This window comes from Kitasatospora sp. A2-31 (genome assembly GCF_022288725.1).
GTDB lineage: Bacteria > Actinomycetota > Actinomycetes > Streptomycetales > Streptomycetaceae > Kitasatospora.
On sequence record NZ_JAKNTA010000002.1, the window covers coordinates 306518 to 364188 of the forward strand.

Genomic DNA, 57671 nt, shown 5'->3' on the forward strand with positions numbered 1-57671 from the left:
GTGACGCCGTGGTGGTCGAGGTCGGTGAGGAGCCGGGTGGGGGTGATGAGGCCGTGGTCGGGGAGGACGAGGGTGGCGCCGCAGGTGAGGGCGGGGAAGATCTGTTCGGCTGATGCGTCGAAGGCGAGGGCGGCGAACTGGAGGACGCGGTCGGTGGGGCCGAGGGCGAAGCGGCGGCGTATGCGGGTGGTGTGGGCGGTGAGGTTGGCGCGGGGGATGCCGACGCCTTTGGGGCGTCCGGTGGAGCCGGAGGTGTAGATGATGTAGGCGAGTTGTTGGTCGTGGAGGTGGGGTGGGGGGTTGTCGTCGCGGTCGGTGGTGGGGAGGGGGCCGTCGAGGAGGAGGTGGGCTCCGGCGTCGGTGCGGATGTGGTCGACGCGTTCGGTGGGCCAGGCGGGGTCGATGGGGACGTAGGCGCCGCCGGCTTTGAGGATGGCGAGGACGGCGGTGAGCATGTCGGTTCCGCGGGGCAGGCGGACGGCGACGGGTGTTTCGGTGGTGACGCCGTGGTCGTGGAGCCACCAGGCGAGGCGGTTGGCGCGGGTGTTGAGTTCGGCGTAGGTGAGGGTGGTGTCGCCGGTGCGGACGGCGATGGCGTCCGGGGTGCGGTGGGCCTGGTCCTCGAACTGGGTGATGGTGTCCCGTGCGGGGGTGGGGAGTTCGCCGGTGCCGAGCTGTCGTAGGGTCCGGATCTCCTCGGCGGGCAGGGGGAGTTCGCTGAGGGGGGTGTCGGGGTCGGTGGCGATGGTGGTGAGCAGGGTGCGGCAGCCCTGGATCAGCCGGTCGATCGTCGCCGCGTCGAACAGATCGGTGCGGTACTGCACGAAGCCGCCGGCCGCCCCCGGATCGGTGGTGAAGGTGAACATCAGGTCGAACTTGGTGACCCCGAAGGGGATCTCGGCGGTGTGCAGCCGAGCGGAACCGAGCCGGGGCAGGGCGATGGAACGGACCTCGAGGTCGAACATGGCCTGGAACAGCGGCGACCGGCCCGCGTCGCGATCCGGCCGCAGCTCCCGGACGATCCGCTCGTAGGGCACGTCCTGGTGGTCGAGGGCGTCGAGGGTGTGGTCGCGGACGCGGGTGAGGAGGTCGGTGAAGGTCGGGTCGCCGGTGAGGTCGGCGCGCATGACCAGGGTGTTGACGAAGAGACCGATGAGGTGCTCGACTTCGGGGCGGCCGCGTCCGGCGACGGGGACGCCGATGCCGAAGTCGCGCTGTCCGCTCCAGCGGCCGAGCAGGATCTGGAACGCGGCGAGCAGGGTCATGTAGAGGGTGGCGCCGTGGGCCCGGCCCAGGCGTTCCAGCCGGGCGACGAGCTCGGGTTCGAGGGTGAACTCGCGGGTGGCGCCGGCCCAGGAGGGCTCGGCGGGCCGGGGCCGGTCGGTGGGCAGCTCCGGGGCCGGCAGCGCGGCCAGCCGCTCGCGCCAGTAGCCCAGGCCCCGCTCCAGGGTCGCGCCGGTCAGTTCCTGGCGCTGCCAGTGCGCGAAGTCCGCGTACTGGATGGGGAGATCGGGCAGTGTCCGGCCCTCGTACAGCGCGCCCAGCTCGCGGACCAGCACGCCCAGCGACCAGCCGTCCGAGACGATGTGGTGCAGCGCCAGGACGAGCAGGTGGTCCTCGGGGCCGAGCCGCCAGGCCGTCACCCGGACCAGCGGGCCCGCCGCCAGGTCGAACGGCTGGTGCAAGTCCTCGCCGGCCTGCCGGACCGCCTCGCCGTACGGGTCGTCGAGTCCGCACAGGTCGTGCCAGACGGCGGTGAGCTCCGGCGCGGCAGCCACCCGCTGCACGGGCTCCGCGTCGACCAGCGGGAAGGTGGTGCGCAGCGACTCGTGGCGGGCGGCGAGCCGCCCCAGCGCCCGGTCCAGGCGTGCCCGGTCGAGTTCGCCCTCGACGCGCCAGGCCAGGGCCGCCGTGTAGTCGGGGGCCTCGGGGGCGAGCCGGTGCAGGAACCACAGGCCCTCCTGGGCGAAGGAGAGCGGGAAGTCGCCGCTGCGGACCATGCGGCCGATCTGCGGCTCGGGGCGCGACGGCGCGGCCGGCAGGGCGGCCGCGAACTCGGCGATGGTCGGCCGCTCGAAGAACAGGCGGACGTCGACGGGCCGCTCCAGCGCCTTGGTCAGGCGGGCCACGGCCAGGGTGGCGAGGAGGGAGTGGCCGCCGAGGTCGAAGAAGTTGTCGTGGATGCCGATCCGGTCGAGCTGCAGCACCTCCTGCCAGACCTCGGCGACGGCCTGTTCGGTGGCGTCACGCGGCGGCTCGTTGGTGCCGGACGGCTCGGGCCGGTGGTCGTCGGGGTCGGGGAGGCGGGTGCGGTCGGTCTTGCCGCCGACGGTGCGGGGGAGTTCGTCGAGGGTGATGAGCAGGGTGGGGACCATGTAGTCGGGCAGTCGTTCGGCGAGCCATTCGCGGATGTGCTGGGTGGTGGTGTGGGGGTTGGTGGTGTCGGTGGTGGTGAGGTAGGCGATGAGGCGGTCGTGGTGGGTGGTGACGGCGGCGTCGTGGATGCGGGGGTGTTCGCGGAGGCGGGTTTCGATTTCGCCGGTTTCGATGCGGTAGCCGCGGATCTTGATCTGGTGGTCGGTGCGGCCGTGGTAGGTGAGGTGGCCGTCGGTGGTCCAGCGGGTGAGGTCGCCGGTGCGGTAGAGGCGGGCGCCGGGTTGGTCGGTGTGGGGGTCGGGGCGGAAGTGGTCGGCGGTGAGGGCGGGGCGGCCGAGGTAGCCGCGGGCGAGTTGGGTGCCGCCGATGTGGAGTTCGGCGATGGTGCCGAGGGGGGTGGGGGTGAGGTGGGGGTCGAGGAGGTGGAGGTGGCGGTCGCCGATGGGGCGGCCGATGGGGATGCCGTCGGGGCGGTGGGTGCTGTCGGGTGTGATCTCGAACAGGGTGGTGGTGATCGTCGCCTCGGTCGGCCCGTATGCGTTCAGCAGCTCGACGTCCGGGTACCGCGCCGTCCAACTGCGCGCCTCGGCCGGCCGGACCACGTCCCCGCCCAGGATCATCAGCCGCAGCGAGACCGGGAGACCGGCCTCCCGGTCGCTCAACTCGCCGATCAGTTCCCGGAAGTAGGCCGGTGGCAGGTTGGCGACGGTGACGCCGTGGTGGTCGAGGTCGGTGAGGAGCCGGGTGGGGGTGATGAGGCCGTGGTCGGGGAGGACGAGGGTGGCGCCGCAGGTGAGGGCGGGGAAGATCTGTTCGGCTGATGCGTCGAAGGCGAGGGCGGCGAACTGGAGGACGCGGTCGGTGGGGCCGAGGGCGAAGCGGCGGCGTATGCGGGTGGTGTGGGCGGTGAGGTTGGCGCGGGGGATGCCGACGCCTTTGGGGCGTCCGGTGGAGCCGGAGGTGTAGATGATGTAGGCGAGTTGTTGGTCGTGGAGGTGGGGTGGGGGGTTGTCGTCGCGGTCGGTGGTGGGGAGAGGGCCGTCGAGGAGGAGGTGGGCTCCGGCGTCGGTGCGGATGTGGTCGACGCGTTCGGTGGGCCAGGCGGGGTCGATGGGGACGTAGGCGCCGCCGGCTTTGAGGATGGCGAGGACGGCGGTGAGCATGTCGGTTCCGCGGGGCAGGCGGACGGCGACGGGTGTTTCGGTGGTGACGCCGTGGTCGTGGAGCCACCAGGCGAGGCGGTTGGCGCGGGGGTTGAGTTCGGCGTAGGGGAGGGGGGGGTCGCCGGTGCGGACGGCGATGGCGTCCGGGGTGCGGTGGGCCTGGTCCTCGAACTGGGTGATGGTGTCCCGTGCGGGGGTGGGGAGTTCGCCGGTGCCGAGCTGTCGTAGGGTCCGGATCTCCTCGGCGGGCAGGGGGAGTTCGCTGAGGGGGGTGTCGGGGTCGGTGGCGATGGTGGTGAGCAGGGTGCGGCAGCCCTGGACCAGCCGGTCGATCGTCGCCGCGTCGAACAGATCGGTGCGGTAGACGAAGGTCATCGCCACCCCGTCCGCACGCGGCTGGGCGAACAGGGACACCGAGAAGAGGGCCCGGGGCCGGTCGGTCCCGAAGTCGCTGAACCGCAGCGCGCCGGGGGCCGGGGCGGCGTCCGGCAGGTTCTGCATGGCGAACCAGGCGTCGATCAGGGAGTCGGTGTCCGGGCGATCCGGCCGCAGCTCCCGGACGATCCGCTCGTAGGGCACGTCCTGGTGGTCGAGGGCGTCGAGGGTGTGGTCGCGGACGCGGGTGAGGAGGTCGGTGAAGGTCGGGTCGCCGGTGAGGTCGGCGCGCATGACCAGGGTGTTGACGAAGAGGCCGATGAGGTGCTCGACTTCGGGGCGGCCGCGTCCGGCGACGGGGACGCCGATGCCGAAGTCGCGCTGTCCGCTCCAGCGGCCGAGCAGGATCTGGAACGCGGCGAGCAGGGTCATGTAGAGGGTGGCGCCGTGGGCCCGGCCCAGGCGTTCCAGCCGGGCGACGAGCTCGGGTTCGAGGGTGAACTCGCGGGTGGCGCCGGCCCAGGAGGGCTCTGCGGGCCGGGGCCGGTCGGTGGGCAGCTCCAGGGCCGGCAGCGCGGCCAGCCGCTCGCGCCAGTAGCCCAGGCCCCGCTCCAGGCTCGCGCCGGTCAGCTCCTGGCGCTGCCAGCGCGCGAAGTCCGCGTACTGGACGGGGAGATCGGGCAGCGCGTCACCCGCGTACAGCGCGCCCAGCTCGCGCAGCAGCACGCCCAGCGACCAGCCGTCCGAGACGATGTGGTGGACGGCGACCAGCAGGACGTGCTCGGTCGGACCCAGGCGCCAGACGACGACCCGTATCAGCGGTCCCGAGGCGAGGTCGAACGGTCGGCCCGCCACGGCCTCGGCCTGCCGCGCCACCTCGGCGGCGTCGACGGCATCGCGCCACTCGATCCGCACGTCCGACCGGTCGGCGACCAGAGCGCGGGGCACACCGTCGCGTTCGACGAAGCGCGTACGCAGCGACGCGTGCCGCTCCAGCAGTCCGGCCACTGCCCGCTCCAGCACCGGTCTCTCCAGCGGACCGTGGACGCACCACATCGGTGACGCGATGTACTCGGCACCGCGACCGCCCCCCAGGCGGTCGAGGAACCACATGCGGTGTTGCGCGAACGACGGTTCGTACTCGCTCTCGGTCCGACCCTCCGGCCGGAGGTCCTGCGTTCCTGACTGCACGGTGGATGCCCCCCTCACGCCGATGCCCGATCCCTCGGCTGTCGCGTACGCATGTGTCGGTGATATCCCGGAGAGACGGGCGAGGCATAGAGAATGTGCAGGAGGTGTGGTGGCGTTGGGGGCGCATGGTGGAGTAAGGGGGCGCATTCTGTGCATTCGCCTGACGCCAGGCGCGCTCTGTGCATGGACCTGACGCCACTGGCCTCGCGTGGCGCATCGGACGGCCTCCCGTCCCCGGCGGCCCGCACGTCGCACGCACACGCGCCGTCGCACGCGACGCACGAGCACGCGGCACTCCCACCCGACGCGCCCGCCCCCGCCCCCCGACGGGAGGTGTGTGTGTGGGGGGCGGATCGTCCGGCATGGGTGGGCGCTCCGACATGAGGCGGTCATGGCGAAATCGTCAATTGTGAGACATGCCTGACGAATAGTCATTCGTTCCCATACTCTGGCGCCTGCCAACCGCCGGTCATCTTCGAGGGAGCACCCATGTCCCGGAGTCGGAAGCTTCACCGCCTCAACAACCCCGACACCGACGAGCGCCGCGCGCAGCGGCTGCTGTTCCGTCACCTCCGCGACGACACCACGGCGAACCGCGGCCGGATGGCGAAGCGCGTGCGTGAGCTCCAGCTCCTCCTGACGATGGAGCCGGTCGACTTCGAGCTGCTCGTGGCCCGGTTGATGGAGGCCATGGGCATGAAGGTCGAGCTCACCGCCAGGTCGCGGGACGGCGGGGTGGACGTGCGAGGGACCGATCCGGATCCGTTCCGCGGCGGGAACGTGATCGTGCAGGTCAAGCGGTATCGGGACACGGTGACGCCCTCGGCCGTCCGCGACCTCTACGGCACCCTTCAGCACGACCGGGACGCGACGAAGGCCGTCCTCGTCACAACGAGCAGGTTCGGCCCGAGCTCGCACCAGTTCGTCTCCGGCAAGCCGATCACCCTGATCAACGGCGCCGAGCTGGTCGGCCTGCTCAAGCACCACGGCTTCCACGAAGTGTTCGCGGCGGCCCGCCACGGCGCCGCAGGCGGCGTCGGTGCAGACGGCGAGGGACTGCCCGGGATCGAGGTGGCCGCCGAGCCTGCCCGCCTCCTCCTCCACTGGACCGGCGAGGACGAGTACGACATCGCAGCCCTGGTGTGCGGGGGTAACAAGGCCCTGTCGGACGATCACCTGGTGTTCTACAACAACTGCTCCACGCCCGACGGCTCGGTGCGTCTGGTCACCGGCTACGACGACGCCAATGCCTGCCTCATGGTCGACTTCGACGGGCTCCCCGCTGAGGCCGACCGGCTGGTCATCATCGCCGCGGCCGACGTCGAGAACCATCCGGAGGCGACCATGGCCGGGTTCGCCGGGCCGGCGCTGATCCTCGAAGCCGGCGCCGACCAGGACCCGGCCGTGGCGCACCTGGCCGACGGCGCCGCGGCCAACACCGCGATGCGGATGGGCCGGTTCGATCGCGACGCCGCCGGCAACTGGGACTTCACCCCGGCCATCGCCGGATACCCGGGCGGACTGCGCCAAGCCGTCGTCGCCTACGGGCTAGAGGTCGAGGAAGCCCCGGCGCCGGCCTGAGCGGGTGTCCCACGTGGCAGGCTACGCGGGCTTCTTGTAGCAGGTCGGGGCGGCGGCCGGGCCGAGGTCGACGAGGAGGTGCGTGCCCCTTCGTTCGGATCGGACGGTGAGCCGGCGGCGGGCGCCGCCGGGGTCTTCCTCGGCGGCCCCCGGTGAGCCCTTCGAGGTCACACGGGCGGCATCAGGTCGCTCTCGCTGACGGTGTACGTCAGCAGCGGGTAGACGAAGTCCGTTTCCTGGTTCTCGCGGCGCCGCAGTCGGTAGAACTCGCGCCTCTGGTCGTCGTCGGCGGGCGTGAGGCGTGCACCGTGCGGGAGGTACGCATGCCCTTCGCGGAACCGGACGGGTGTCTTCGATGTGCGGAAGGTGACGCCCAGCCATCGGTTGTCCCCCGTTCGGCCGGGCGCGTCCAGCACGATCCTGTGCCTGAGCCGCCGATTCGCGTCGACGGAGAACGTCACGACACTGTGGTGGGCCAGGGGGATCTCGAACCCCTCGCCGCCGAACTCCTTTTCCTCGAAGACCAGTTTCCTCGGCGGGCTCGCTTCGGGGTCCTGGTAACAGCTGAAGACGGCGATGAACGACTCGTCGGCCAGGTCGAGGGCCTGGTCGGAATGGCTGCCCATGGTTCTGTAGGCGTCCGTGTAGACCTCGATGAGGGCGTTGTTGAAGTCGACCGGAAGCGCGGCGAGTTCCCGAACCCGTTGCGCCAGCCGTTCGTGCACCGGGCGGAAGCGCTGCGTCGGGCTGCTGTAGCCGGTGGTGGTGCGCACGAGGGGCACGTCTCCCGCCTCGTCGAGCTTGGCGAGCGTGGCCCCGCGCCGACCTCTTCCCAGGTCTTCCAGCCGAGCCGAGGCGGACAGCTCCGGGAAGAGGTTCTCCTCGGTCGGCAGGGCGTACGAGACGACCTCGTCCGAGATCCTAGAACCGGGGGGCAAGGTAGTCTCCCGTGTTCATGCTGAAGGTGAACTCGTCGCCGTAGTCGATGAAGGACGAGGTCCTGTTCTCCTCCGCGTACAGCCTGCGCAGCTCGTTCATGCCGGCCGGTGTGGGTGGCCCCAGCCTCACCCGCTCCCCGCCCACCTTGAGGAACGTGTGGTCGTTCTCGTGAACGGCCTCGGCGCTCGAACAGCGCACCACGTATCCCAGGCGGGTCGGGAGCAGCGCGGCGTCCAGCGCTGAAGGCCGGATCTCGTGCGTGTAGAGGCGGTTGGTGGAGAGCGGCATGAAGAAGACGGAGCCCGGGTGGAGGGTCAGGGTGAACTGCGCGGGGAGGGCGACCCCGTTCTGCTCCCCGATCGGCTCCTTGAGGCGGAAGTGGAGCTTGGTGAGCCCGCTGATGCCCTTCACGCCGTAGTCGAAGGCGTCCTCGGCCAGCGGCTTCAGGTTGTCGAGCCGGTCGTAGAAGGTGCAGAAGGCCATGATGCCGTTGACGGGCATGTCCTTGGTCTTGTCGGCATGGGACGAGATCCTGGCCTTGGACTGCTTGCGCTCGGCCGTGGCGAGGGTGTTGTGGTAGATCTGGGCGAGGACGTGGTTCAGCGGTGCCTGGTTCCGGAAGACGGTGCCGGCCTCGCGGTTCAGAGCCTCGACGATGCGCGTGTCGGTCGGGCGGAAGTTCTCGGTCGGTCCCGACAGATTCGTGGAGCACCGGAGCAGACGGAAGTGCAGCTCGTCACCGTGCCGCGTGACGGGCGTCAGATAGATGCCGCTGCGATGGGCTGTTCCGGGCTTGGTGGACTCCGTCAGGGCCTGGAAGGTGTGCTCCGACCGGATCCGTCCGAAGTGATCGGCGTCGAGCCCGAAGAAGCGGTGGTAGTACACGCCGACGCCGTGGACGCGGGTGGGGACCGGGCCGAGGTCGATCAGGGTCCATGGTTCGTCGGCGTCCTGGTGGTAGCCGTGCGACAACTCCCGGACGACGAAGACCCGTGAAGCCGCATGCAGGTGGCGGCGGCTGATCCCTGACACGTCGCCGCACAGGTACACGGTCTTCTGCGTGAGGTCCGGCGAACCGGAAGCGAGGTCCTCCGGCGTGATCGTGGACCCGAGGAAGTCCCTGATCACGTCCTCGCCGTGCAACACCGAAGGCGCAACCAGGATGGTGCTCGAATCCTCGACACAGGCCTCTGCCGGCTCCGGTGTGTGCATCAGACGGTACCCATCATTCGCGGACATCGGTGGATCGCTCGAAACCGTGGACATGGAAACGGCCCGCACTCTCCCTTTGCCCGGCCGAGCGCAAACGGAAGGAGACGGACCGATGAACCCCGATGATCTCACGGGGCTCGACACCGGGCAACGGTATTGATGGCGAGGCCGGGGTGCGTGGTGGGCTGCCGGGGGGGCCGGGCCGTGCCTTTCCGAAGCGGCCGGCCCGGCGGCCCGGCTCAGGTGGTGCGGCGGGCGAGGAGGCGGTAGGCGTTGGAATGGCCGGTGCGGCCGGCGATCGGGGCCAGGAGTCGGTCGAGCAGCATCGCGGCGATCAGGAGCGGGGCGCCGGCCAGGAGCAGTGCCGGGCGCAGGATCCGCCGCAGGAGCCCGGGCGGGCCGTCGGGGTGCCAGGGGGCGTCCTCGCGCGGGGCGAGGTGGTCCAGCAGCAGCCAGGCGGCGGCCAGCAGGTCGATCGGGTCGTGTGCCTCGCCGTGTTGTTCCGCCACCACGGTGAAGCCGATGGCCTCCAGCCGCCGGCGCAGATTGGCGACGGGGGTCAGGTGCAGGTGCTGCGGCTGCAGCCACGGCAGCCACCACCGTCCCAGCAGGCGCGCGAAGCGGCTGCCGGGGTCGGGGACCTCGACGAGCAGCAGTCCTCCGGGGCGCAGCACCTGGTGGGCCGCGGCCAGTTCCCGGGCGGGGTCCGTGGTGTGCTCGAGGTAGTGCAGCATGCTCACCACGTCGTACTGACCGGCCAGACGGGGCGCGAGCTCGGGGAGCAGGCCGCGCAGGCCGCGTCGCAACCGGCCTTCCCGCTCGGCGAGTTCGACGCCCTGGCTGAGGTCCACCCCGTCGAACCCGGTGCCGGGGAAGACGTCGCGGGCGGTGGCGCAGAAGTGGCCGTGTCCGGTGCCGACGTCCAGCCAGTCCCGGGGCGTCGGGCTGTGCGGGAGCACCGAGCCGGCCTGCCTGCGGTGGAGGGCGGCGCGGCCCGCGAAGGTCTTGGCCAGGCGTTGTTCGCCGAGACCGTCGTAGAAGTCGCGGTAGTAGAACTCCAGCCCCTTGTCGTTCAGCTGGGGATTCTGGAAGGTGTGCCCGCAGTCCCCGCAGGTGTCCAGGACGAAGCGGCCGGGCTTGTGCTGCAGCAGGTCGGTGGTGTGCAGGCGGGTGCGCAGCGCGGTGGAGGCGCACCACGGGCAGTCGGTGCGGCGGGGGTGGAAGAAGCGGCCGGTGCCGTCGGCCAGATCGGCCTGGTAGGCGGGTCGAAGGGCGGCGACGCGATCGGTGGGGCCTTCTGCTGCCGTGCCGGCCGATGGCTGCCGGGGGTCTGCCGTGGTCATCGGGACGGTTCCTCCGCGGGTTCGGGCCGGGGCCTGGTCAGCTGTTCGAGGTGGCCGGCGGCCGCAGCCGCGCCGCCGGCGGCCCGGAAGGAGTCGCCGATGCGCCGGGCGGCCGAGCGGTGGGCGGTGTCGAGGACGACCGCGTCGAGGGCCTGGCCGAGACGGGTGGCGTCGGCGCGGCCGAACCGCACCCGGACGCCGGCACCGGACGCCGCCACCTGCCCGGCCACCACCGGCTGGTCGTCGCGGATCGGTGCGACGACCAGGGGCACGCCGTACCACAGCGACTCGCAGACCGTGTTGTGGCCGGCGTGGCAGACCACCGCGTCGAGGTGTTCCAGCAGCCGCAACTGCGGGACGGCGGGCAGGACCAGGACGTCGGCGTCGGGGGGCGGGTCCGCGAGGGTGCGGCCCGGGTCGGCGATCACCGCCTGGAGGCGGGCGGAGCGCTCCCGCACCGCGCGGTGGCAGGCGGTGAGGAACGCCGTGCCGGTGTCGGTGTTGGCCGTGCCGAGGGTGACCAGGGCGGTGGCGCGGCCCGGGTCCAGCCAGTCCCAGGGGAAGGGCGGTTCGGTGGGGCGGGCGGTGATGACCGGGCCGACGAAGCGGATCGGCCGGTCGGCGCCGTCGGGGGTCGGCCCGGTCAGCTCCGGTGTGGTGAAGGCGAGCACGAGGTGCGGGGAGAAGCGGGGGTCGGTGGTCCGGCCCGGGTCGCCGATGCGTCCGCGCAGTCCGTCGAGGAGGCCGCGGATCCAGGATTCGACCAGCGGCAGGCCCGCCAGCGCGCCGGTGAACTCGGCCGAGGTCGTCGCGGAGGTGGCCCAGGGCAGGCCGTGGCGCTCGGCGACCAGTGCGCCGGCGAGGGCCTGCTGGTCCACGACGAGGACGTCGGGGCGGAACCGCGCGATCGCGGCCTCGACACCGGGGGCCATCGCGTCGGCGAGGGGGACCAGGAAGCTCTCCCACAGGTATTTCAGCGCGGCGGTGCCGCGCAGCTCCGGCGGGCGCCGGTAGGTCTGTTCGAGCGGGCCGGGAGCGGGACCGCGGTCCGTCGGTGGCGCGACGGCGCAGGGGTGGATCTCGGCGTCCGGTCCGGCCAGCGGCGCGATCGCTTCGGGAAGGGCGGCCCAGGCGGTCCGGTGGCCGCGGGCGGTCAGTTCGGCCGCGACGCCGACGGCCGGGTTGACGTGCCCGACGAGGGGCGGGACGACGAACAGGAACCGGCTCACCGGGCGCTCCCCTCGGCGACCCGCACGCCGACCGGTTGCACCGTTCGGTCCGCGGTCCGGTCCGCGGACGGCTTCCCGGGCGGATCCGCGGACGGCGCCGACGGCTGGTGGCGCAGGTCGACGCCGTGGTCGGCCAGGAAGGCGAGCGTGAGCTCGCGGACCCGGTCGGGGGTCTCGACCAGGACGGAGTGTTCCTGACCCGGGACGGTGACGCTCCGGCACCGTGGCAGCAGCCGTTCGAGCGGGGCCGCCTGCTCGGCCAGGTCCGACTGCGCGCCGTAGACGGCCAGCACCGGGCAGGCGACGGCGCGCAGTTCCGCCTCGGCGGGCAGCCGACTCGCCGGGACGTCCCGGGCCAGTGTCGTCTCGGCCAGCAGGGTGCCGGCCGCGCGGGCGAGGCGGGCGGTGTGGGAGCCGCGGCGCCGGGCGATCCACCGCAGGACCGCCTCCCGGCCCAGCTTCCGCTCGGCGTCCGTCAGGATGCCGTCCAGCTTCGCCGCCCATGCCGCGGAGGCCGGTTCCGACTCGATGGCCAGGATGCCGGCGACCAGCTCGGGGCGGCGGGCGGCGAGGGCGAACGCCACCGTGCCGCCGAAGGAGTTGCCGACCAGGTGCACCGGGCCGGGGACGTCCAAGCGTTCCAGCAGGGTTTCGAGGTCGTCGGTGAAGTGCTCGAGCCGGTAGCCGGTGACGGGCCGGGCGCTGCGACCGTGGCCGCGGTGGTCGTACATCAGCACGTCGAGGCCGGCGGAAGCGAGGGTGGGGGCCAGGGTGAAGTAGAAGCTGGCGAGGCTGTCCGTGAGCAGGCCGTGCAGCAGGACGACGGTGGCCGCCGGCGGGCCGCCGTCCTGCGGGCCCAGCCGCTGCACGTGGCAGCGCAGCCCGTCCAGGTCGACGAAGGCCATGTCAGGTCCGGTCCGCGCCGTGCAGCCGGTCGGCGACTGCCAGGCGGTCGCCGGTCGGCAGCCGGTCCGCTTCCTGCAGCCGGTCGGCGTCCTTCAGCCGGTCCTCGACATGGCTGACGAGCCGGCCCACGGTCAGGCCGATGATCTCGTCGAGCTCCATGTCGGCGATGAACTCGGCGAAGTTGATCCGGTCGCCCCAGCGCTCGCGCAGCAGCCCGGCGAGGGTGACCAGGTCGATGCTCTCCAGACCGAGGTCCTCGGTGAACCGGGTCTCCATGGTGACCTCGGCGGTGTCGAGACCGTACTCGTCCAGCACGGCGGCCAGCATGCCGGTGATCTCCGTGAGGATCTCGGGGCCGGTGGGGGAGAGGTGCTCGCTGGTGGTCACGCCGTCCGTCCTTCGGGGTGGTGGTGCTCGGGGTCGCGGTGCTCGGGGTGGTGGTGCTCGGGGTCATCGGTGGTCCAGGCCACGACGTAGTCGCGTCGCGGCGGGCCGGGCGGGCCGGGCGGGCCGGCGATCAGGGTGCAGCGCACGAGGTGGGTGCGGCTCCCCTCGGGGGTGGTGACGGCGACCCGCAGGGAGTCGGGTCCCGCGGTGACCACGGTGAAGTCGTGCGGCCGGCCCCGGAGGCCGGTGCCCTCGGCCTTGGCGACCGCTTCCTTGGCGGCCCAGAACCGCGTGAACCAGACGTCCCGCGAGGAGCCGTCCGCGGCCTGGCAGTGCGTCAGGAGCTCGATCTCCCGCGGGAGCAGTGCGACGGGCAGGGTCTCGGCGGGGCGCTCGGTGACCTCCTCCACGTCGATCCCGGGGCCCGGAGCGCAGGTCCCGGGGCCCGGAGCGCCGGTGCGGCGGGCGGGGCGTGCGAGGGCGACCGCGAGCTCGCTGCGGTGGGCCAGGGTGACCTCCAGGTCCGGCAGCAGCCTGCCGTGCAGCCCGCGCACCCGGGGGCGGCCGGAGGGGTCGTTGAACACCTGGATCTCGGCGGGGAAGGGCCGGTCGGGCGAGTCCTGCCAGAGCAGGCGCCGCACCGCGTCCTTGACCGCGATCCTCCCCAGCAGCCAGGCCCGGCGGCCGCGCGGAGGCTGCCGGTCGTACTGGTCGCGCTCGGCCGCGCCGAGATGGTTGCGCATGATCAGGTCGCGTGAGGCCAGGTCGGGCCAGCGCTCGTGGAGCAGGACCCAGCCGCCGGGCTGCGGGGTGGAGAGGGTCGCGCGCTCGACGAAGCGTTCCACCGGCCGGGTCTCGGGGTGGCTGTCGAAGCGGCGGTCCTGCCAGCCGTCGATCTCCGCCCAGACCCGGCCGCCGGCGAGGAGTTGGACGTCGGCCTGGAGGGTGGTGGGGGTGGTCCCGGTGATGCGGATCCGGCAGTCCAGCTCGGTGCCCGGGCGCGGCTGCGGTCCGTGCAGCCGCAGGTGGCGGATGCCCACGGGGAAGACCACGCTGCGTTCGGTGTGGGTGGCCATGATCCAGTACCCGAGCAACTGGCCGACGTTGTCGAGCAGTGCACCGGGCGCGGAGGGCGCGGTGATCACCCCGCGCACGTGGTTCCCGCCGAGCTCCGTCAGGGCGGTCAGGCCCTGGAACGCGGGGCCGTGGAACATCCACCGCTCCTCGTAGAGCCGGGCGGCGGGCATCGGGGCCCGGCGGGTGCCGGGGTCCCCCGACGGCTCGGCCGGCCACGGGCCGGGCGGGTCCGGGTGGTGATCCGCCAGTTCCGCGGTTCCGGTCGCGTAGGCGCCGAAGGCGGCGGCGAGCCGACCGGGGCCGGCGTCCCGCAGCGTGATCTCCACGTCGAGCGGGGCCGCGGCCGGCACCCACCGGCCGAAGCGCAGGTCGTGCAGGGCGATGGTCACCCGCCCCGGCTCGACCTGCTCGGCGGCGTCCATCAGGTGCTGGACGATCGTGGTGGCGGGGACGACCGGCCAGCGGTCCGACAGGTCGGGCCAGCCCGGCCGCTGGCGGTAGAAGCAGTGGTCGAGCAGGTAGGGCATGGTGTCCGTCGAGATGTGCAGGCGGCTGCTGCGGTGCGGGTGCTCCCGGACGGGGGCGGGGGCGGGGACAGGGACGGGGTGCGACGCCGGCGCCGGTCGCTCCGGGGCCGGCGCAGGGCCAGGACGGACGGGCCGTGCCGGGATGGTCCGGCGCTGTGGCGCGCCGGCCGGCCGGCGGTGGGCGAGCAGCTCGGTGACGACCCGTTCGGTGTCGCGCAGGAGGGCGCCGAGCTCGGCCGCCACCGGATGGGCGTCGAGCAGTGCGCCCGGGGAGCCCTCCTGGGCGCGGGCCGGTGCTGCGGTGCTCGGTGCGACGGCGCCGGGCGTGCCGGGTGCGACTGGTGCCGCGCTGCCGGGCCTGCCGGTGCCGGGCGTGCCGGGCGTGCCGGGTGCCGCGCTGCCGGGCCTGCCGGTGCCGGGTGCGACGGTGCTCGGCGCAAGCACCTGCGCAGCGGCCGGTAGGGCGGGCGCGAGTGCGGACCGCACGGCCGCGACGGTGGCGGCCTCCAGCGAGACGAGAGCTCCGCCGAGGTCCAGCCGGACGGACGGGTGCGGCCGAACCGCAGGGGTGGTGCGGGTGTCCGGCGTCCGGGCCCGGGCGGGCTGCAGAGCGGCCGCGTCGGGCTCGGCGCCCTCGACCCACAGGGCGGCGGCGAGGCGGCGCAGCTGGGCGAGTCCGTCGCGGTGCGGCGAGTTCGCGGCGATCACCAGGTGGTCCCGCCGGCCCAGCGTGTCGCCCACCAGGGACCCCAGCTGGCCGGGGCCGACCTGTACGAAGGCGCGGAACCCGGCCGCGTACAGGGCTTCGACCAGCGGTCTGAACCGCACCGGTTCGAGCAGGTGGCGCAGGAACAGGGAGCGGACCTCCGCCGCGGTCTCGGGGAAGGGTGACGCCGTGGTCCCGGACCACACCGGCACGGTCGGCCGGTGCAGCCGGAAGCGTTCGGCGGCCTGGCGGATCGGGGCCAGGTAGGGGGCGAGCATGGGGGTGTGGAAGCCGGACCGGAACGGCAGGACCTGGCCGAGCACGCCACGGGCGCGGAACCCGCGGACGAGTTCGGCGACGAGCCCCTCGGGGCCGCACACGATCGACTGCTGCGGGGCGTTGTCGTGCGACAGGACGACCCGGTCCGTGCCCGCCGTTCCCTCCGTGCCCTCCAGGGCGGCCAGCGTCTGCTGCACGTCGTGGGCGGAGGCGCCGAGCGCGGCGAAGGCGAGCCCGGGGACGTGCAGCGCGTCGGGGTCGAAGGCGTCCAGAAAGGCGTCCACCTGGCTGCCGGAGTAGAGGCCGGCGGTGATCATGGCGGTCCACTCGCCGACGCTGTGTCCGGCCACCGCGTCGGGGCGCACCCCGATGCGGCGCAGCGCGGCGTCCAGGAGCCGTCCGACCGTGACGACGCCCGCGCCGTGCCGGCCGATGTCGTCGGTCCGGGTGCCGTCGGCGAGGGTGGGGCGCGGCAGGCCGAAGTGGTCGGCGACCTCGTCCACCCGCGGTGTGAAGTCGCCCTCCAGGCCGGGGAAGAGGAACGCCACCTTGCCCCGGTCGGCGGCGGAACCGCCCCGGCCGGCGGAGGCTGCGCCCAGCAGCGGCGCAGCGGTGAACCAGACGTCCCCGCGACCGCGCCAGGGCGCGCCCCGCTCGACGGCGCGCCGGGCCGTGGCCAGCCGCTTCCCGGTCGGGTCGGCGACCGCCAGCCGGCACGGGGGAGCCGGGCGGCCGCCGGGTCCGTCCGGCTCGGACCGGCCGGCGGCCAGCACGGTGGCGTCGTCCGCGGACAGCAGCTCTGCCAGCCGCCCGGGGGTGTCGGCGGCCAGGTGCAGCAAGCGCTCGGGTTCGGTCACCTCGGTGGTGGCCCGCAGGCGTTGCCGTCCGGCCCGCACGGCGGGCGGCGCGACGGGCAGGACGCCGCCGCAGCCGGCGGGGGCCTGCTCCAGGACCACGTGGGCGTTGATGCCGCCGAAACCGAAGGCGTTCACCGCGGCACGTCGAGGGCCCCCGCCGGCCGTCTCCCAGGGCTGCGCGGTGCCGATCGTGCGGAAGCGGGTGGCGGCCAGCGCGGGGTGCGGATCCTCGCAGTGCAGGGTCGGCAGCTGCACCCCGTGGTGGACCGCGAGCGCCGCCTTGACCAGGCCGGCGATGCCGGCGGCGGGCATGGTGTGGCCGATCATCGACTTCACCGAGCCGAGCACCGCCCGCTCCCCGCCTGCGACGGCAGGGCCGAACACCTCGGCGAGCGTGGCCAGTTCGGCCGCGTCACCGGCAGGGGTGGCGGTGCCGTGGGCCTCCAGCAGGCCGAGCGCACCCGGCGCCGAGGGGTCCAGCCCGGCCGCCCGCCAGGCCGCCCGGACGGCGCGGCCCTGACCCGCCGGGTCGGGGTTGGTCAGCCCCGCGGTCCGCCCGTCGCTGGCCACGCCGGTGCCGCGGATCACCGCGTACACGCGGTCGCCGTCGCGCTCGGCGTCGGCGAGCCGTTTGAGGACCACCATGCCGGTGCCCTCGCCGATCAGCAGGCCGTCGGCGCTCCGGTGGAACGGGCGGGTCCGCTGGCTCGGGGAGAGCGCCCGCAGCTGCGTGAACACGCTCCACAGCGTGACGTCGTGACAGTGGTGCACGCCGCCGGCCAGGACGGCGTCGCAGCGTCCGGTCGCCAGCTCGCCGACCGCCTGGTCGACCGCGACGAGGGAGGACGCGCAGGCGGCGTCGACCGTGTAGGCGGGGCCGCGCAGGTCCAGCCGGTTGGCCACCCGGGAGGCGGCCAGGTTGGGTACCAGGCCGATCGCCGACTCGGGGCGGTCGGGGCCCAGCCGGTCGGTGAACGCCTCGCGCACGCGCCGCAGTTGGTCGGCCGAGAGCTCGGGCAGCAGCTCGCCCAGGGTGCGCACCAGCTGGTGCGCACCGCGGACCCGCTGGTCGAGGCGGACCAGGCCCGGGGTGAGGTAGCCGCCGCGGCCCAGGACCACCCCGACCCGGTCGCGGTCGGGCAGCCGGTCGCCGCCGCCGGCGTCCGCGAGGGCGGCGTCGGCGACCTGCAGCGCGATCAGCTGGTCCGGCTCGGTGCCGGGGACGGAGGCCGGCATGATGCCGAACCGGGTCGGCTGCACCTGCGCCAGCCCGTCCACGAAGCCGCCGCGCCGGCAGTAGAGCCGGTCCGGCGCGGCCACCCCCGCCAAGGCCTCGGGGTCGTAGAAGCCGGCGTCCCAGCGCCCTTCCGGCAGGTCGGTGATCGCGTCGACTCCGTCGACCAGGTTCCGCCAGTAGGCGGCCAGGTCCGGGGCGCCCGGCAGCAGCACCGCCATCCCCACCACGGCCACCGGCGGCATGGGCGTGCCCGTCAACGGTCTCACCACCCGGAGGCGGTGTAGACGACGGCCCGGGTGCCCGGGTCGCCCCAGGCCAGTTCCCGCAGCAGCGCCAGCGTGCCGGCCTGCGGGTCGATCAGGCGCACGCCGCGGCGGGCGTAGTCCCGGGCGAGCTCGGGGGAGACCATCCCGCCGTGCCGGCCGGTCGGCGCCCAGGGGCCCCAGTGCACGGTCAGTGCCCGGTGGCCCGTGCGCTCCGCCCAGCGGGTGCCGGTCTGTTCGAGCGCGTCGTTGGCGGCCGCGTAGTCGCTCTGGCCCCGGTTGCCGAGGGCGGCGGCGACGCTGCCGAAGAGCACGGTGAAGCGGGGTGCGGACGGCAGCTCGTCCAGGGCGTCGAGCAGTGCGGCGGCGCCGTCCGCCTTGGTGGCGAAGACCCGCTGGAAGGAGGCGAGGTCCTTGTCGGCGAAGACCCGGTCCTCGATCACGCCAGCCGCGTAGACGACGCCGTCCAGTCGGCCGTACTCGGCGTGGATCTCCTTGACGGCCTGGCGCAGCGCGGCCGGGTCGGCGGCGTCGGCGGTCCGGTAGCGGGCGGTGGAGCCCAGGTCCGCCAGTTCCCCGAGCGTGGCGGTGACCTCGCGGCCGGCCAGCACACGGGAGACGGCGGCGTCGATCTGCGCCAGCGGGACGCCCCGGCGGGCGAGGACGCCGCGCAGGTCGGCCCGGTCGCGGGCGCCGGCGGTCGCCGGATCCTCCGGACCGTCGGGCGCGGCCGTGCGGCCCAGCAGCTCCAGCCGGCAGCGGGAGGCGCCGGCGAGAGCGGCGGCGAACCGTGCGGTGATACCACGGGCCCCGCCGACGAGCAGCACCACGGCGTCCCGGTCCAGGCCCAGGGCGGCGGCCTCCGCCGCGCCGTCGCCGGCCGGCCCCGCCCCCCTGCCGGCCACCGCGCCCAGGCCCGTCTCCACCAGCGTGATACCGCGGCGTCCGGCCGGACCGCGCAGCACCACCGGTTCACGGTCCTCGGCCAGCAGTTCTTCGACCAGCGCGTCCGGGGCCTGCCGGGCGTGGTCCTCGATCTCGACGAGGCGCACGGCGGTGTGCGGGTATTCGCGGGCCAGGCTGCGGAAGAGACCGCGCAGTCCGTCGCCCCGCCCGTCGGCCTCCCGGTCGGGGTTCCCGGGAAGGGTCGCCGGTCGGGCGGCCAGCAGCCAGTGCGGGTCTCGGGCCAGGGCGGCTCGCAGCGCGGGCACGGCACCGGGCAGCACCGGGGGGCCGTCCTCACGCAGCGGGTCCAGGAGCAGGACGCCGTCCACGGGGCCGTCCCCCTCGGACAGTTCGTGCGTCGCCGCGAGGGGCAGCACGCTCGCGCCGAGGGCGGTGAGCCGGGTGGTGAGGGCGCCGGCGGACCGGTGGGCGTCGTCGCCGAGCAGGGCGAGGCGCTTGCCGGCCAGGGCCCCGGGCGCAGCCGCGGGGGCGGGCAGCGCGGTGGTGGTGAAGCACAGCCGCAGGGGTTCGTGCCCGGCCGGGGCCGGGGCCGGGGCCGCCGGGTGAGCCGGGTCAGCCGGTGCTGCGGCCGCCGGGTGGGCCGGGTCGGCCGGTGCTGCGGCCGCCGGGTGGGCCAAGTCGGCGGTGTCGGCCGAGGCGCCCGGTTCGGTACGGGTGGCGAGCCAGCGGGCGATGGCCAGGGCCGTCCGGGCCCGGGTCAGCTCTTCGACCTGCGCGTCGTCCAGCTCCGGTACCCCACCCGCGCCCCCGCCGAGCCGTCGCGCCAGCAGGCCCACGATCTCCGTCCGCTTGATCGAATCGATGCTCAGGTCCGCCTCGAGGTCCAGCTCGGGTTCGATCATGTCCGCCGGATAGCCCGTCCGTTCCCCGATCACCTCGACCACCACCTGCAGCACCTCCTCCACCCCACCGGCCGCGACCGGCACCGGGGCGGAGGCGGCAGCGGGAGCGGAGGCCAGAGCCGGAGCCGGGGCCGCCGGAGCCGGGGCGGGCGCGGCCTGGGGAGCGGGAGCGACGCCAGCGGCGGCGACGGGCGGCAGCGGCACGGGTGGCAGCGGCACGGGCGGCGGCGTGGCCGAAGCGTCCGCCCCGGCCCCGAGGTAGGTCATCAGGACGTCACGCTGGGCCGCGATCAACTCCCGGGTGGTGCGCAGGAAGTCCGCGATCAGCGCGTCGCCGCTCTCGGTGGCTCCGGTCTGCGGGCCGGGTTGCTGGGCCGTCATCAGGGTCTCCGGTACGCGTCGGGCCGGCGCGAGTGCGCCGGGCAGAAGGTCTCCTGCGGCAGTGCGCACCAGGTGGCCGTCCACCACCCAGCCGGGGCGGCGCGGGGCCTCGGCCCGCCCGGCCTCCACCGCGTCGCGGCCGCGCAGCAGGCGGCCGGTGCGGACCGGCACGCCCGCGACCGCCAGTTCGGCCAGCGCGTCGAGGTATCCGGCCAGTCCGGCCCGCCGCCGTTCGAGGGCGATCGCCCGGTGCGGCCGGTCCCCCAGGACGTCCGACACCAGGCGGGTGAGCACCGTGCCGGGACCGGCCTCGACGAACACCCGGGCTCCGGCGCCGTACATGGCCTCGATCTGGTCCACGAACCGCACGGGCGCGCCGATCTGGGCGGCGAGTTCGGCGCGGACTGCCGCCGGATCGCCCGGGTAGGGGGCGGCCGTCCGGTTGGACCAGACCGGGAACTCCGGGGGCCGCACGGCGCGCTCCGCCAGCGCCGCGGCGAAGCGTTCGCCGGCGCCGGCGACCAGCGGGCTGTGGAAGGCGCAGGCGACCGGCAGCCGCCTGACGCCGAGTCCCGCCTCGCGCAGCAGCACGCCGGCCGCGGTCACGTCGTCGGTGGGGCCGGAGACGACCGTCTGCTGCGGCGCGTTGTGGTTGGCCACCACCACGCGTCCGGCCAGTCCCGCCGCCGTCAGCACCTGCTCGACGGAGCGGGCGTCGGCGGTCACGGCGGCCATCGCCCCGGGATCCGCTCCTTCGCCGACCTCGTCCAGGATGCAGCGGGCGCGCTCGGCGCTGAGCGCCGGCAGGTCCTCGGCGGCGAGCGCCCCGGCGGCGCACAGGGCGACCAGTTCGCCGTAGCTGTGGCCCCCGGCCAGGCCGGGACGTACGCCGGCGAGGGCCAGCAGTTCGTGGGCGGCGAGGCCCGTCATGCCCAGGACCGGCTGGGCGACCCGGGTGTCGGTCACCGCGGCGCGCTGCCCCTCGCGGGCCTCGGGAGTGAAGGCGGCCGGGGGGTGCAGCCGGTCGGCGTACGCCCCTCCGAGCCGCAGCTGACGCTGCAACTGCGGGAAGACGGTGAAGAGTTCGGCGAACATGCCGGGCCTCTGGCTGCCCTGCCCGGGGAAGAGGAACGCGACCTCACCGCCCGGGGCGCCGTCCGGGTCGGCCAGGTGCAGGCCGGCGCCCGGCGCGTGCTCCCCGGCCGACGCCCGGCCCAGCAGGTCGACCAGCTCCGGGACGCTGCAGGCCACGATCGCGACCTGCACCGGCCCGTGCCCCGCCTCCGCACGCCGGGACGCGGCCAGTGCCAGGTCGCGCAGCCGCCACGGCGCGCCGTCGGCCCGGGCGAGCCGCAGCAGTTCGGCCACCCCGCGCAGCGCCTGCGCCCGGTCGCGGCCGCGGAAGGTGAACAGCTCCGCCGGCCACTCCTGCAGGCCGTGGACGGGCGTCGGACCGGCGTGACCGCGCAGCACGGTGTGGAAGTTGGTGCCGCCGAAGCCGAACGCGCTGACCCCGGCGACCCGTTCGGCCGGCGGCCGGGCCCACGGTCTGGCCTCGTCGTGGAACACGAAGGGGCTGTCGTCCTGCCAGGCCGCATGGGGCCGGCGCAGGTGCAGGGTCGGTGGCCTGATGCCGGTGTGCAGCGCCAGCGCCGCCTTGATCAGGCCGGCCAGGCCGGCCGCGCACTTGGTGTGTCCGATCTGCGACTTGACCGAGCCCAGCACGCAGCTGCCCGGTGCGGCTCCGGCTTCGGTGAACACCGCCTCCAAGGTGGCCAGTTCGGTGCGGTCGCCGACCACGGTGCCGGTGCCGTGCGCCTCCACCAGGCTCACCTGTTCAGGCCCGATCCCGGCATTGCGGTAGGCCCGTTCCAGCGCCGCGCGCTGGCCCTCGGGACGCGGGGCCGTCAGTCCGAGCGAACGGCCGTCGCTCGCACTGCCGATGCCCTGGATGACCGCGTAGACCCGGTCGCCGTCCCGCTCGGCGTCGGCGAGCCGCTTGAGGATCACGCAGCCCACGCCCTCGCCCAGCGCGATGCCGTCGGCGGACGCGTCGAAGGGGCGGGAGCGCCCGGTGGGGGAGAGCGCGTGCACCGAGGCGAACAGGAGGTAGTCGTTGATGCCGTTGTGCAGGTCCGCGCCGCCGCACACGGCCAGGTCGGCGGTCCCGGTGACCAGTTCCCGGCAGGCGACGTCCAGGGCCGCCAGCGAGGAGGCGCACGCCGCGTCCACGGTGAAGTTGCCGCCGCCCAGGTCCAACCGGTTGGCGATCCGCCCCGAGATGACGTTGGCCAGCATGCCGGGGAAGGAATCCTCGGTCAGGACGGGCAGTTGCTGCGCGATCGGCTCGGGCACGCGGCCAAGGTAGGCCGGCAGGACCGCGCCGAGCACGCCGGCGTTCGACAGGTCGCTGCCCGCCTCGGCACCGAACACCACACCGGCCCGCGACCGGTCGAAGGGCCGCCCGCCGTCACCGACCCCGCTGTCGTAGCCCGCGTCGACCAGGGCGCGGCGCGCGGCCTCCAGCGCCAGCAGCTGGACCGGTTCGATGCTGCCCAGCGCGGACGGCGGAATGCCGTAGGCCAGCGGGTCGAAGGGGATCCGGGGCAGGAAGCCGCCCCACTTGGACGGGGTCGTGCCGCTCCCGCCGTCCGGCGCGTGGTAGACCGCCGGGTCCCAGCGCTCGACGGGGACCTCGGTGACCGCGTCCACCCCGCCCACCACGTTCGCCCAGAACGCGGGCAGGTCGGGGGCCTGCGGGAACATGCCCGACATGCCGATCACCGCGATCTCCAGCGGGGCCGGCCCGGGCGCGGCCGGCTCCTCGCCCGCGAGGCGCTCCAGGGCCGCGGTGGCAGCGGCGGACAGGAAGGCGGCGGCGCCGGTCGTGACGGCTGCGTGCAGTTCGCCGAGCGTCGTGGTCGCCGAGCGCAGGACGGCGACCTGCCCGGCCATGAACATCCCGCGGTCGAGTTGTTCGTGCTCGTCGACCGAGACCAGCCCCTCCTGGACGCGGTCGACGCCCTTGCTGGCGACCCGCAGCCGCCCGACGTTCAGTTGCTCCAGACGCTCCCACACCTCGCGCTCGGGCAGGCCCTCGGCCCGCAGCCGCTCGCGGGTCGCCGTGAACTCCCGGGTGAAGGGGCTGGGCACGCAGCGGGTGGCGTGGCCCGGTGCGGTCTGCAGCAGTTCCGTCCCCTGCGCGGCCACCACCTGGTGCTGGAACCGCGGTTGGACGGCGCCGAGCGTCACCGCCTCCTGCGTGAACAGGTAGGCGGTGCCCATCAGCAGCCCCGCCGCGATCCCGCGCTCCGCGAGCGGTGCGGCCATCGCGGCCACCATCGCCGCCGACCGCTCGTCGTGCACGCCCCCGGCGAACAGCACCTCGACCCGCGGTGGCCCCTCGAACCGCGGTGTCCCGTCGGCCTGCGGCGTCCCCTCGGCCTGCGGTCGGCCCGGGGCCGGTCGCCGTCCGTCCGCGGCGTCGAGGAAGTCCTCCAGGACCGCCAACTGCGCCTCCCACAGCGGGAAACTGTGCTGGGGACCGACGTGTCCGCCGCACTCGGAGCCCTCGAAGACGAACCTGCGTGCGCCGTCCTCCAGGAACTGCCGCAGCAGCCCGGGGGAGGGGACGTGCAGGAAGGTTCGGATCCCCGCCTCCTCCAGCACCCGCGCCTGCGAGGGGCGGCCGCCGGCGATCAGGGCGTGGCCGGGCCGGGCGGCCAGCACCTCGGCCAGCTGGGCGTTGCGCAGCTCCTCCGGAGCGAAGCCCAGGATGCCCACCCCCCAAGGGAGTTCACCGACCGCGGCACGGGTGCGGGCGAGCAGGTCACGGGTACCCCCGGCGTCGGTCAGCGCAAGGGCCAGGAAGGGGAGCGCCCCGGCCTCGGCGACCGCGGCCGCGAAGGCCGGCTGGTCGCTGACCCTGGTCATCGGGCCCTGCGCCACCGGCAGCGCGGTGCCGAGGGCCCGGCTCAGCGGTGTTCGCCGGCCGAGCAGGGCTGCCGCCGACCCCTCGGGGGCCGCCGACCGGAGCCCCGCCAGCACGCCCTCCCGCACCGCGCGCACCGCCGCGGCCGCCGTCCGCCACCGGGTGGCGAACCGCTCCGCCAGGAAGCCGTCCTGGCCCACCGGCAACTCGGCCGGTGCACCGGCTGCTTCGCCTCTTCGGCCCCGTCGCAGCACTCTGCGTCCAGCGACCACGCCGGTCTCCGAGCCGTCCATGCCGCGCACCGCGGCCGCGCTCTCGTCGGAGACCGCGGACTCCGCGAGCAGGGCCAGCTGGCTGTCGAGGACCACCCCCGCCGCTCCACCCGCCACGGCGGAGGTGGCGGTGCGCGGCCCGATGCCGCCGCAGGCCCACACCGGTACGTCGATCCCGGGCTCCGCCAGCACCTGCTGCAGCAGGACGAAGGTGCTCAAGTCCCCCACCCGGCCGCCGCTCTCGCAGCCGCGGACGACCAGTCCGTGGGCCCCGCTGCCCACCGCCGCCAGGGCCGCCGGCAGGTCCGTCACCTCGACCAGCACCCGGTAGCCGTCGGCGAGCCGCCCGACGTCCCAGCCGGCGGCCCGGGAATCCACCACCACGGTGTCCACGCCGGAGTGCTCGGGGGAGCCCAGGTCGTCCGGCCCGAGCCGGCAGCCGTCACCCACCCGGACCCCGAACCGGCCGGGGGCCCGCTCGCGCAGCGCGGCGAGTTCCTCCCGCGCCCGCCGGTCGCCGGTCCCCAGGTCCAGCACTCCCAGCGCGCCGGCTCGGCACAAGGCCTCGGTCAGGCCGGCGTCCGGCTCCTGGAAGGGGGTGATTCCAATGACCAGATCGGCCGAGGGGGCAGTGGGCCTCATGGATTCTCCGTAACAGTCACGGTGCAGGGGCCGGCCAATGACATGACAGCGCCCGCTGTCGGGCGCAAAGGCGCGATTTCCTGAATGGGACGTCCGGGCTCGGGGGATGCTACCCACCGGTAAGGCCTTACAGGTTAAGGCCAAACTGCGTGTACATGTCAAGCAGTCGCCCTACGCGCAACGTCCGACAGGCCGACGTCCTCCGGTTCGCACCGCAGCCACCTGCGCCGTTCCCCGGAAGCGTCGACGTCGGGGTGCGTCGAGCCGCCGGGGGTTGCGGTCCGCGCCGGTGGCGGCGCCGGCGGCGTTCGACGACCGCCGCCGCGGCATGCCCGCACTCGTACGGACCCGACCGAGCCCCACTAGGATGAGGCACCGTCGCGAGTGGTCCATCCGCGCACGAAGCGTGCGCACGGCGTGAGGGAAGAGGTGTGTCGTGCCCGAAGCGGAATCCGGTGCGTCCACGCTCGCAGCGAAGCTGGACCGGTTGTTCGACGTGGTCCGCCGTCCCGACCGGGAACAGTACAGTCACGAGGAGGTCGCCCGGGCCTGCCGCGAGGCGACCGGGGAGAGCTTCTCCGCCACCTACCTCTGGCAGCTCCGGACCGGCCGTCGGGACAACCCGACGAAGCGTCACCTGGAGGCGCTGGCACAGTTCTTCCAGGTGCCGCCCGTGTACTTCTTCGACGACCGGCAGAGCGCCAGGATCGCCGAGGAACTGGCACTGCTCGGAGCGCTGCGCAACGCCGGGGTACGGGACGTGGCCCTGCGTGCGGTGACCCTCTCGCCCGAAGGCCTCGGCACGATCAGCGACATGATCGAGGCCATCGCCCGCCGCGAGGCCGGCGGCAGGTAGCGGCCTTCGCGGTGCAGCGGATTCCCTCGGCGTTTCCGCGTCCGTAGGATCGCCTCCCGATCGAACGCCAGGGGGGCGAAGCGTGGGGTATTCGGGTGGGGTTGAGCACGGGCTCTGGCAGCGGTGCAGAGGGGTCGCGGAGTCGATTCCGCTTCCCGAGCCGTTCGGCATACCGGCGCTGGCCGAGGCGCTCGCCCTGCGGCGCGGCCGCCCCATCGAACTGATGCCGCTCTCCGGTCCGGAGTCCTCCCTGTGCGGGGTGCTGGTCACCACCGACCGCGCCGACTACATCGGCTACCCCGTCGCCACCACGGCCCTGCACCAGCAGCACATCGTCCTGCACGAGATCGGGCACCTGCTCTGCGGGCACACCGGCGGCTCCGGGCCGAGCCGCCCGCTGTCACCCGCCCTGACCACCCGTCTGCCGGAGGAGCTGGTGCGCAGGGTGCTCGGCCGGTCCGGGTACACGGAGCGACAGGAGCAGGAGGCCGAGCTCGTCGCCTCGCTCGCCCTGCACCGCGCCCTGCACCGTCCCCGCTTCCGGGCGGTCGGCCAATTCGCGGACCAGGTGGGACGGTTGCGGTACGTGTTCGGGCTGCCGTCGCGGCGCGACGCAGCGCGCCGTGGGTGACGGGATCGCCGGCGTCGCCGGGTACCTCGCCGGTGCCGTCGCGCTGCTCGGCACGCTCTTCAAGGTCCTGACGGACCGCGGCCGCCGGTCCGACCCGGCGCTCCACTACGGGTACGCCTGCGGGGCGCTCATCGGGGCGGGGATGGCGGCGAGCGCCCCGGCCACGGCGCCGGCGCTGGCCGCCGTACTGCCAGACCCCTGCCATCTCACGCTGGTCGCAGACCAGTTGAAGGTGGCCGCCTCCGGGGCACTGGCCATGATGGCCTACTCCACCCGGCCGACCGCCACGGCGCGACGCGCCGTGCGTCGGCAGGCCGCCCTCACGGCCGCCACCGTGGGGCTGGGCATCGCCGCCTTCGTCGCCGCCTCGCCCGTCCGGGAGGGGGTCGTCGTCACCGTCGGCGGGGCGGGCCGGCCGGTGCTGGCCGCGTACGTCGTGCTCTTCGCCGTCCACACCGCGTGGTGTCTGGGGGTCTTCGGGTTCCTGATCGGGCGCTGCGCGCGGTGCCTGCCGGCCGGGGCCCTCCGGCTGGGTCTGCGCCTGATGGCGCTCAGCGCGCTGGTGGGCCTGCTGTGGACGGCGGACAACCTGCACGACCTGGCCGACATCCTCACCACCGGCCGGGAGAACGGTGCGGAGAGCAGGATGTCCGCGGTGGCGGGCGCCGTCTGCCTCGCGCTGGGCTTCGCCGGAGCGACCGCATCGGCCTGGGCCGACTGGGCCGGACGCGTGCGTGCGTGGCGCGACCACCGCCGGCTCGGTCCGCTCTGGTCGGCGATGCGGGCGGCGCTGCCGGAGATCGAACTGGTCTCGTCGGAGCGGCTGTTCGGTGGTCTGCCGGGTCGGCGGCGGGGCGACGTGCGGTTCGCGCTGTACCGGCGGATCATCGAGATCCGGGACGGCCAGCTCGCCCTCCGCCCCCATCTGCACCCGGCGGTGCCACGCTGGGTGGGGGAGGCCGTCGGCCCCGCCGGGACGGAGGAGCTCGCCGCCGTGGTGGAGGCGGCGGCCATCGCCGCCGGGCTCGAGGCGGCCCGGGCCGGGCACCGCTTTCCGGTCGGTCCGGGCGAAGGATGCGTGCCGCACCCGGTGCCGGCGGACATTCACGAGGAGGCGGCGTGGCTCGTCAAGGTGGCTGCCGCGTACACCGGTTCGCCCGCCGTGGCCCACGTCCGCAGCCGGGTACGAGGTGAGCTGGGCCGCGCCGCGGCGCAGCGCTGACGCCGTGGATACCGCCCCGCCGCCCGGCGTCCAGGGCCGGGTGGCGGGGCGGTGCCGATGGGCCGGCCGGTGGGGACCGGACGGGGCGGCGGCGGGCCCGACCAGGGGTGGGCCAGGTCCGGGGGTGGGCCCGATCAGGCGTGGGCCAGGTCCGGGGGTGGGCCCGATCAGGCGTGGGCCAGGTCCGGGGGTGGGCCCGATCAGGCGTGGGCCAGGTCCGGGGGTGGGCCCGATCAGGCGTGGGCCAGGTCCGGCATCAGCTCGTACACCTGCTCGGCCGACCCCGGATCGGCCTTCAGACAGGCGAGCAGCTCCTCCTTGGCGGTGTCCGCCCGGTCCAGCCCGATCAGGCAACGGGCCCGCTGCAGACGGGCGTCCACGTCCTCGGTCGAGCCGGGCATCTCGTCGAGCAGCCGGAGCGCCTCACCGTAGCGCCCGGCGTCGTGGTGGACCACGGCCAGGTTGAACCGCATGCCGGGATCGCCCGAGAGCTCGACCGCGTGGGCCAGATCGGTGCTCGCGCCGTCCAGGTCGCCCTGCCGGTAACGGAGTTCACCGCGCATGGCCCATGCCTGGGGGTACTCGGGATCGGCGGCGAGGGCGGCCTCCCAGGCTTCCGCCGCCGCGGCCGTGTCGCCGTCGGCCGCCAATAACTGACCCTTGAGACAGAGGAGCTGCGGGCTGTCCGGAGTGGCCGCGAGGCCGGCCCGGACCTCGCTCCAGGCAAGCCGGTGCTCCCCCGACTCGACGAGCAGGGCCGCCCGGTTGAGTCGGGCGTCGGCGAACTGCGGGTCGAGCTGGAGGACGTAGCCGAAGTCCGCCACCGCAGCCTCGGTGTCGCCGAGCTCGGCCAGGACGTCGGCCCGGTTGAAGTAGGCCTCGGGGAACGGCGGCGAGAGCCGGATGGCCCGGTCGTAGTCGGCCAGCGCCTGCTCCGGACGGCCCAGATCGCGCCAGAGCATGCCCCGGTCGAAGTAGTACTCGGCGTAGTTGGGGTCGCACTCGATCACGGCGGTGTAGTCGGCCACGGCCTCGGTGTGGCGGCCGAGGCCCGCGTACACCTGGGCCCGGTTGTAGCGCAGCACGGACCGGTGCAGCGCGTGCTCGTGCGGCTCCAGGGTCTCGTCGAGCCGGGCGATGCAGGCGTCCAGCAGCGACAACGCCTCCTCCAGGCGGCCCTGGTGGACCTCGATGAGCGCGAGCCCGTTGCGGTTGAACACCACGCGGGCCTCCCGCTCCTTCGGCTCGGGATGCCACTTGGCGAAGGCGATCGCCTGGTTCACCCAGCTCCGGGCCAGCTGGTGGTCGCGCCGGTCGGCGTCGAAGTGCCGGGTGTGGAGCATCGCCGTGGCGTACGCGGCCTGCATGTGGACCTCGGGTGAGCTGCTGAGCGCCCGGGCCTCGTCGTACAGCGGAAGTGCCAGCTCGGCGAGGCCGAGCGCGGCGTAGGAGGTGGTCATCTTGGTGGTGAAGGCCCACCAGTGGGTCGGGTTGCTCTCGTGGGTGACCAGCCGCCGGCCGCGCTGGCCGAGGTCGAGGACGGCGTGGTAGTAGCCGAGGTCCATGCAGTGGTCGAGCGCGTGACGCAGGGTGTCGGCCCCGGTGCCGGACGGGTCGCTGCCGTGTTCCGCGTGCCAGGCGATGGCGCCGAGCCGGAGGGAGGATTCGCCGGTCGTCTCCAGCTCCGCGCGCCGCAGGTCGTGCAGCCGGGCGCGTTCGGCGGCGGGCAGAGCGAGGTACGCGGCGAGCTCGTGCGGGTCGTCGCCGACGCCGTCGCCGCCGATGTAGCGGCGGCCGAGCGCGGCGTCCGCCGGTGCCGGGGAGCTGCCCGCCGCCGGCCGGCCCCGGTCGGACCGGCTCCCGTGGTCCGGCGGCGCGACCACCTCGCACCAGGTGGCGAGGGCGGTCGGAAGGTCCTCGCCCCCGATGCCGGCCGGGCGCTCCGGCGGTTCGCTGCCGGTGGTGACGACCACGGTGAGCAGCGCGGGATCGACGCGGCGCAGCAGGACGGCGAGGAACTCGGCGTCGGTGGGGTCGGCCCGGTGCGCGTCGTCGATGATCACTGAGTGCGGTCCGGGCCCGAGCGAGCCCAGGTACGTCTCCAGGAACTCGACCAGGCCGTGGGCGATCCGCAGGGTGCGCAGCGCGGAGTAGAAGCGGGTGCGCTCCTTGGGCACCGCGAGGGATGTCAGGGTCTCGCGGGTGGCGGGCACGAGGTCCCGCAGTTCCGGCGTGGTGGAGAGGATCTCGATGTCGTGGCCGGTGACCGCCTCGGGGCAGCGCGCGAGCGCGTCCGGGACGATCGCCCGCAGGATCGAGCCGACGGCGGTGTAGGGCCCGCGCAGCCGGCGGTCGGCGTTCACCGCGGCGAGCACGGGCGGCAGGTCGAGCCGCTCGCGGACGTCGACGCGGGCGGCGCGCCCGGCGGCGCGGACCCAGTGGTGGCGGTGTTCGGCCATGACACAGCTGCCTTTCGTACAGTGGCGCAGGGACGCAGGGACGCAGGGACGCAGGGACGCAGGGACGCAGGAACGCAGGAACGCAGGAACGCATGGGTGTTGGGGACGGGCGGGCTCGCGGGCGCGGGGCTCAGACCGACCGGGTGGAGCGCCGCTCGCGGGCGGCGAGGACGACGACGGCCGCGGTCTGCGCGAGACTGAGCACCATGAGGGCGAGCGAGTCGAGGCGGCCGGCCAGGGAGGCCTGGCCGGTCAGGCGCAGCCACATGTCGTGCAACATGCGGTACGCCGTCGGGACGACGACCCCGGCGAACATCGTGAGGGTGAACGCGTAGCCCACCACCATCAGCCAGGCGTACCAGCGCGCCACCCGCCGGTCCACCGGGTGGTGGGCGGAGAGGTCCAGCGGCGGCCTCCCGGTGATCCGCCGAACGGTGTTGCGCAGCACGTCGGTCGCGGCGGCATGGAGGTCCACGCAGCCCAGGACCGTACCGAGCAGGACGTAGACGTCGGTCCGCAGGTAGAAGAACCCCTGCCAGGCGAGGCGCAGCGCCGTGGCGTAGGCCATCGCCAGACAGAGCGACGCCGCCACTGCGTTGGCGTCGCGGGTCGCGTCGGCGACCAGGGTGAGCACGGCGATCACCAGGGCGTCGGCCAGCATGCCGGCCAGGATGGGCAGGTAGCGCTTCCGGCGCGGCACGCCGACCAGCCCGTCGAGGGAGGTCTCCAGCACCAGGTAGACGAGGCGGCGGCCGATGGAGAGACGCGAGCGCAGGCCGAGCCGACGGCCGGCCAGGGCGTGGAAGGCCTCGTGCAGGGCGAGCAGCGGCAGCTGACCGACGAACAGCATCAGCACGACGAGGGTGTAGGACGAGCTGAAGAACAGGTTGTCGACGCGCGGTACCAGCTCCGGCACCCGGACCATCTCGGCCACGGCGAGGGCTACGACGAGGGCGTAGCCCACCAGCGCCGGTGGGCTGAACACCAGGCGGCCCAGACGCTGCCAGCGCACCGGCGCGGCCGGCTTGGGGGCTGCGTCGTCGCCGCCGGGGCGGACGAGGTCGAGATCGACGAGCGTCTCGACCAGGTCGGCGATGTCGACGCTCTCGCCGTGGGCGGTCCGGTGATGCTCGGCGGCCTCGCGGGGCGTGAGGCCGTCGGCCAGCATCCTGACCAATTCGGCGCCGTCGGAAGGGAAGACGGCGTAGGTGTCGGTCTCCGGGCTGCCGATGGTGACCTCGTCGGCCTCCGGCAGGTACACGAGTCGGCGGAGCGGTACCGGCCGGTCCAGATCGAGGCCGGGGACGGTGGAGCCGCTGTCCGTGGAGGAGTGCACGGGTCCTCCTGCGCGAGGTAGGCGGGGGCGGGGTGGAGCGGTGCGGGCCGGCGTGTGGCCGGCCCGCACCGCGTTCCCCCTCTGCCCCGGGGGAGGGGTCGGTCAGTTCTGCACGGCGCAGGACCACGGCAGGTACAGCGCGCGGGCCGCGCTGGTCAGGCGGACCGGGCCGGCCTTGCGGACGACGATCTTCTTCATCGCACACACCTCCTTCGGTGACTGGTCTTCAACAGCGCCATCAGCTGGTGTGAATGGACAGCTGACATCAATTCACGCCAGCTTCGGCGATGAGCCAAGGGTGATGAGGATGTGGTGATCGTGTCAATGGATCGGAATTCCCCAACCCATGCTGAACCTTGGTGCCCGTTCGGAACGTCCAGGTCGACGGCGGTGGGGAGGCCGTGGCGGCCCCGGGGCAACTAATAAACTGAAAGAATTGGCTTTGCGGGTGCTATCCATATGAGCTGATCACATAGGACGCGGAGAGTGGGAATGTCGGGTCGCGGCCCCGGCGGCCGGCAGGCGCCCCGGGCGGCCCACGCGCTCGACGGCGATACTGGAGCTGAACGCCGTGCGCCCGCGCGGCGGCGAGAGGGGCCCGGCCATGGCTGCTGCTCCCAGGAAACGGTCCGACGACCGGCGTGCCAGAACCGAGGCGATGCACCGGGAGGACCAGCGGCGCAAGCGCCGCCGGAAGATCGTGTACTCGGCGGTGGCCGGTCTCATCGTGGCCGGCGTGCTCGCGGGCGGCATCTGGGCCGTCACCACCGCCGACGACGGCGCGCCCACGAGCAAGGCCCCGATCGCGGGCGTGCAGACCTTCGGCAAGCTCGGGCGTACGCACGTGCAGACGCCGGTGGCCTACCCGCAGACCCCGCCCGTCGGCGGCGACCACAGTCCGGTCTGGCTCGACTGCAACGGAGCCGTCTACACCCGGCCCGTCCCCGACGAGAACGCCGTCCACTCCCTGGAGCACGGCGCGGTCTGGATCACCTACAACGACCAGGCGTCCCCGGCCGACGTCGCCGCACTCGCGGCCAAGGTCCAGGGCAAGCCGTACACCTTCATGAGCCCCTACCCGGCGGAGCAGGGGAAGATCACCCTCACCGCCTGGGGCAACCAGCTGGTGGTGGACAGCCCGACCGACCCCCGCGTGGACGCCTTCCTCGCCCAGTACGTGCAGGGGCCGCAGACGCCGGAGCCCGGCGCTCCGTGCACGGACGGGCTCATGCCGTAGCGCCCGGGGACTGCGGCGCGTCGGCCGGGGGCGCCGCCGCCCCGTGCCGGTCCGCGCCGGCCGTCGCGGGCGGGGCCGGGATGCGGCGGGCTCCGTCCGGGCGCAGGGTCGAGGTATGAGCGGAGTGATCGTGCTGGTCGAGCTCGAGCCGTCGACCGAGGTGCTGGACGCGGGCGAGGTGGACGTGGGCGCCCGGGTCCGGTGGGTGCACGCGGCGCCGTCCGATCCGGACGTGCCGGAGGACCCGGGGCCGGTCACCTTCTGCGGGATCGACACCCGGGATCTGGAACGGGAGCCCTACCGGCCGGCCGGGCCGGGGGAGCCGTGGTACCCGCCCTCGCAACGGACCAGGCGCTGCCGCGAGTGCGAGGCCGCGCTCAGGGCGCTCTGACGCCGGGCGGGGCGCCGCCGCCTGGCGGGGCGGCGGCCCTGCCCGTTCGGGCAACGGGGCGTCCGCGTGCGGGTCGATCAGGAGGCGGCCTCGACGATGCGGCCGTCCCGGAGCTCGATCACCCGGTCGGCGAGCTCCATCAGGGTCGGGTCGTGGGTGGCGACCAGCGCGGTGACTCCCTCGCTGCGGACCACCGCGCGCAGCAGCTGCATGATCGCACGGCCGGTCTCGGAGTCGAGCTGGCCGGTGGGCTCGTCGGCGATGATCAGATCGGGCTCGTTGGCCAGGGCGCGGGCGATGGCGACGCGCTGCTGCTGCCCGCCGGAGAGTTCGCCGGGGCGCTGGTCGGCGTGGTCGGCGAGTCCGACCATGGCCAGCAGGGTGCGGGCCCGCTCCTCGCGCCGGGCGCTCGGAACCTTGCGCAGCCGCATCGGCACGCCGACGTTCTCGGCGGCGGTGAGGACGGGGATCAGGCCGAAGGACTGGAACACGAAGCCGATCCGGTCCCGGCGCATCGCCAGCCGGGCTTCCTCGTCCAGGCCGGCCAGCTCGGTGCCGTCCAGCGCGATGGTGCCGCCGGTCGGTTTGTCCAGGCCGCCGACCAGGTTGAGCAGCGTGGTCTTGCCGGAGCCCGACCGGCCCTTGAGTGCGGTCAGTTCACCCCGGCCGACGGAGAAGGAGACGCCGCGCAGCGCGTGCACGGCCCGCTCGCCGGTGCCGAAGCTGTGGCGGAGGTCGCTGACGGCCACCATCGGCACGGTCGTGGACGTGGTCACGGTACCGACCGGTTGCTGTGTCATGCGGGCGTCCCCCTGGCTCTCTGTCGGTTCTGCGGTTCTGCGGTTCAGCGGCTGGAGCGACGTCCTCGGCCTGCCGCACGGGCCGCCGTGAACGAGAATTGCATGACGTGTGCATGGCCCTTTGATGGCCTGTCACCTGGATATGCGCGCTCAATGAGAAGAATTTGCTCACCAGTTACATGATTCGCGCAAGTCCCTTCCGTTCCGAGTATGAATCTGACAGCATCGTCCGCTATCCGGTGATCAAGTGCCGGTGATCATCACTCCGGCTCGCGACGGGCGCTCATCCCCGGCCGGACCCCGTCGGGTCGGTCGGGCCGTTACGCGGAAGCCGGGGCGATTCGTCAGGGGGAGGAACGGGATGCTCGGCTTCGTCGTGCGCCGGTTGCGCGGGCGACTGCCGCTGGCCGGTGCCGTCCTGCTCACCGTGCTGATCACCACGGCGGTGCTCACCGCGCTGGTGGCGTTCAACCGCACGGTCGGGGAGGCCGGGCTGCGCCAGTCCCTGCAGGGGGGCGGCCACGCGCGGACCACGGTGCTGGTGACCGGCGAGCACGGTCTCGACAAGCGGTCGGCCGACGACGCGGCGGTCACCGCCTACGGCGGGGGCCTCTTCGGCGGCCTCGCCGTGCGGACCGACACCGTAGCCCGCAGCCGCTCGTACGGCCTTCCGGCCGCGGGACCCGTCGGTGCAGCCAGCGGCGCACCCGCCGGCGCACCCACGGCCACGCGGACCGGTGCGAAGGCCGCGGACCTCACACTGCTCGCCTCCCTCGACCGCGGCCGCGTCCGCCTGCTGGCCGGCGCCTGGCCCGCGCCCGTCCAGCGCCCCACCGCGGGCAGCCCCACCGCGGGCGCCGCCACCCCGACACCCGTCGACGTCGCCGTCCCGCAGACCACGCTGGCCCGGCTCAACCTCGACGCCGGGGCCCTGCCCGCCGAGGTCCGGCTCGACGACCGCCTCGACGGCCGGACGCTCACCGTCCGCGTCACCGGCGTCTACCGCGCCGAGGATCCCGCCGACCCCTACTGGCGGCTCGACACCCTGGGCGGCCGGGAGATCCAGACCGGCGGCTTCACCACCTACGGACCGCTGCTGGCCGACGACTCCGCCTTCACCACCGTCGCCGTCCCGCAGAGCGGCCGCGGCTGGCTGCTCGACGCCGACTTCACCGGCATCCGCGACTCCGAGGCCGCCGCCGTCCGGGACCGCGCCCCCGGTCTCGCGAGCGGCCTCACCGGGGCGACCGGGCTGCAGGTCCGGACCGAACTCCCGGTGGTCCTCCGGGAGGTGGAGTCCAGCGCCCTGGTCGCCCGCTCCACCCTGCTGATCGGCGCCCTCCAACTCGCCGTCCTGGCCGCCGCCGTGCTGCTGCTGGTGGTCCACCTGATGGCCGCCCGGCAGGAGGGCGAGAACGCCCTGCTGGCCGCGCGCGGCGCCTCCGGAGCCCGCCTCGGCGTCTTCTCCGCCACCGAGTCGCTGCTGCTCGCCCTGCCTGCCGCGCTCCTCGCGCCGCTCTGCACGCCCTTGCTGCTCGGTGCGCTCGCGCGCCGGGGACCGCTCGCCCGGGTGCCGCTCGACACCGCGCCGAGCTGGACGCTCTGGCCGATCGCCGCCGTCTGCGCGCTCGCCTGCGTCCTCCTCACCACCGCGCCGACGCTGGTGCGCGGGGCCGGCGGCGCGGTGCTGCGCCGCGCGGGCCGGCGCCAGGCGCTGGTCGCCGGCGCGGCGCGCTCCGGCGCCGACCTCGCGGTGGTCGGCCTCGCCGGCCTCGCCTACTACCAACTGGCCCACTACGAGGGCGGACTGTCGGAGGACGCGGACGGCGGGCTGAACCTCGATCCGGTCCTGATCGCCGCGCCCACCCTGGCACTCGGCGCCGGCACCCTGCTGGTGCTGCGCCTGCTCCCGCTCGCCGCCCGCCTCGGCGGCCGGATCGCCGCCCGGGGCCGCGGCCTGGTGCCCGCCCTGGCCGGCTGGCAGCTCGCCCGCCGCCCCGGCCGGGCCGCCGGGCCGGTGCTGCTGCTGGTCCTGGCGGTCTCCACCGGCGTGCTGGCGCTCGGCCAGCAGAGCACCTGGTCCGCCTCCCAGCACGACCAGGCGGCCTTCGCCACCGCCGGCGGCCTGCGGATCACCGGGTCGCAGCTGCCGGCGATGGGCCAGGCCGGCCGGTACGGCGCGCTGCCCGGGGGCGAGAGGCTGATCCCCGTGATCCGCGAGGAGCACTCCCTGGCGGACGGCGCCCCCGCCCAGGTGCTGGCCCTCGACGCGGCGGGCTTCGCCGCCCGCGTCCCGGTCCGCCCCGACCTGCTCGGCGGGCAGAACCGCCAGGACCTCTACGCTCCGCTCGCCGCGCCCGCGGCCGGTCCCGCGCCCGCCGGCGCCGAAGCCGCACCCGCGGCCGGCCCCGCGCCCGCGGTGGCCGCCCACGGCGGCGTACCGCTGCCCGGCACGCCGGCCCGGATCGACCTCGACCTCGGCAACGAGCCGTCGGCAGCGGGCGGTCTCCCGCCGGAGGCCTGGGTCCTGCTGCGGGACCGCTTCGGCGACACCTTCCGCGTCCCGCTGACCGGCGTTCCCGCCCGCGGCAGCGCGGTGGCCACCGCCGACCTCGCAGCCGTCGCCGGCGCCCCGGTCGGCACCCCCGCCGCACCGCTCACCCTCGCCGGCCTTATCCTCGCCCTCGGAACCGAGCAGGGCCCTCCCCTCGTGGGGGAGCTGAGCGTCCGGGGGATCGCGGTCGCCGACAGTGCGACCGGGCCGGCCACCGCCGTCCCGGCCGCGGCGGGCCTGGCCTGGAGGACCAGCACCGCACCCGGCGAGGCCGGCTCCGGCTCCGAGGTCCTGCCGGACCGGCCCGGACGCCTGTTCGGCCTCCGGTACGCGCCCGGGAGCACCGGCGTCCGCCAGGCCGTCCTAGTGCCCTCCGGCCCCGAGACCCCGGCCGTGCTGCCCGGCCTCGCCACCCACGCGTACCTCAGCGGCATCGGCGCGGCCGTCGGCGACACCGTCCAGGTGACGCTCGGCGCCAACGGCGTGAAGGTCAGGATCACCGGAGTGGTCGACTCGGTGCCGGTCGCCGGCAGCACCGCCCTGGTCGTCGACCTCGCCGCCACCGGACGCCTGCTCGCCACCGGCGGCCGCCAGCTGCCCGCCGTCACCGAGTGGTGGCTGCCCGCCACCGGGCCGGACGATCCGGTGCCCGCCCGAGCGGCGGCCGCGCTGCGCGACACCCCCGGCGGACAGCGACTGCTGCTCGACGCCGAGGTCGCCGACGGCCTGCTGGCCGACCCGCTCAGCGCCGCCCCGCAGAGCGCGCTCGCCGCCATCGCCCTGGCCAGCACCGTGCTGGCCGCCATCGGCTTCGCGGCCGCCGCCGCGGCCTCCGCCCGCGAGCGCGCCGCCGAGTTCACCGTGCTGCTCGCCCTCGGCACCCCCAGGCGGTGGCTGCTCCGCACGGCCGCCGCGGAGCAGACCGTCCTGGTCCTGCTGGGCAGCCTGGTCGGCCTCGGCCTCGGCGCCCTGATCGTCCGCCTGATCGTGCCGCTCCTGGTGCTCACCCCGGCGGCCCGCCGGCCGGTCCCGGACGTCCTGGTCGACCTGCCGCTCGGCCGGTCGCTGCTGCTCACGGCCGCGATCGCCGTCGTACCCCTGCTGTCGGCCTTCCTGATCGGGCGCAGCCGTCGAGACGTGGCCGCCCGGCTGCGGCACGTGGAGGAGATGTGACCACCCCGGCCGACACCCGCCGCACCATCCGCCCCGACGGGGCCCGGCCGGCGGCCGTCCACCGGCCCGCCCCCTGGGTCCGCACCCGCCTGCGGTCGGGGCGGCTCGCCGCCCTGCTCGTGGCGGCGCTCGCGTTCGGCACGGTCCTCCTCGCGGCGGCCTTCCCGCGCGCCCTCGACCGGGGCACGGACGACGCTCTGCACCGCTTCCTGCAGGACCGCGGGCCGTCCTGGAACAGCCTGGTGGCCACCGCCGCCCACCGCAACGACGCCGCCGACCTCGACGAGGTCGCCCGCAGGCTCGCGGCGCGCCCCGGCACCACGTTCCGCTACGGCGAGCCCGGCCCGGTGTACGGGGCGCATGGCGACAAGCCCCGCCCGCTCGCCAACCACGGCTACGCCCGCCCCGACGGCTTCCCGCCGAAGATCGGCCTGACGTACCTGCACGGGATCACCGAGCGGGCCACCGTGGTGGCGGGCGGTTGGCCGGCCGACGCCGGCGCCCAGGACGGCCCGATCCCGATCGCGCTCAGCAGGAACGCGGCCGACAGCATCGGCATCCGCCTCGGCGACGTCCTGCTCGGCGGCGAGGAGGGCGCGGACACGGTCCGGGCGAAGGTCGTCGGCCTCTACACCGTCGACGACCCGCACGACCCGTACTGGGCCGACGCGGGCTGCCTCGACCGCGCCTGCGCGCAGGGCAACCCGCACGTCACCCTCGTGGCCGACGGCGTCGTCGCCGCCGGGGCGCTGGACCGGATCGCCGAGTGGGGCGTGCACACCACCGACTTCTGGCGGCTGCCCGTCGACTCCGGCGCCCTGCACGCCCGCACTCTGCCCGAGACCGGCCGGGAGATCGCCGGCTACCTGAGCGGCCCCACCGCCGTCGCGCTGGCCGCCCGCACCGGCCGGGACGACCTGAGCATCACCTCCCAGCTGCCCACCGCGTTCAAGCAGGCCGTCGCCCGGCAGAACGCCGCCGCGCCGCTCGCCGCGATCGGTCCGGCCGGCCTGGCCGGGGTCGGCGCCCTGGTGCTCTTCCTGGCCGCCGGCCTCGCCACCGACCGGCGCACCGCCGAACTGCGGCTGCTCCAGGCCCGTGGCGGCTCCCGCGGCGGCGTCCTGCTGCGCCTGCTCGGCGAGGGCGCGGTGACCGTGCTCCCCGCCGCCGTGCTCGCGACCGCACTCGCCCTCCGGCTGGTGGAGACCCCGCGCTGGACGGAGGCCGTGCTGGCGGCGCTCGCCGTCACCCTCATCGCCCTGCTGGGGTTCCCCGTCCGCGCGGCGGCGTTCTGGTCCAAGCCGCGCCGCAGCAACGGCGGGCGCCGGCTGGTCGGCGAACTCCTGGTGCTGGTCGCCACCGCCGCGGCCGTGCTGGAGGTCCGCCGGCGCGGCGTGGCGCCGGACGGCCAGGGCCTGGACCTGCTGCTCGTCGCGGCCCCGCTGCTGCTCGCCGCCACCGGGGGCCTCGTGCTCGCCCGGCTCCAGCCGGTCGTGGTCGGGGCACTGGCTCGGGTGGCCGGCCGGCGCCCCGGCCTGATCGGCTTCCTCGGCCTGGCCCGTGCCGCCCGCGGCGCCGGCGGCCGTGCCCGGCCCTCGCTGCTGCCCCTGCTCGCGATGACCCTCGCCGTCACCACGGCGGGCTTCGGCGCCACGGTGCTGGACGCTGTCGACGGCGCCCGGCTGCGCGCCGCCCGCAGCGTCGTGGGCGGCGACGCGGCCGTGGGCACCCCCACCGGTGTCTCGCTGCCGTCGAAGTTCACCGAGGCCGCCGCCGCCATGCCCGGCGTCCGGCTCGCCACCGGCGTCTGGTGGGAGAGCGAGGTGTTCCTGCTGGGCAGCGACGCCGGGCCGGTCCGGGTCAGCGCCCTCGTGGTCGACCCGCAGGCCTACGCCGAGCTCTCCCGGAGCGTCGGCCGCGGGGCGTTCGACCCGGCCCTCCTCGCCGGCGGCGCGGGCGGTTCCGACGCGCCGCTGCCCGCCCTCTTCAGCACCGCGCTGGGCAAGCAGCTCGGCGGCGACGGCTACCGGCTGCGGTTGCCCAACGGCTGGGAGCTCAAGGCCGCGGTCGCCGGCCGGATCGGTGCCACGCCCGCGCTGGTCGGGGACGACCGCAAGTTCGTCGTGCTGCCGTCCGGGCCCGCAGTCGCTCAGCGCTCCGAACTGGGGGAGCCCAACCTCTGGTTCGCGGTGGGCGACGTCGACGAGCGCCGGCTGAAGCGGCTGGTGCGGGAGCTGGCGCCGCCGGTGGCCTGGAGGGTCGCCGTCGGCGAGCACCCCGGGGCGGTGCTTCCCCCGGTGGCGACCGGGGTCGAGCCGTCGCCCGCCTCCGGCGCGGCCTCGGCGCTCGCTTCGGCGCCTGCGTCCGGGACGGCCGCGCCGTCGGGGGTCGCCGGCCCGGGGGCCGCTGCCGCCGACGCAGCCGCCGAGGCCGACGCCGTGCCGAGCGGCTTCCAGGTGCGCACCAGCGGCACCCTGGCCGCCGAGTTCGCCGCCGACCCGCTCCAGCGCTCGGCCGGCCGGCTGTTCTGGGCCGCCGTGATCGGCGCCGCCGGGTTCGCGCTGCTCGCCGTCCTGCTGACGCTGGTCCGGACCGCGCCCGAGCGCGCCGCCCTGCTCGCCCGGCTGCGCACCATGGGCCTGCGTCCCCGGCAGGGCCTGGCCCTGATCCTCGCCGAGACCGTGCCGCAGACCCTCGTCGCCGCCGTCGGCGGCGGGTTGGTGGCACTGGCCGCGACCGCCCTGCTCGGCCCGGCGTTCGACCTCTCCGTGCTGGTCGGCGCAGAGGTCCCGCCGGGGCTGGAGCCCGCGGTGCTGCCGGTGCTGCGCCAGGTGCTCGGACTCGTGGCCCTGGTCGCCGTCGGCGTGCTCGCCGAGGCGCTGATCGCCGGACGGCGACACATCGCCACCGAACTGCGGGTGGGGGAGCAGCGTTGACGGACAGTGGACGGGCCCGGCCGCACGGCCGGGCGGACGGCAAGGGAATCGGCCCGCGGCGACCGCGGCCACAGGCGCGCCCCGGCGCAGCGGCGACAGGAGACCAGCGGTGAACAGCCTCCCCCGGAGCCGGACGGTCGAGCCGGCCCCCACCCTCCAGGAGCTCCAGGAGCGCGCGCTCGCCGCCGCCCGGCCGAAGGCCCCGGGCGCCGATGCGGCGATCGTCTGCGACCGCCTGGTGCGCATCTTCTCCACCGAGGGCATCGAGGTGCAGGCGCTCCAGGGCCTGGAGCTGACCATCCGGCAGGGCGACCTGGTGGCCCTGGTGGGCGCCTCCGGCAGCGGCAAGTCCACCCTGCTCACCATCCTGGCCGGGCTCGACGTGCCGACCGCCGGCACCGCCACCGTCGCCGGCCGCGACCTGCTGGAGATGTCGGCCCGCGACCGGCTGCGCTACCGGCGCGAGGTCGTCGGCTTCATCTGGCAGCAGACCGCGCGGAACCTGCTGCCCTTCCTGACCGCCGCCGAGAACATCGCCCTGCCGATGCAACTGCGCGGGCGCAGGGCCGGACTCGGCACCAGGCAGAAGGCCGCCCGGGTGGCCGAGCTGCTGGAGGCGCTGGAGATCGGTGACCTCGCCCACCGGCGCCCGCGCGAGATGTCCGGCGGTCAGCAGCAGCGCGTCGCCATCGCCGTGGCGATGGCCAACAACCCGCCGGTGCTGCTCGCCGACGAGCCCACCGGCGAGCTCGACTCGGAGACCGGCGCCGCGATCTTCGAGGCCTTCCGGACCGTCAACCGCGAACTCGGCGCCACCGTCGTCATCGTGACCCACGACCCGATGGTGGCGGGCGAGGTCCGCCGCACGGTCGCCATCCGCGACGGGCGCACCAGCAGCGAGGTGCTCCGCCGGACGGTGACGGACGAGCACGGCGAGGAGTCGGTCAACGAGCGCGAGTACGTGATGCTGGACCGGACCGGCCGGGTGCAGCTGCCGGTGAAGTTCCTGGAGGCGCTCGGCATGGAGCACCGGGTCGCGGTGGACCTGGCCGCCGACCACATCGAGGTCCGCCCGGACGACATCGCCGGTCACTGACGTCCGGCGGTCGGTGCGGCCGGGCGGCAGGCCGCTCAGCTCTCGCCGGGGCGGCGGAACAGGCCGCTGCGCTCGGCGTCCTCGCGCAGGGTGTCCCGCGCGCCGCCCCGGCCTCTGCCGTCCTCCGCGTCGGCCGCGTCACCGCCGTCGCCCCGGGCGGGGCGGTCCCCGCGGGCGGCGGCCGTGCAGAGGGCGAAGACGAGCAGGGCGCTGGCCGCCACGGCGAGGACGCCGAGCGCGGTCAGGACGCGGAGCCAGGTCACGGGAGATGCCTCCTGGGGACGGACGGTGCGAGAGGGGTATCGGCACGTCGGCCCCGGAGGTCGAGCGGACACGGGCGGTTTCGCCGGACGCCCCGCCGTGCCGGCGGGCGCGCACGCGGGCGCTGGAGGCGTCCGGGCGCACGCCGCCCTCCCGTGTACGCCCCCGGAGCGGTCCGCACGCCGACCTGCGCGCCCCGCGCCCTACCCTGTTCCCGTTCCCGTTACCTCTCCCGCTCCTGCTCCGGCTCCGGCTCCGGTCCCAGGCCTGGTCTCCGGCAGCAGGGCCCGCAGCGCGGCGAGGTCCGGCTTCCCCGTCTCGGCCAGCGGCAGCACCGGAAGCACCAGGATCGTCGCCGGATCGCAGCGCGGACCGCCGCGCTCCTGCATCCACCGGTGCAGCTGCTGCTCCGTCACCGGCGCCCCGGGCACGGTGGTCACCGCGGCGTGCACCCGCTCCAGCCGGTCGCGGCCGGTGGTCGCGAACATCACCGCCTCCCGCACCGCCGGATGTGCCAGCAGCGGCTCCTCGACGTCCTGCGGGTAGATGTTGTGCGCGTCCACGATCGCCATCGCGTCCCGTCGCCCTGCCACCGTCAGATAGCCGGAGCGGTCCAGGCGGCCGAGGTCGCCGGTATGAAGCCAGCCGTCCCGCAGGACCCGCGCGGTCAGCTCCGGGTCCCGCCAGTAGCCCGTCATCGCCGTCGGCGTCCGGACGCAGATCTCGCCGAGCGCACCCACCGGGAGCGGCGCGCCCTCCTCGTCCACGATCCGCACCTCGGTGTCGGGCAGGGGCCGCCCGGCGGTGCGGAGCAGCCGTGGATCCAGGTGCTCGTCCGGCGTCAGCCTGGTCACCGGACCGGCCTCCGTCAGGCTGTAGGTCTGGTGCATCACCCGGCCCAGCCGGCGGGTGGCCTCGGCCAGGCGCTCCGGCGCCGCCGCGCAGCCGGTGTAGGTGACGCGGCGCAGGCTCCCGGTGTCGGTCCCGGACAGCGCGGGGTGGTCGAGGACCTGGTACAGCAGGTGCGGCGGCAGGTAGACCCGCGACACCCGGTACCGCTCGATCGCCTCCAGCACCGCCCCGGCCGAGAACCCGTCCTGCAGGACGACCGTGCCGCCGGCCGCCAGCGCCAGGTCGGCCGTGGTGCCGCCGCCGTGGCCGAGCGCGGTGCAGAGCAGGAAGGTGGACGCGGCGATCAGCTCCGGTCGCGGAGGGCGGGCGAAGCGGCGCTGGACGCCCTTGGGCCGGCCGGTCGAGCCGGCGGTGAAGCGCACCGCCATCACGTCGTCCGGCCGGTACGCGGGGGCCAGCGGGGCTGAGGAGAGCGGGGCGGCCAGCTCCAGCAGGTCGGTGCCGAACGCGCTCGGACCGAGCGCCAGCGCGAGCGCCCCCGGTAGAGCGGCGGAGATCCGGCGCGTCGCATCGGTGCCGCCGGCCGGGTCGTCGGTGCCGCGGGCCGGGTCGAAGACGAGTGCCGCCGTCCGCGCGTCCCGGGCGAGGGCGATCCGCTCCGCCACCGGGCGGTCGGCGTGCAGCACCGCGACCCGGCAGCCGATCAGGTTCGCGGCCGGCCGTACCAGAAGCGCCTCGGGGGTGTTCCCGGCCAGCAGCGTGACCCCGTCACCGGGCCCCAGCCCCGCGGAGGCCAGCGCACGTGCCAGCCGGTACACCGCCTCCAGGCACTCGCCGGCGGTCACCGCCGCCTCCCCGTGGCGGATCGCCACCCGCTCCGGTGCGCGGGCCAGCCCGTCCAGCACCATGGCGGTGTACGTCGCCACCCCGGGCCCGGCCCCCGCCCCAGCCCCCGCCACCAGCGTCCCCGTCACGTCCCGTCCTCCGCCGGTACCCGTCCGTCCGAATCGCCTGACAGTCCATCACATCGCCGGCGGGCGCCGACGCCGGGTGCGGGGTGGCATGCCCCGCGGGGCGTCCGCGGGCGCGCCCGCGGGTCCGGGCACGCCGGCGGCGGGCCGGTGTTGTTAAGGTTCCGGCTCGGGCAGAGACGGGGATGTGACCACGATGAACAGGCCGACCACGCCGACCGCGCCGGGCGGGCAGACCGCGGAACGGCAGGGGGCGCAGGCAGCGATGGAACCGCAGGGCCTGGTCGACCTCCGGGGCGAGGCGGGGGCCGCCTTCGCCGTCCACTACCCGGCGGACGCCGTCGTGGTCGTCTCCGGCCTGCCCGGCAGCGGCAAGAGCACGCTGCTGCGCCGTTGGTCGGCGCAGGCCCCCGCGGCAGCCACGGTCGACCCCCGCGCCGTCCACGAGGCCTGTGAGGCGCTGATGCCGGCGGCCCTGCCGTACGCCGTCTACCGGCCGTGGGCGCGGCTGGAGCACTTCCGCCTGCTGCGCGCCTCCGTCCGCCGGGGCGGACCGCTGCTGGTGCACGACTGCGGCAGCCGGGCCTGGATGCGCCGCTGGCTCGCCCGCGAGGCCGCTGGCCAGGGCCGCGACCTGCACCTCGTGCTGCTGGACGTGGGCGCCGCCACCGCCCTCGCCGGGCAGCGCGAGCGGGGCCGCTGGGCGCCGCGCCGAGCCTTCGCCCGGCACCGCCGTGGGCTCGACCGCCTGATCGACGGGCTGACCCGGCACGCGCGGAGCGGGGACCCGACCCCTGTTCCCGAGGCGGCCTCCGTCCTGCTGCTCGACCACGTCTCCCGCTCGCGGGCCGCCGCCGCCCGCTTCGGACCGCCGCCCGCCGGGCGGTAGCGCCCGGCCCGGCCCGCCTCGGCTCGGCTCCGGCCCGCCTCGGCTCGGCCCGGTTCGGACGGACGGAGGGTCAGGAGGGGTGGCAGCGGCGGGAGTGGGTGGAGGGGAGACTGGGGAGGAAGTGATCAACCGATCCCCGTTCGCAGAGAGGCCACCACGCATGCCCGGCAGCACCGCCACCACGAGCCCCTGGTTCCGCCGCTTCCACCCCGCCGACACCGCGCCCGCGCGACTCGTCCTCTTCCCGCACGCGGGCGGCACGGCGACCTACTTCTTCGACTGGGCCGCCGAGCTGTCGCCGTACGCCGACGTGCTCGCCGTCCAGTACCCGGGCCGGCAGAACCGCTACCACGAGCCGGTCGTGGACTCGGTTGCGGAGCTGGCCGACGGCATCCACCGGGCGCTGCTGCCGTGGGCCGACCGGCCGCTGACCCTCTTCGGCCACAGCATGGGCGCGGCGGTCTGCTTCGAGGTCGCCCGCCGGTTCGCCGCCGGTGGCGGGCCCGCGCCGGTCCGCCTGTTCGTCTCCGGCAGCCGGGCGCCCTCCCGGCCCCGGGAGGAGGCCGTGCACAAGATGTCCGACGAGGAGCTGCTCGGGCGGGTGGCCGCGCTCGGCGGCACCGACCAGCGGGTGCTGGACGACCCGGAGCTTCGGGCGCTCGTCCTGCCGTCGCTGCGCGCCGACCACGCCGCGATCGAGACCTACCGCTGCGGGCCGGACGCCGTCGTGCCCCAGCCGATCACCGCGCTGACCGGTGATGCGGACCCGCGCGCCAGCCTGGAGGAGGTCCAGGACTGGGCCGGGCACACCACCGGCGGCTTCGAGATGCGGGTCTTCCCGGGCGGTCACTTCTATCTGGCGGAGCAGCGTCGCGCGGTGCTGGACGTCCTGGTGGAGCACCTGGAGGGGTGAGCGCGGGGCCCGGCCGGTCGGGGGCCGGTCCGGGCCCCGACCGGGTGGCTCCGGCAGTCCCGGTGGTGGCGGTCGGTGCACGGCTCGTGGCGGTCGGTGGGCGAAAGGGGTGGCTGATCGTCATGACATCAAAAGTTGACACTGTTGTGACAAGCCGTCATGCGTAAAGCCTTCCCCAAGTGTGCACGGTTCTGGCATGTTGCGTTCAACCCCTGCGTGATCCCCTCACACGCGGGCCGATCGGAGGACGCACTTGTCACCCCTGATATCCCGGCGGCTGGGCCGCCCGGCCGCCGCTCTCGCCGCGCTCTCGGCGATGGCGCTCGCCGCCCCCGCCACCCTCGCCACCGCGGCGGCCGCCGCCCCCACCGGCACCGCCCCCGCCTCCTCGGCCGGTGCCGACCGGGTCCCGGGCGCTCCCGCCGCCGCCCCGGCCGCCCCCGTCGTGCAGGCCGCGGCCGGCTGGGCCGCCGGGACCCGCTCGTACCTGGTCATCAGCGCCCCCGCCGACACCGCCGCCGCGAAGGCCGCCGTGACCGCCAACGGCGGTACGGTCTTCGCGAGTTACGACGCCATCGGCGTCGTCGTCGCCCACTCGACCTCGGCCTCGTTCGCCACCGCCCTGCGTGGCGTGGCGGGCATCCAGAAGGTCGGCGCGACCCGCACCTCCGACGTGCCGGCCGACGCCTACGCCCCCGCGCTGCCGGCCAACCCGGCCCAGTCGGCGACCACCCTCACCGAGTCCAACCGCTGGGACATGACCCAGATCAAGGCCGACCAGGCCTGGGCCGTGAGCACCGGTTCGCCGACCGTCAAGGTGGGTGTGCTGGACACCGGCGTGGACGACCAGCACCAGGATCTCGCGCCGAACTTCGACGCCGCCGACTCCGCCTCCTGCGCCTACGGCAAGGCCGACACCCGGGTCGGTGCCTGGCGCGACGTCGACACCCACGGCACCCACGTCGCCGGGACCATCGCCGCCGCCAAGAACGGCAAGGGGGTCGTCGGCGTCGCACCGGGCGTGAAGATCGCCTCGGTCCGGATCGCCGAGCCGAGCTCCACGCTGTTCTACGCCGAGAACACCGTCTGCGGCTTCGTCTGGGCCGGCGACCACGGCTTCAAGGTGACCAACAACAGCTACTACACCGACCCGTGGCAGTTCAACTGCCCCGACAACCTCGATCAGGCGGCCATCATCGAGGGCGTCAAGCGCGCCCAGGAGTACGCCGAGGGCAAGGGCTCGCTCCAGGTCGCCGCTGCCGGCAACTCCAACTACGACCTGGCGAACAAGACGACCGACTCGGAGAGCCCCAACGACTCCACCCCGGTCACCCGGACCATCACCAACGCCTGCATCGACATTCCGACCGAACTGCCCGGCGTGGTGACGGTCGCTGCCACGGGCAGCGGCAGCGGCAAGGCGTCCTACTCCAACTTCGGCCGGGGCGTGATCGACGTCGCGGCGCCGGGCGGTGACGGCGCGACCGGCGTCTACTCCACCCTGCCCGGCGGCAAGTACGGCTCCAAGAGCGGCACTTCGATGGCGTCCCCGCACGTCACCGGCGTGGCCGCGCTGATCGCCAGCGCCAACCCGACGTTCACCCCGGCCGACATCCGGGCCAAGCTGGCCGCCCAGGCCAACGACCTCGCCTGCCCCTCGGACAGTCGCTGCACCGGGACCACCGCGAACAACGGCTTCTTCGGCGAGGGCCAGGTCGACGCGCTGAAGGCGGTCGGCGGGAGCACCCCCCCGACCGGCAAGTACTTCGAGAACCTCGCCGACTACCCGATCACCGACAACGCCACCGTGGAGAGCCCGATCGCCGTCACCGGCGTGACCGGCAACGCCCCCGCCACCCTCAAGGTCGGCGTGGACATCAAGCACACCTACCGCGGTGACCTGGTGATCTCGCTGGTCGCCCCCGACGGCGCGGTCTACCTCCTGGAGGACTTCCCGAACGGGGACAGCACCGACAACGTCGCCAAGACGTACACCGTCAACGCCTCGGCGAGCGCGGCGAACGGCACCTGGAAGCTCCGGGTCGCGGACGGCGCGTCGGGTGACATCGGCACCGTCGACGCCTGGAACCTCACCTTCTAGCCGGCCCGGCAGCACCACCCACCTGCGCTCCGCCGCCCCCTCGGGCGGCGGAGCGCACGCCGTTGCGGCCGCCGGCCCGCTCGCGGCGCGGCCGGGTCGTGGCGCGGCCGGGTCGTGGCGCCGGCCCGCTGGTGGCGCCGGCTCCGGTCACGCGGTGACCCGGGCGACGAAGGCGGCGAGGTTGGCCTGCGTGCGCCGGATCTTCTCCTCGACGGTGAGCGACTCGTGCAGCCGGGTGCCGACCTCCCGCCTGCCGCGCACGTAGAGCGAGCAGGCGAGGTCGGAGCAGATGTACGCGCCGACGGAGTTGCCCTGCTTGCCGGCCTTCCCGGCCCGCGGCGCGACCAGCAGCGAGACGCCCCCGGTGTGGGTGGTGACGCAGAGCGAGCAGATGCTGCGTCGGGCCTGCCAGGCGGCGGCGCCGGAGGAGCGCAGCGCGACTGCCACCGTCCGGCCGTCCAGCTCGGTCGCGAGGTAGGCGCGGTCCGGGGCCTGCGGGTCGCGCCAGCCGAGGAAGTCCAGGTCGTCCCAGGGGCTTTCGGCCAGATCCCGGGGGACGTTCAGGCGTGACGCCTCGCCCTTGGTGCAGTTTACGAAGGCGGAACGGATCTCTTGCTCGGTCAGCATCTTCATAGGGGGCAAAGTAAATTACCTAGGGGTATTAGGCAAATGTATAGTGACCTCAGGCGATGAAGGGACCGGCATGGCGCGGGCAGGGCTGAACGCGGAACGACTCACCAGGGCGGGCGCGGAGCTGGCGGACGAGGTCGGCTTCGACAAGGTGACGGTCTCCGCGCTGGCGCGGCGCTTCGGCGTCAAGGACGCGAGCCTCTACTCGCACGTCAAGAACTCGCAGGACCTCAAGACCAGGATCGCCCTGCTCGCCCTGGAGGAGCTCGCCGACCGCGTCGCCGCCGCCCTTGCCGGGCGTGCCGGCCGGGACGCCCTGACCGCCTTCGCCAACGCCTACCGCGACTACGCCCACGAGCACCCCGGTCGCTACGCCGCCGCGCAGCTGCCGCTCGACCCGGAGGTGGCGCGCGCCAGCGCGGGCGTCCGGCACGCGCAGATGACGCGCGCGATCCTGCGCGGCTACGACCTCGCGGAGCCGGACGAGACCGACGCCGTCCGCCTGCTCGGCAGCACCTTCCACGGCTACGTGGCCCTGGAGCGCGCGGGGAGCTTCCGGCACACCCCGCGCGACACCGAGGACACCTGGTCGCGCATCCTCGACGCCCTCGACGCCCTCCTGCGTGCCTGGCCCAAGGCCTGACCATCCGTCCCTGCGTCCGCCCGCGCCCCGCCCGCGCGTCCGCCCGCCCCCTCCGCGCCTCCCTGCGTGCTACCGGAGCGGGAGCTCGACCCCGAGCTCGTCCACCGGCCGGGGGCCGTGGATGCGGCGCTCGGCCGCGGTGATGGGGACGTCGTCGATGCTCGCCTCCCGCCGCCGCATCAGGCCGTCCTCGTCGAACTCCCACAGCTCGTTGCCGTAGCTGCGCCACCACCGGCCGTCCGCGTCGTGCCACTCGTACTGGAAGCGGACGGCAATCCGGTCGCCGTCGAAGCTCCAGAGGCTCTTGCGCAGGGCGTAGTCCAGTTCGCGCTCCCACTTGCCCGTCAGGAACGCGACGATCTCCTCGCGCCCGGTGACGAACGTGTCCCGGTTCCGCCAAACCGAGTCCGGCGTGTAGGCCAGGGCGACCCGCTCGGGATCGCGGGAGTTCCAGGCGTCCTCGGCGGCCTGCACCTTCTGCAGGGCGGTCTCGTGCGTGAACGGCGGATAGGGCGGGCGGGCTTCGGTCATCACGGCCTCCTCGTGTCGAGAACGTACGTTCTCCATCAGGTGCGCCTACGATAGGAAACGATCGTTCTCAACGTCAAGGAGTCCCGCATGCCGGCCCCGATCACCGAGGAGCAGGCCCGTCTCGACCGCACGACCCTGCTCGACGCCGCGGAGCGGCTCTACTACGAGAAGGGAATCCAGGCCGTCGGCATGGACGAGGTCCGCGCGGCCTCCGGCCTGCCGCTGAAGCGCATCTACCGGCTCTTCGCCGCGAAGGAGGACCTCGTGGTGGCGGTGCTCCGGCGCCGCGACGAGCGGTGGCGCGGCCAGTTGGCCGCTCATGTGGAGCAGTTCGGCGATCCGCGGGAGCGGGTGCTCGCGGTCTTCGACTGGCTCGCGGGGTGGTTCGCGGAGCCCGGCTTCCGTGGCTGCGCCTGGATCAACGCCTTCGGCGAACTCGCCCCTTCCTCTGGGGCGGTGCTGGACGAGGTCCGGTCGCACAAGCAGGCGTTCCGCGACCAGATAGCACTCTGGGTCCGGGCCACCGGCCGGCCGGTGGCCGAACCGGTCCACCTCCTCGCCGAGGGCGCCATCGTCACCGCCGCCATCACCGGCACGCCCGCCCCGGCCACCCACGCCCGCGCCGCGGCCGCGGCACTGCTCACGGGCCCCTGACCCGGGGCGCTCCGGCGCCCCGGGCCGGGTGCGTCCCGGCAGGACGGCGCTCGTGCGTCCTGCTGCGGGCGTCGTCGGCGCTCGCGACGGCCGACGCCGGGTTTCGAGGACTCCGGTGGGGTCACCCGTGGAGTGGCGTCGCGTCAATTCGGTGACGAGGCTCGCCGCCGCGAGCGCCGGCGCGGCCCGGGGCGGGCGGGGTGCGGTGCGGCGGAGGACGGACCGGGTCAGGAGACGAGGTCGCTCGGGCGGATCCGGTAGACCTGCAGGTTGAGGCCGTAGTACTTGGTGGTCTCGCCCACCCACTCCATGCCGAGCCGCCGTGCCATGGCGATGGCCCGGGTGTTGGTCGGCCGTGCGACGGCGAAGAGCTCCTCGGCGTCCTGGGTGAACGCCCAGGCGATCAGTGCGCGCCCGGCCTCGGTCGCGTAGCCCTTGCCCCACGCGTCGGGGGCCAGCTGCCAGCTCATCTCCAGATCGTCCTCGAACGGCGGCAGCAGCCGGATCCCGAGACCGCCGACGACCGCGCCGTCCTCCTTGCGCTCGATCGCCCACCGCCCGCGGGGCGGCGGCAGGTTCGGCTGCGCCTCCTGCCAGGCCTGCAGGACGGACCGCATCGCGGCGACGTCCCCGACCCGGTCCATCACCGGAGTGAGCCAGCGGGCCACGTCCGGCGACCCGTAGATCGCCAGCGCCTGCTCGGCGTCCTCGACGGACCAGTTCCGGACGATGAGCCGGTCGGTGGTCAGCGAGACGTCCATGGTCCGCACCTCCTCGCACTCCCTGCTGGTCATCATGCCCTCGGTGCTCCGTGCCTGCGAGAGGAGGCGACGGGGGCGGCGGCATCGGCCGCGGGCCGATCCGGCGGCTCCGCGACCCGTGGTGACCGGGTCGCCTCCGTCGGCGACGGAGCGTGATCGCGCGGGCTGCACCACCCCCGGCAACCGGCCGTCGTGGATGACGGCGCGGCGCGGAGTGGTTGTTCGTTCGGAGTGGTTGTTCCCAGGGACATCCGCCGTAAGCGGCTCGCCCGCCGGACCGGGCGGCGTCGCGGCGGAGCCCCGGCGACGAGGGCTGCCGCCCAGGCGGCGGGCGGCTCGTTGGAGTGGGCATGGTCGGTGATGGCGGCGACGGCGCGGCCCGGGCGCCGATGGTGTGGGCGCTCGCGGTCCGCGAGGCGACGGACGGGCTGCCCCTCGCGGAGGTGATCGTCGAGGTGGGCCCCCGCCTGCACGGCGAGCTGCTGGAGAACGTCGTGGACAGCGGTTTCCTGCTCGCGGCCGGCGATCCGCCGGACACCACCGCCGTGGTGGAGGTGCGCGGGCCGTTGCTGGCCCGACTGGTGCTGGTGGGCGGACGGCAGATCTGGGAGCCGGCCTCCCCGGTGGTGGCCTCGCCGGGCTGGCTGGCGGCCGCCCAGGAACGGCTGGAGGTGGCCGTGATCGTGGTGCCGCCGGGGACGTGGCCGCCCGGGCTGATGTCCCTGCCGCCGCAGGAGCGGATCGATGCCTTCACCCGGAGCCTGGAGGAGGCCCGGGAGGACGGCCAGGCGCTGCACGGCGCGGCCCGGCTGGATGTCGGCCCGGTGGAGGACTGAGTGCTGGTCGGGCGGGATCGGTCAGGCGAAGACCGGTGGGGCGGGCCGGTGGGGCGGGCCGGTGGGCAGGGCCCGATCGGCCCGGCTCCGCGTGCCGGCACTGATCGTCGGGACGCCGCCGGTCCCAGGAGGGCGTCCGCTATCGCCGTTGATCAGCGCCGGACGGCCGACCTCAGCGCGCCGCGTCCGGCGAGGCGTGCCCGAGCGGGCCGGGGACCGGCGGCCCCGGTACCAGGGGCCCGCTGACGTGCTCGTCGTCGTCCGAGTCGAACGATGCGGTGATCGAGCTCGTACCCCACGAGACGATGCCGAGGATGAGGAACGCCACCAGGAGCCCGCGCCCGGCGCCGCTCAGCACCAGCGGCCGGGTCGCCGAGACGGGACCGCCCTCCACCTCGCCCGGCTCGTCGCCGAACAGCCGCTTCGGGTAGGCCGGGGTGAGCATCAGCAGGTACGCCATGTACCGCATCCGGTAGCGGAGGATCGCCGCGGTCGACTCGAACAACGGCTCGGGCATCCGCCCGAGCACCAGGACCACGATCCAGCTGATCAACGCGACCATCCACCACCCCGCGAACACCAGCCCCTGGAGGACCGCCGCCGGGATGACCAGGATGAGCCGGAAGAACACGGCGAGCCGGTTGAGCTCACCCGGCCGCAGCTCGACCTGCACGGGGTGTTCGGGGGTGCGGAACCGGAACGGCGGGTAGCTGTCGTGGGTGAGCATCAGGTAGGTGGTCACCCGGGTCTCGTACGGGACGTAGCCGGAGAGGTAGTCCGCCGCGAACACCGGCAGCCGCCCGAGGAAGAGCGCCCCGAACCAGCCGATCACGGCGACGAAGAACGCCACCACGGACAGCACCCAGACCACGATGAGCTGTGGGATCAGCAGCAGGATCCGGAACAGCACGGTCAGCCGGTTCTGCGGTCCGGGCTTCGGCATGTCCAGCACCGGCAGCCACTCGGTCGCAGAGGGTGGGGGTGCGGGGGGAGCCTGCCACATCCGGGCCTCCGGGTCTCGACACCAGGCGGGCGGCGGTCTGCCGCGACCTGCTCCGAAGATCGCAGCCGCCCGGCGGTTCCGCTCGCCGCACTGCGCCGCCCGGGCGATGCGGACTCCGTCGGCGCGGCGCACGGAGTGGGCTGGGCAGTGGTCGTGATCGGTCAGGAGAGGCCTGGGTTCGGCCAAGAATTCGCGTGAGGGCGGGCGGTTGTGGGCATCGGGCCATGGGTCGGGGTGGCGCGGGGAAGGATCGCACCGACGGCGGGCGTGCGGTCGCCCGACCCGTGGAGCTGTCATGACTCGGCCCTGCCGGGCTCACGCCGTGCAGGGCTCACCGATGGGGGTGCCCGGTTGCCAGCGTTCGACGACCCCGACCCTGACCTCGCCCCGGACCCTGACCTCGCCCAAGGCTCAGGCCTTGCCCAAGGCTCAGGCCTTGCCCAAGGCTCGGGCCTCGCCCAAGGCGCCGATGGGGCGCAAGGCTCCGGCTTCGGCGACCACGCCGACCACGATCTCGGCGCGCGGCTCCCGCACAGCGGCGACGACGCGCCCGCCGACCACCTCCTCGACCGCGGCGACCACCGCGACCACGTCGACCGCGTCGATCCCGCGCGGCCGGCCGAGGACGGGGACTGCGCGGATGCTCCCGCCCGCGTCGACTACGCCGACCTCGGCGAGCTCGCCGACTTCGACGCCTTCCTCCGGCTCTCCGCCGAGCTGACCGGCTTCGACGAAGCCGAACTGCGCGCGACCGGCATGGCGCACGAGCACCACCGGACCGTGCTGGCCCGCCGTGTCCGGGACGAGCACGGCCTCGTCCACCTCTGGTACGTCGGTGCATGGCCGGGCGAGGAGCCGTCCTCGGCCCGCGCCCACGACCAGGGGTTGATGTGGCGCACCTTCCACGGCTCCCCGCCCGGCACGGCCGCCCCCGGGTGCGGCAGCCGGGCCGAGGCCCCGCGCAAGGGCGGTGACGGGTGAGTCCGCGCCGGGACGCCTCGTCGTCGACATCGGGATCGCCGGTTGGCCGGTTGGCCGGTCGCCGAGCGGTTCGGTGCGCAGGGTTGGCGGGTCCTCCTCCTGGAGGCCGGAGCGCCGGTACCCGGCGACGCCGCCACCACGCGTGTCCGCCGCGCCGGCGGCACACCGTTCTCGCCGTGCCGGCGAAGCCCGGACGCACCGTCACCCGGCCCCGGTGACCTCGCCGGCCACCCCGACGGAGGCTTCACCCGCAGCGGCCACCTGACGTCGGTGCGCGCGCTGCCGTGGTCGACCGGCCGGCCGGCCCGGCCCGGCGCGGGGGCCGGCCGCCCGGTGGGCCCGGCACTTGCGAGGCGGTCGGGGATGTCGGGCAGGCGGCGACAAGGGGCAGGGCAGGAAAGCCGATCAGCCGAGGTACATCTTCGCTGTGGGAGTCGGCCGACTCCCTCCACGGCGACCGGGCGGATGGGCGCATGCCGATGTGCCGGAGTCGGCCAAGGCCCCTCACCCGGAAACTGCCTACCTCGCCGGGGATCGGCCCCCGGGTGTCCCCGGATGTGGTCCTGCTCCTCCGCCCTGTTCGACAGGGGCGGCGAGTGGGCTCTCCCGGAAGCGCTGAGATCTCGGATCCCCGCCGCCTGTCAGCGCCGGTCGGTGCTCAGGCCGTCCAGGACGAGGTCGAGGAGGCGTTCGGCCTGCTCTCGCTGTTCCGGCTTTCCCGAGGTGAGGGCGATGCCGGTGAGGGCGGCGAACATGTCGGTGGCGCCGATGTCGGAGCGGATGGTGCCGGCTTCGATGCCGGCGGCCAGCAGCGAGGTCAGGGCGGCCATCATCATCTCGTGGCTCTGGGCGTAAGGGTTGACGCCGGATTCGACGAGGGCGCGTAGGGCGTCGGCCATGCCGAGCTTGGCGGTCGCATAGTCGATGAAGCGGCCCGTCCAGGCGCGCAAGGCCTCGCGCGGGGCCAGCGTGGCGAGCAGGTCGGGGGCCGCGTCGCACAGCCGGATCAGCTCGTTGCGGTAGGCGGCCTCGATGAGGACCTCCCGGGTGGGGAAGTTGCGGTAGAGCGTGCCGGAGCCGACGCCGGCCTCCTTGGCGATGCGCTCCAGGTGCGCCTCCAGTCCCTCTTCGGCGAAGACGCGCACCGCGGCCGAGAGGATCTTGTCCCGATTGCGCTGCGCATCGGCCCGTAGCGGGCGCCCTGTCTCTCTGGCCATCCGCTGTCTCCCGTCGTCCCGAGCTTGCTAACCGGCGACGCCTCCACTTACAGTGAAGGAACTGGAGGCGCCTCCACTTCCACTCTAGGGCATGCAGGCTCGTCGGCCGCACACGAGCGCATGCGCGCCTCCGATCCACCTTCCCGGCGTAGCGCAGCCCCGGCCGCCGGCTCCGGGTGCAGCGGAGCAGGGCGCCGGCCCCACCTCTGCCGCGCCCTGGGCTGTCCCATCCGCACGACTCCCGCTGCGAACGCAGCACATGGCAATCCACTCATTCACAAGATCAGAGGATCAAAGGAGAAGAAGATGAGTCTCGCGCTCGAAGAGAAGGTCGCCGTCGTGACGGGCGGCGCGTCCGGGGTCGGCATGGGCATCGCCCAGGAGTTCGTCGCCAACGGGGCCCGCGTGGTCATCACCGACCTGCACCAGGAGGCGCTCGACGAGGCGGTCGCGGCGATCGGACCCAACTGCTCGGGGATCGTGGCCGACGTCACCAGGCTCGCGGACATGGAGGCCGCCTACCGACAGGTGAAGGAGCGTCACGGGCGACTCGACGCCGTCGTGGCCAACGCCGGGATCGGCGCGCACGCCCCGCTCGGCGCCATCACCGAGGAGCAGTTCGACCGGACCTTCAATGTCAACGCCAAGGGCGTCCTCTTCACCGTTCAGCCCGCGCTCGCGCTGCTGCCGCCCGGCGGTACCGTCGTCATCATCGGTTCCACGGCGTCCATCCAGCCGCCGCGCGGAATGAGCCTCTACGGCGGCTCGAAGGCCGCGGTACGCAACTTCATCCGGGCCTGGATCCAGGACACCAAGGGATCGGGCATCCGGATGAACATCCTCAGTCCCGGCGCGGTGGACACCGACTCCCTGCGCAGCGCACTGGCGATGGCTCAGGGAGCCGACCACGTCGACGCCGCCGTCAAGACCATGGGTGAGGGCAACCCGACCGGACGGATCGCCGACCCGCGCGAGATGGGGAAGGCCGCGGTCTTCCTCTCCAGCGACGCCTCCAGCTTCATCACCGGAGTCGAACTCTTCGCGGATGGCGGCATGGCACAGGTGTGAGCCCCCAGCCCGGTGATCCGGCGATCGGACGGCCCGTCCGTTGCACTGGCTGTGGTGTTCAAGGCCGTCGAGTCCGCCCAGCCCGCGGCGTGCGATCACCGGAGCCCAGCTCGTGCCACTCGTGTGCGCGGACGCACGCTTCGAGAACGGTCGGCTGGTCGAACACACCGATCCGGATGATCCGGACCGGACGCGTCGGTCGGATCGAGGAGCTGCCGGCGCCGCCCCCGCCGCCCACGTGTCTGCCCGCGCCGCTGCCGGCGTCGCCGCCCACGACACGGTCCGCCCGCTCCGCCCGGCCGGTCCGACCGGCGCCGACCTCACGCCCGCACCGCCTCGCGCACGAGCGGCCGGACGATGTTCCGCTCCAACAGCTCGGTGGACTCCCGGACACCGATCGGCCGGCTGTCACCGCCGGCGGCCGGCAGCCGGCCGTCGGCGACCTTCAGCCCGGCCAACGCCTCGTCCATCGCGCGGTGGGCCGCGAACAGGCAGGGCGTGCTGTAGATCGCGACGTCCACGCCGAGCGAGGCCAGCTCGGAGAGCGACAGGCGCGGCGACTTGCCGCCGGCGATCTGGTTGAAGAGCAGCGGCTTGTCGCCGACCACCTGGCGGATGCGCCGGATCCACTCCTCGCTGCGCACGCCGTCCACCAGGACGACGTCCGCGTCGGTGGTCGCCAGCGCCTCGGCGCGGCGCAGGATGTCATCCTCCTCGGTGGCGTCCGTCCGGGCGACGACCACCAGGTCGGTGCGGCTGGCGAGGACCTGGTCCAGCTTCTCCAGGTACTCGTCGAGCGGGAGCACCTGCTTGCCGTCGGCGTGGCCGCAGCGGCGCGGGCGCTTCTGGTCCTCGAGGATCACGCCGGAGGCGCCGATCCGCTCCAGCCTGCGCACCACGTGGCAGGCCACCTCGGCGTCGACGTAGCCGTCGTCGATGTCGACGAGGAGGTGGTGGCCGGGGAAGGCGCCGCGCAGCCGCTCGACGAAGGCGACCATGTCGGGCCAGGCGATGAATCCGATGTCGGGCAGGCCGTAGTAGGACGCGGCGAATCCGAAGCCGGAGACGAACATGCCGTGGTAGTGCCCCGCCGCAATGGACGCCGAGTACATGTCGTAGACGCCGATCAGCGGCGTCGTCCCGGGGGCCGCGATCTCCTCCCGGAGCCGCTGTCCGTAGCCGCGGCCCGCTTCCGTCCGTCCGTGAAGCAACGCCTTCTCCTCTGCTCGAAAGGGCGGGACTTTGCCTCGACTTGGCCATTCCCGGGGCCAACTGAGGTGTTCTCACTATGCGACCTTTAATGTTCCGTGGGCAAATCTTTAAAGGAAGTTCGCTCGCTAGAGTGATATGCCATCAGTTCATAGGAATGACGGACCGGGCAGCCGGTGGGGCGCCGGCGCTGCCGGAGACGCCCGCTCACCGTCCGACCGCCCGCCGACCGCCCGGACCGTCCGCCGACCGCCCCGCCGATCGCGTCAGAGCCGCAGCCAGCCGCCGACGACGTGCCAGTGGCCGCCCTCCCGCAGGTGGTCGACGATGGCGCGCTGGAGGGCCGTGTCCCGCGGCAGCTCCTCCAGCGGTCCGTCGGCAGCGCCGAACACGTACCGCAGCGGGTTGTCGTCCTCGGGTGCGCCGGGCGGGCCGAGCGGGGCGAACCGCCGCTGGAACCGGACGATGTTGGAGTCCGCCGGCAGGTAGTCGGCGAGTTGCGGGTCGAGCAGCCAGGAGAAGACGCAGGCCGTCGGGTACGGCTCGGTGGGGTGGTGGCGGGCGAAGAAGCCACGGGCCCGGGCGAACGAGCGCTCGCAGGCCTCGGGGGAGAGCGGGCCGCGGTGGGCGGGGACGTGCAGTTCGAGGGTCCACGGGCCGAATCCCGCGGCCGCGGCGGCCTCGGCGTCCGGACCGGTGAGCCGCTTGCGCTGGAACTGGAGCCGCCCGAGCTGGTAGAGCTCGCCGCGGAAGTGCAGGGTCAGCCAGGCGGGATTGC

At 74.5% G+C, this 57671-nt stretch carries 38 protein-coding genes and 1 pseudogene (1 of these 39 cut by a window edge); 17 read left to right on the forward strand and 22 right to left on the reverse strand.

The window, feature by feature from the left end; genetic code table 11:
• Positions 1 to 5540, reverse strand: a 5540-nt coding sequence (locus MCM47_RS06220; protein WP_308222290.1) for a non-ribosomal peptide synthetase, incomplete at its 3' end; no start/stop codon positions are given.
• Positions 5541 to 5594: 54 nt separating this feature from the next.
• Between MCM47_RS06220 and MCM47_RS06225 the strand changes: the two genes are divergently transcribed.
• Entirely contained in the window at positions 5595 to 6686 is a 1092-nt protein-coding gene (locus MCM47_RS06225) for a restriction endonuclease (RefSeq protein ID WP_238859318.1), read from the forward strand.
• A 21-nt stretch (positions 6687 to 6707) separates the two neighbouring features.
• Here the strand turns inward: MCM47_RS06225 and MCM47_RS06230 are convergent, their stop codons facing one another.
• The 9 genes and pseudogenes from MCM47_RS06230 to MCM47_RS06270 all read right to left on the reverse strand — a co-directional run bounded on the left by MCM47_RS06230 (position 6708) and on the right by MCM47_RS06270 (position 24682).
• Positions 6708 to 6857, reverse strand: coding sequence for a hypothetical protein (locus MCM47_RS06230; protein WP_238859319.1), 150 nt, complete (start codon positions 6855 to 6857; stop codon positions 6708 to 6710).
• On the reverse strand, positions 6854 to 7624 hold the full coding sequence (locus MCM47_RS06235) for a hypothetical protein (RefSeq protein ID WP_238859320.1): 771 nt from the start codon (positions 7622 to 7624) through the stop codon (positions 6854 to 6856). The genes MCM47_RS06230 and MCM47_RS06235 overlap by 4 nt, the downstream gene beginning before the upstream one ends.
• Positions 7608 to 8837, reverse strand: coding sequence for a hypothetical protein (locus MCM47_RS06240; protein WP_238859321.1), 1230 nt, complete (start codon positions 8835 to 8837; stop codon positions 7608 to 7610). Before MCM47_RS06240 ends, MCM47_RS06235 begins: the two co-directional genes overlap by 17 nt.
• A gap of 239 nt (positions 8838 to 9076) precedes the next feature.
• Positions 9077 to 10180 (reverse strand): class I SAM-dependent methyltransferase, encoded by a 1104-nt coding sequence (locus tag MCM47_RS06245; RefSeq protein WP_238859322.1) that lies wholly within the window; start codon positions 10178 to 10180, stop codon positions 9077 to 9079.
• Complete coding sequence (locus MCM47_RS06250; protein WP_238859323.1) at positions 10177 to 11409, reverse strand: glycosyltransferase; 1233 nt, start codon at positions 11407 to 11409, stop codon at positions 10177 to 10179. The genes MCM47_RS06245 and MCM47_RS06250 overlap by 4 nt, the downstream gene beginning before the upstream one ends.
• Positions 11406 to 12314, reverse strand: coding sequence for an alpha/beta fold hydrolase (locus tag MCM47_RS06255; RefSeq protein WP_238859324.1), 909 nt, complete (start codon positions 12312 to 12314; stop codon positions 11406 to 11408). The genes MCM47_RS06250 and MCM47_RS06255 overlap by 4 nt, the downstream gene beginning before the upstream one ends.
• Before the next feature lie 82 nt (positions 12315 to 12396).
• Positions 12397 to 12642: pseudogene (locus tag MCM47_RS06260) on the reverse strand (phosphopantetheine-binding protein); the annotation flags it as partial.
• A gap of 56 nt (positions 12643 to 12698) precedes the next feature.
• Entirely contained in the window at positions 12699 to 17627 is a 4929-nt protein-coding gene (locus tag MCM47_RS06265; RefSeq protein ID WP_238860034.1) for a type I polyketide synthase, read from the reverse strand.
• Between the two features lie 20 nt (positions 17628 to 17647).
• Positions 17648 to 24682 carry a type I polyketide synthase gene (locus MCM47_RS06270; RefSeq protein WP_238859326.1) on the reverse strand — a complete coding sequence of 2345 codons (7035 nt, stop codon included), beginning with the start codon at positions 24680 to 24682 and terminating at the stop codon, positions 17648 to 17650.
• Positions 24683 to 25118: 436 nt separating this feature from the next.
• Between MCM47_RS06270 and MCM47_RS06275 the strand changes: the two genes are divergently transcribed.
• The 3 genes from MCM47_RS06275 to MCM47_RS06285 all read left to right on the forward strand — a co-directional run bounded on the left by MCM47_RS06275 (position 25119) and on the right by MCM47_RS06285 (position 27391).
• On the forward strand, positions 25119 to 25538 hold the full coding sequence (locus MCM47_RS06275; RefSeq protein ID WP_238859328.1) for a helix-turn-helix domain-containing protein: 420 nt from the start codon (positions 25119 to 25121) through the stop codon (positions 25536 to 25538).
• Positions 25539 to 25620: 82 nt separating this feature from the next.
• Complete coding sequence (locus MCM47_RS06280) at positions 25621 to 26169, forward strand: ParH-like protein (RefSeq protein ID WP_238859330.1); 549 nt, start codon at positions 25621 to 25623, stop codon at positions 26167 to 26169.
• On the forward strand, positions 26162 to 27391 hold the full coding sequence (locus MCM47_RS06285) for an MAB_1171c family putative transporter (RefSeq protein WP_238859332.1): 1230 nt from the start codon (positions 26162 to 26164) through the stop codon (positions 27389 to 27391). The genes MCM47_RS06280 and MCM47_RS06285 overlap by 8 nt, the downstream gene beginning before the upstream one ends.
• 233 nt (positions 27392 to 27624) lie before the next feature.
• On the opposite strand, the gene MCM47_RS06290 is transcribed toward MCM47_RS06285, so the two are convergent.
• Together MCM47_RS06290 and MCM47_RS06295 are read right to left on the reverse strand one after the other, a co-directional pair.
• A complete protein-coding gene (locus MCM47_RS06290) occupies positions 27625 to 29850 on the reverse strand; it encodes a tetratricopeptide repeat protein (RefSeq protein WP_238859333.1) in 2226 nt (741 codons plus the stop codon).
• A 130-nt stretch (positions 29851 to 29980) separates the two neighbouring features.
• Positions 29981 to 31186: a hypothetical protein gene (locus MCM47_RS06295; protein ID WP_238859336.1), complete on the reverse strand. Its 1206-nt coding sequence runs from the start codon at positions 31184 to 31186 to the stop codon at positions 29981 to 29983.
• Positions 31187 to 31844: 658 nt separating this feature from the next.
• On the opposite strand from MCM47_RS06295, the gene MCM47_RS06300 reads away from it, so the two are divergent.
• Positions 31845 to 32423: a DUF3105 domain-containing protein gene (locus MCM47_RS06300; RefSeq protein WP_238859338.1), complete on the forward strand. Its 579-nt coding sequence runs from the start codon at positions 31845 to 31847 to the stop codon at positions 32421 to 32423.
• A gap of 115 nt (positions 32424 to 32538) precedes the next feature.
• Complete coding sequence (locus MCM47_RS06305) at positions 32539 to 32814, forward strand: hypothetical protein (protein ID WP_238859340.1); 276 nt, start codon at positions 32539 to 32541, stop codon at positions 32812 to 32814.
• Positions 32815 to 32891: 77 nt separating this feature from the next.
• On the opposite strand, the gene MCM47_RS06310 is transcribed toward MCM47_RS06305, so the two are convergent.
• Complete coding sequence (locus MCM47_RS06310; RefSeq protein WP_238859342.1) at positions 32892 to 33614, reverse strand: ABC transporter ATP-binding protein; 723 nt, start codon at positions 33612 to 33614, stop codon at positions 32892 to 32894.
• Between the two features lie 361 nt (positions 33615 to 33975).
• Between MCM47_RS06310 and MCM47_RS06315 the strand changes: the two genes are divergently transcribed.
• The 3 genes from MCM47_RS06315 to MCM47_RS06325 all read left to right on the forward strand — a co-directional run bounded on the left by MCM47_RS06315 (position 33976) and on the right by MCM47_RS06325 (position 41373).
• Complete coding sequence (locus MCM47_RS06315; RefSeq protein WP_238859345.1) at positions 33976 to 37341, forward strand: FtsX-like permease family protein; 3366 nt, start codon at positions 33976 to 33978, stop codon at positions 37339 to 37341.
• Positions 37338 to 40277, forward strand: a complete 2940-nt coding sequence (locus tag MCM47_RS06320; protein WP_238859346.1) for a hypothetical protein — start codon at positions 37338 to 37340, stop codon at positions 40275 to 40277. Before MCM47_RS06315 ends, MCM47_RS06320 begins: the two co-directional genes overlap by 4 nt.
• Before the next feature lie 109 nt (positions 40278 to 40386).
• Complete coding sequence (locus tag MCM47_RS06325; RefSeq protein WP_238859348.1) at positions 40387 to 41373, forward strand: ABC transporter ATP-binding protein; 987 nt, start codon at positions 40387 to 40389, stop codon at positions 41371 to 41373.
• 35 nt (positions 41374 to 41408) lie between these two features.
• On the opposite strand, the gene MCM47_RS06330 is transcribed toward MCM47_RS06325, so the two are convergent.
• Complete coding sequence (locus MCM47_RS06330) at positions 41409 to 41636, reverse strand: hypothetical protein (protein ID WP_238859350.1); 228 nt, start codon at positions 41634 to 41636, stop codon at positions 41409 to 41411.
• A gap of 201 nt (positions 41637 to 41837) precedes the next feature.
• Positions 41838 to 43460 (reverse strand): AMP-binding protein, encoded by a 1623-nt coding sequence (locus MCM47_RS06335; RefSeq protein ID WP_238859352.1) that lies wholly within the window; start codon positions 43458 to 43460, stop codon positions 41838 to 41840.
• 193 nt (positions 43461 to 43653) lie between these two features.
• On the opposite strand from MCM47_RS06335, the gene MCM47_RS06340 reads away from it, so the two are divergent.
• The 3 genes from MCM47_RS06340 (at position 43654) to MCM47_RS06350 (ending at position 47360) form a co-directional block, all read left to right on the forward strand.
• On the forward strand, positions 43654 to 44346 hold the full coding sequence (locus MCM47_RS06340; RefSeq protein ID WP_308222302.1) for an AAA family ATPase: 693 nt from the start codon (positions 43654 to 43656) through the stop codon (positions 44344 to 44346).
• Positions 44347 to 44506: 160 nt separating this feature from the next.
• Positions 44507 to 45259 (forward strand): thioesterase II family protein, encoded by a 753-nt coding sequence (locus MCM47_RS06345; RefSeq protein ID WP_238859353.1) that lies wholly within the window; start codon positions 44507 to 44509, stop codon positions 45257 to 45259.
• A 316-nt stretch (positions 45260 to 45575) separates the two neighbouring features.
• On the forward strand, positions 45576 to 47360 hold the full coding sequence (locus MCM47_RS06350; protein ID WP_255751863.1) for a S8 family serine peptidase: 1785 nt from the start codon (positions 45576 to 45578) through the stop codon (positions 47358 to 47360).
• Between the two features lie 147 nt (positions 47361 to 47507).
• Here MCM47_RS06350 and MCM47_RS06355 read toward each other — a convergent pair whose 3' ends face one another.
• The gene (locus MCM47_RS06355; protein ID WP_238859354.1) at positions 47508 to 47993 is read right to left on the reverse strand and encodes an FBP domain-containing protein; all 486 of its coding nucleotides are present in this window, start codon (positions 47991 to 47993) and stop codon (positions 47508 to 47510) included.
• Positions 47994 to 48063: 70 nt separating this feature from the next.
• Here MCM47_RS06355 and MCM47_RS06360 point away from each other — a divergent pair, with 70 nt between their 5' ends.
• Complete coding sequence (locus MCM47_RS06360; protein ID WP_238859355.1) at positions 48064 to 48633, forward strand: TetR/AcrR family transcriptional regulator; 570 nt, start codon at positions 48064 to 48066, stop codon at positions 48631 to 48633.
• Between the two features lie 69 nt (positions 48634 to 48702).
• Here MCM47_RS06360 and MCM47_RS06365 read toward each other — a convergent pair whose 3' ends face one another.
• Complete coding sequence (locus MCM47_RS06365) at positions 48703 to 49164, reverse strand: nuclear transport factor 2 family protein (protein ID WP_238859356.1); 462 nt, start codon at positions 49162 to 49164, stop codon at positions 48703 to 48705.
• A gap of 87 nt (positions 49165 to 49251) precedes the next feature.
• Between MCM47_RS06365 and MCM47_RS06370 the strand changes: the two genes are divergently transcribed.
• Positions 49252 to 49818, forward strand: coding sequence for a TetR/AcrR family transcriptional regulator (locus MCM47_RS06370; RefSeq protein WP_238859357.1), 567 nt, complete (start codon positions 49252 to 49254; stop codon positions 49816 to 49818).
• Between the two features lie 227 nt (positions 49819 to 50045).
• Here the strand turns inward: MCM47_RS06370 and MCM47_RS06375 are convergent, their stop codons facing one another.
• Positions 50046 to 50615 carry a GNAT family N-acetyltransferase gene (locus MCM47_RS06375; protein ID WP_238859358.1) on the reverse strand — a complete coding sequence of 190 codons (570 nt, stop codon included), beginning with the start codon at positions 50613 to 50615 and terminating at the stop codon, positions 50046 to 50048.
• A gap of 314 nt (positions 50616 to 50929) precedes the next feature.
• On the opposite strand from MCM47_RS06375, the gene MCM47_RS06380 reads away from it, so the two are divergent.
• Positions 50930 to 51415, forward strand: a complete 486-nt coding sequence (locus tag MCM47_RS06380; protein WP_238859359.1) for a hypothetical protein — start codon at positions 50930 to 50932, stop codon at positions 51413 to 51415.
• 172 nt (positions 51416 to 51587) lie between these two features.
• On the opposite strand, the gene MCM47_RS06385 is transcribed toward MCM47_RS06380, so the two are convergent.
• Positions 51588 to 52358 (reverse strand): DUF4389 domain-containing protein, encoded by a 771-nt coding sequence (locus MCM47_RS06385; RefSeq protein WP_238859360.1) that lies wholly within the window; start codon positions 52356 to 52358, stop codon positions 51588 to 51590.
• Positions 52359 to 52769: 411 nt separating this feature from the next.
• Here MCM47_RS06385 and MCM47_RS06390 point away from each other — a divergent pair, with 411 nt between their 5' ends.
• Positions 52770 to 53399, forward strand: a complete 630-nt coding sequence (locus tag MCM47_RS06390; protein WP_238859361.1) for a hypothetical protein — start codon at positions 52770 to 52772, stop codon at positions 53397 to 53399.
• 641 nt (positions 53400 to 54040) lie between these two features.
• On the opposite strand, the gene MCM47_RS06395 is transcribed toward MCM47_RS06390, so the two are convergent.
• Complete coding sequence (locus MCM47_RS06395) at positions 54041 to 54616, reverse strand: TetR/AcrR family transcriptional regulator (RefSeq protein WP_238859362.1); 576 nt, start codon at positions 54614 to 54616, stop codon at positions 54041 to 54043.
• 306 nt (positions 54617 to 54922) lie between these two features.
• Here MCM47_RS06395 and MCM47_RS06400 point away from each other — a divergent pair, with 306 nt between their 5' ends.
• The gene (locus MCM47_RS06400; RefSeq protein ID WP_238859363.1) at positions 54923 to 55684 is read left to right on the forward strand and encodes an SDR family NAD(P)-dependent oxidoreductase; all 762 of its coding nucleotides are present in this window, start codon (positions 54923 to 54925) and stop codon (positions 55682 to 55684) included.
• A 320-nt stretch (positions 55685 to 56004) separates the two neighbouring features.
• On the opposite strand, the gene MCM47_RS06405 is transcribed toward MCM47_RS06400, so the two are convergent.
• Both MCM47_RS06405 and MCM47_RS06410 read right to left on the reverse strand, forming a co-directional pair.
• On the reverse strand, positions 56005 to 56895 hold the full coding sequence (locus tag MCM47_RS06405; RefSeq protein ID WP_238859364.1) for an oxaloacetate decarboxylase: 891 nt from the start codon (positions 56893 to 56895) through the stop codon (positions 56005 to 56007).
• A 264-nt stretch (positions 56896 to 57159) separates the two neighbouring features.
• Positions 57160 to 57671, reverse strand: the 3' portion of a protein-coding gene (locus MCM47_RS06410; RefSeq protein WP_238859365.1) for an acyltransferase domain-containing protein. Its footprint extends 388 nt past the window's final position; 512 of the gene's 900 nt are visible here — the last part of the coding sequence; the start codon falls outside the window, past its right edge; its stop codon occupies positions 57160 to 57162.

Bases quoted from the DNA above. Each gene is read 5' to 3' on its own strand.
- MCM47_RS06225 (WP_238859318.1), top strand. From the start codon at position 5,595: ATGTCCCGGAGTCGGAAGCTTCACCGCCTCAACAACCCCGACACCGAC.
- MCM47_RS06240 (WP_238859321.1), bottom strand. From the start codon at position 8,837: ATGCACACACCGGAGCCGGCAGAGGCCTGTGTCGAGGATTCGAGCACC.
- MCM47_RS06245 (WP_238859322.1), bottom strand. From the start codon at position 10,180: ATGACCACGGCAGACCCCCGGCAGCCATCGGCCGGCACGGCAGCAGAA.
- MCM47_RS06255 (WP_238859324.1), bottom strand. From the start codon at position 12,314: ATGGCCTTCGTCGACCTGGACGGGCTGCGCTGCCACGTGCAGCGGCTG.
- MCM47_RS06265 (WP_238860034.1), bottom strand. From the start codon at position 17,627: ATGCCGCCGGTGGCCGTGGTGGGGATGGCGGTGCTGCTGCCGGGCGCC.
- MCM47_RS06270 (WP_238859326.1), bottom strand. From the start codon at position 24,682: ATGAGGCCCACTGCCCCCTCGGCCGATCTGGTCATTGGAATCACCCCC.
- MCM47_RS06290 (WP_238859333.1), bottom strand. From the start codon at position 29,850: ATGGCCGAACACCGCCACCACTGGGTCCGCGCCGCCGGGCGCGCCGCC.
- MCM47_RS06300 (WP_238859338.1), top strand. From the start codon at position 31,845: ATGCACCGGGAGGACCAGCGGCGCAAGCGCCGCCGGAAGATCGTGTAC.
- MCM47_RS06305 (WP_238859340.1), top strand. From the start codon at position 32,539: ATGAGCGGAGTGATCGTGCTGGTCGAGCTCGAGCCGTCGACCGAGGTG.
- MCM47_RS06310 (WP_238859342.1), bottom strand. From the start codon at position 33,614: ATGACACAGCAACCGGTCGGTACCGTGACCACGTCCACGACCGTGCCG.
- MCM47_RS06315 (WP_238859345.1), top strand. From the start codon at position 33,976: ATGCTCGGCTTCGTCGTGCGCCGGTTGCGCGGGCGACTGCCGCTGGCC.
- MCM47_RS06340 (WP_308222302.1), top strand. From the start codon at position 43,654: ATGAACAGGCCGACCACGCCGACCGCGCCGGGCGGGCAGACCGCGGAA.
- MCM47_RS06345 (WP_238859353.1), top strand. From the start codon at position 44,507: ATGCCCGGCAGCACCGCCACCACGAGCCCCTGGTTCCGCCGCTTCCAC.
- MCM47_RS06350 (WP_255751863.1), top strand. From the start codon at position 45,576: ATGGCGCTCGCCGCCCCCGCCACCCTCGCCACCGCGGCGGCCGCCGCC.
- MCM47_RS06355 (WP_238859354.1), bottom strand. From the start codon at position 47,993: ATGAAGATGCTGACCGAGCAAGAGATCCGTTCCGCCTTCGTAAACTGC.
- MCM47_RS06360 (WP_238859355.1), top strand. From the start codon at position 48,064: ATGGCGCGGGCAGGGCTGAACGCGGAACGACTCACCAGGGCGGGCGCG.
- MCM47_RS06365 (WP_238859356.1), bottom strand. From the start codon at position 49,164: ATGACCGAAGCCCGCCCGCCCTATCCGCCGTTCACGCACGAGACCGCC.
- MCM47_RS06370 (WP_238859357.1), top strand. From the start codon at position 49,252: ATGCCGGCCCCGATCACCGAGGAGCAGGCCCGTCTCGACCGCACGACC.
- MCM47_RS06375 (WP_238859358.1), bottom strand. From the start codon at position 50,615: ATGATGACCAGCAGGGAGTGCGAGGAGGTGCGGACCATGGACGTCTCG.
- MCM47_RS06380 (WP_238859359.1), top strand. From the start codon at position 50,930: ATGGTCGGTGATGGCGGCGACGGCGCGGCCCGGGCGCCGATGGTGTGG.
- MCM47_RS06385 (WP_238859360.1), bottom strand. From the start codon at position 52,358: ATGCCGAAGCCCGGACCGCAGAACCGGCTGACCGTGCTGTTCCGGATC.
- MCM47_RS06395 (WP_238859362.1), bottom strand. From the start codon at position 54,616: ATGGCCAGAGAGACAGGGCGCCCGCTACGGGCCGATGCGCAGCGCAAT.
- MCM47_RS06400 (WP_238859363.1), top strand. From the start codon at position 54,923: ATGAGTCTCGCGCTCGAAGAGAAGGTCGCCGTCGTGACGGGCGGCGCG.